The following is a 55,903-nucleotide window of genomic DNA, read 5'->3' on the forward strand; positions in this document are numbered from 1 at the left end:
CCTGGCAGGGCGTGAGCCACTGCAGCATCCCCGGCAGTTGCTTGACCATGCCTGCCTGCGCTTTCGCTATGGGCAGAAAGCGCGCCCCTGGCGCCTGACCTGTGGCCAGGACAGCCTGGAACTGGACGTAAGTGGGCCACTGCGCAGCGCCAATGCCGACATGTTGCGTGAAACGGCACTGGCAGGCAGTGGTATCGCACTGCTGGCCGATTGGCTGGTACGCGAGGATGTGTTGGCAGGGCGCCTGCAGCGGGTCTTCCCCGACTGGCAGGCCAGTCCTGGCATGGCCAATAACAGCATCAATGCCCTGTATATGCCCAACCACCGGGGCTCACGGCGGGTAAACGCATTCATCGACTTTTGCGAAAATCTGCTCATACACGGCAACTAGTGTTGCGCAGCGCGCAAAGCCGCATTGCGCCACCGCCGGATTCTCGGCGCTGACGTCCATGGGTAAGGTGGCCGGCATATACCCACCCCTTGTCGAGGAACTTCGCATGAACCCCTCCCTTGCGACAGCGCAACCGGCAGCCGCCAGCCTGAGCCGGGCTCTGGTAGTGCTGCTGGCGTTCTGCTGCGGCGCGATCGTCGCCAACATCTACTACGCCCAGCCCATCGTCGGGCTGATCGCCCCCGACCTGGGGCTGTCCACCGAGCATGCCAGCCTCATCGTTTCGCTCACGCAGTTGGGCTATGCCCTGGGCCTGTTATTGCTGGTGCCGCTGGCCGACCTGCTGGAAAACCGCCGCCTGATGGTGGCCACCGCGGTCCTGGCGTGCGTCAGCCTGCTGCTGGCGGGCACCAGCAGCAGTGGCCAGGGGGAACTGTTCCTGGGTTACGCATTGCTGATCGGCTTCAGTTCGGTGTCGGTGCAGATGCTCATTCCGCTGGCGGCGCATCTGGCGCCGGAGCAGCAGCGTGGACGTGTGGTCGGTAACATCATGGGCGGCTTGCTGCTGGGCATCCTGCTGGCGCGACCGCTGTCGAGCGTGGTGGCCGACCACTTCGGCTGGCGTGCGGTGTTCATTGGCGCCGCCGGGGTAATGCTGGCGATCATCCTGCTGCTGTCATTGACCTTGCCGCAGCGGCGGCCCGAGCACAAAGCCAGCTATGCCGGGCTGATGCTGTCGCTGCTCACACTGCTGCGTCGTTATCCGCTGTTGCGCCAGCGTTCGTTGTACCAGGCATTGATGTTTGCAGCGTTCAGCCTTTACTGGACGGCAGTGCCGATGGCGCTTGCCGGTGAGCATGGCCTGTCACAAAGCCAGATCGCTGTGTTCGCCCTTGTCGGCGCGGTGGGTGCCGTTGCTGCGCCCATGGCCGGCCGCCTGGCCGATGCCGGGCATGCCCGGGCCGGCTCGCTGCTGGCGCTGTTGCTGGCGCCGGCGGCCTTGTTGCTGGGGCTGACAGTGCCGGGTTACAGCGTGATTGGCCTGGGCCTTACCGGCGTGTTGCTGGACTTTGCGGTGCAGATGAACATGGTCATCGGCCAGCGTGAAGTGTACGCACTGGACCCTGCCAGCCGCGGGCGGCTGAATGCGGTGTACATGACCAGCATCTTCCTCGGCGGGGCGCTGGGGTCGGCGGTGGCCAGTGCGCTGTTCAGCCAGTTTGGCTGGCATGGCGTGGCACTGGTGGGGGCGGGGTTGCCGGGTGTGGCGCTGGTTGTGTTTCTACTCAAAGCACGCCGGGGTTGAACCGTTACGCGGTGGTGGCACGGGTTTCACCCGTGTTCGCGGGCCCGCTATCGGCCAAGCGGCAGCGCCAGGCCAATCAAGGCAAACAGGCTCCCGCAGCAGCGATTGAAACCTTTGCCACCCTTGGCCAGCCATGGCCGAATGCGAAACGCCAGGCGCGCCAGCAGGTATTCGACCAGGCACTCGACGCTGGCAAAGGTCGCGGCCATCACCGCAAATTGCAGCACCAGCCCTCGCTGTGGGTCGATGAACTGCGGCAGGAAGGCACCATAGAACAGCAGCACCTTGGGGTTCGCCATGGCCGAAAGCAGGCCCTGGCGAAACAGCCCGGCATTGCCCAGCCGCGCGCTGTGCGCGGTCAGTTCCAGCTGCAGGCCTGGACTGCGCCACAGCTGAATGCCCAGCCAGATCAGATAAGCCCCACCCACCCACTTCAGGACGCTCAGCACTGCCGCCGAGGTCTGTAGCAGTGCGCTGAGGCCGAACATGGTCAAGGCGATGAGGGCGCTGAAACCCAATACCCCGCCCACGATGGTGAACAGCGTTCGCCGTGCGCCATAAAGCGCGCCATGGGTCAATGCCAACAGGCTGTTGGGCCCCGGGGTCAGCGACAGGCCGATGCTGGCCAGCAGGTAGATGAGCCAGGTGTCCAGTGCCATGTTGAAAATTGCCTTGTTCGAGAGAGGGCGTCAGTCTATGGCGCAACGCTCGAGCTGAAAGAGTATTATCTGGTCATACAAGGGTCTTTTCTGGACGTGGTTTCATGCCGCCCGACATCCGCTTGCTGATCATGCCGTTACCGGATTTTGCCCTGCTGCCGTTTGGCGCCTTCCTCGACAAATTGCGCTTCAGCGCCGACGACGAGGACTATAGCCAGCAACGCTATTGCAGCTGGACAGTGGCGGGGCTCAGCCTTGAGCCGGTACCGTCGAGCAGTGGCGCGGTGCTGCAGGTCGAGGCCATTGCCGATCAGCTCGACCTCGCCCTTTTCGACTACCTGGTGGTGTTCGGCGGTCGCAGTGCCATGGCCACCGCGGCGCTGGCGCCACGTTACCAGGCGTTGCTCAGGCAGGCCGCCAAGGCGGGAGTCAAGCTGGTGGGGGTCGACAATGGCGCCTTCCTGCTGGCTGCCTGCGGCCTGCTGCAGGGGCACAAGGTGGTGGTGCACTGGCGTCACGAAGCCGAGTTTCGTGCTGCTTTTCCGCAGTTGCAGCTGCTGCGCGAGCAGTTGTACTGCATCGATGGCAACCGCATCACGTGCGCCGGTGGCACTGCCGCCATAGACCTGGCCGTTGCGCTACTGTCACGCGCTTGCGGGCGAACCCGTGCGCTCAAAGGGCTGGCTGACATGCTGGTGGACGAGACCCGCGACAGCCGTCACGCCTTACGCTCGCTGGAGCTGGGTGCTGGTCAGGGGCGCCAGGTGCAACGGGCGCAAGCACTGATGCGTCATCACCTGGGCACACCGTTGGCCGTGGAGCAACTGGCCGCAGAACTGGGCATCAGCCGGCGTCAACTGGACCGGCAGTTCCAGGCCAGCCACGGTATGAGCACCAAGGCCTGGTGGCTGGAGATGCGCTTGCAGCAGGCGCGCTGGCGTTTGCTCAACTCCAGCCACAGCCTGGCGCAAATTGCCGATGAGGTGGGCCTGGGTGATGCCAGCTACCTTGGCAAGTGCGTGCGGCGTCGGTTTGGGTGTACGGCCCTGCAGTTGCGTGCAGGTCATTACCCGCTCACGTGATCTACTGCGGCGTCCCGAACAACCCTGTCCAGTAGATCCCTGCATCGCTCTTGGGGTCTATCGCATAGGCAGCGCCCAATTCACGGAAGTCCGGATTCATCAGCGTGGCGCAGTGCCCCGGGCTGTCCAGCCAGCCGTTGACGACCTTTTGCGCGGTGTCACGCCCGGCGGTGATATTTTCGCCGATCTGCTGGTACAGGTACCCGGCCAGTTCCGCCCGGTCACCGGGTGTGCGGCCATCTTTGTCGATGTGGTCGAAGAAGTTCTGGTTGGCCATGGCCCGTGTGTGGTTGGCGGCGACCCCGGCCAGCACTGTGCTCCAGCTCAGTGGCGGGGCGGCGGCAAACGGCTGGCCGCCGCATTGCCGTGGCACCTTGCGCGCGGCGTTGACCTCCTGCAGCACCTTCTGTCCCTCGGCCTGCCAGTCGCCCAGGCGGCCGCTGAGCAGCGGCCGTGCCAGCACGATGCGCCAGTCGCGGCCCTCCTGGCTGACGCCGATATCGACGAATTGCGGGTCGAGCACCACTTGGCAGAAGCTTTCCTCGATGGCATGCATGGCGGCGCGTGCGTCGCGTGGCCCCGACAGGCTGATGGCCTGGACGCTGACCATGGGGTAGGCGGCGCGGGTCATGGCCTGTTGCAGGTCGCGGGTGCCCTCTGGCGACAGCGCAAGGCGTGTGTCGCTGTTGAGCGGCGGCAGTTCCAACGACGCCTCGTCACCGCAGGGCTGGGCCTTGCTGCGGTAGACATTGATCGAATCGATCAACTGCGCCTCTTCGCCGGTGGCTGCCAGCGCCCCGGTCGAAACGACCAGGCCCAGTGACAAGGCGACAACGGATGTCAGGACGCGCATGTGGATCTCCCTATGACTGGCAGCGTCGTGGTGTGCGCTGCTCATCCTACACAAGCCCGGGGCTTTTGGCCCGAGGTCGTGCAAGGCAATGAAAACACCGGCAATCGTTACTGGCGGCAAAAGAGGGGGTAGACTCCAGGCCCGTGGAAAAGTGCGGTCAGGTACCAGTCATTCGTATCGAGCCCGCGTTGTCAGCCGTTTACGCGTCAATGGGCCAACGCCTGGTTCGGCTTGTAGAACAGGAAGTGGGTGGTCTGCGCGGTCTTGCGATAAGCCTTCGCCCAGTCGGGGCGCACCGTGCGGTCGTGAAAGTACAATGCACCGCCGGTGGGGTCTTTCAACTGCTGGTTCAGCGCCTTGCGTGCGATCTCTTTGGCAACGTTGTAGCGTTGCGGTTCCTCGACCTGGTCCGGGCGCCCGTCACACCACCATGAGAACTGACAGGCCTTGGTCTCCACCCCCTGTTTGACTACCGCGCAGATGGTATCGGGAAAGCCATCGTGGCCCAGGCGGTTGAGCACCACACTGGCCACCGCGGTCATGTCTTTGGCGTCGGCGCCCTTGGCTTCCCAGTAGATGGTACGTGCCAGGCAGGTGATGCTGTCATCCAGCGGCGCCTGGCCAGCCGGGTCCACTGCTTGCGTTTCGCCTGGGGTCAGTTTCTCTGCCTTCCTGGGGGGCGGCGCATCTTCGACGACCTTTTCTTCAAGCACTGCGGCCTTGTCCTCGGCAACGGCGGCCTTGGCTGGATCAGCGGCATACAGGGGGGCTGCGAGCAGGGCCGAGGTCAAGCCGATCAGCATCAAGTGAAGGCGCATGGGCACATTACCAGGCAGTGGGCAGAATTTCAGTCTAGCCAAGCGTAAGCATTAATACCAAAGGCAGGGTGGCGGCGGCAGCCACGGTCTGCAGGGCAATGAGGGTGGCCATCAGTGGCGCGTTGCCGCCCATTTGCCGGGCCATGACATAAGATGACGAAGCGGTTGGCAGCGCCTGGAACAACACTGCCACCACCGCTGCCTGGCCACTCAGGCCGAGCAGCCGGCAAACGCCCCAGGTGGTCAGTGGCATGACCAGGAACTTGAACGTCGATGCTGCCATCAGCGGCCGTACCTGCTGGCCGAGGCTGGCGCCGCCCAGGGCAGCGCCGACACACAGCAGGCCCAAAGGCAGTGCGGCCTGGCCCAAGGCCTTGACCGTGGCGTCGATACCGGCCGGCAAGCCCAGCCCCGTGGCCCGTAGCACCAGCCCCCCTGCGCAGCCGACGATCAACGGGTTGGCGAAGATCGCCCGAAGCACCGTGGCGGGCGAACTGTGACGGGCGCTGAAGCGGGCAAACACCAGTACGCAGAGCAGGTTGACCAAGGGCACGATGGCAGCGTTGGCCACCGCCGCCAGGGCAATCCCGGCGCTGCCGTAGATGCCCGCAGCCAGGGTGGCACCGATGTAGTTGTTGAAGCGGATACCGCCCTGAAACACCGAAGTGAAGTCGGCACCCTCATGGTTCGCCGCGCCCTGATACAGCATCAGCAATACGGCACCGGCCAGGGTCGAGAGCATCAGTGCGCCGGCCATGCCCAGCACCGGTATGCCATCGAGGTTGGCAGTGGCCAGGCCATGGAGGAACAGCGACGGTAGCAGGACGTAGTAGCTCAGGCGCTCGGCGCCAGGCCAGAAGCTCTCGGCAAGAAAACCGCGAAGGCGCAGGAAGGTACCCAGCGCTATCAGCAGGATGATGGGGAGCAGGGTGGTCAGCAGCAAGTGCAGCATGGTCAGCATTCCGTGGTCGGGTACGTGCACAGACTACGGGGGCGGATCAATCTGTAAAAACGTTGTTTTCTTCAGTGACCGTTGAGGAAAAATGCATGTTGGTGGGTGCAGATCGCGCTTTGGAGCAGCCTGGGGTCAGGCTTCCAGGGCGGTCTTCAACACCGCACTCAAATGCCGCCGCTGGCTTTTTTCATGCTCCAGCAACACCACCCGCCGGGTCAGCTGCGGCTCGCCAAACGGCAGGCAGGTGGCGGGTGGCAAGCGTTGCAGGTCGTCATCTGCCATGGGGATGACCGCCACGCCCAGGCCCATCACCGCCATGCGCGCCAGGGCTTCCTGGCTGTCCAGTTCCATCAGTTCGCTTACCTGCACCTGCTGGCGGCGTAGTTCCTGCTCGATCTGCCGGCCGGCCCAGGCTCGCTTGTCGAAGCGCAGGAAAGGCTGGCTGGCCAGCAACTGCGGCACGCTATACCCGGCCAGCTCAGGGCTGGCAATGGCCCAGAAGCGGTCCTCGAACAGCGGTGTAAAGTCCAGGTTCTGCGGGTAAGGGCTGACCGGTTCGGTGGTGATCGCGGCATCGAGCTCACCGTCTTCCACGCGCCGCGCCAGCTCCGCCGACATGCCCGAGGCCACGCTGATGTGTAGCTGCGGGTGATGGGCCTTGATCCACACCAGTGCCTTGGGCAAACGCCGCGCCAGCACCGTGTGGATCGCCCCCAGGCGCAAGCGGCCGCGCAGGCTTGGGCCGCTGGCCAGGGCATCGGCCAGTTCGTCATAGGCAGCCAGAAGGCTTTCGGCGCGGGCCACCGCCAACTGGCCGGCTTCGGTCAGCACCACCTGCCTGCGGCTACGGTCGAACAAGGTCACCTTCAGTTCGTCTTCGAGGGTTTTGATGTGCAGGCTGACCGCCGAGGGGGTGAGGCTGAGCAGGTCGGCGGCGCGGGCAAAGGTGCCGTGGCGGGCGATGGTCACCAAGGTGCGCAGGGCTTTCAGGGACATGCGGTTGAGGTCCGGTTCTCAGCTGACAGAGGCATATTGTCAGGCCCGGCCCTCTCGCAGCACAAGGCTGCTCCCAGGCCGTGCCGATACGGCTCAGCGACTGCTACGCCCATAGGCCTGGCTGATCCGGTCGATCACCATGGCCAGGGCGACAATTGCCAGCCCGGCCTCCATCCCTTGGCCAACATTCAAGGTCTGGATCCCCGCCAGCACATCCTCACCCAACCCACGGGCGCCGATCATCGACGCCACGACCACCATCGACAAGGCCATCATGACCGACTGGTTGAGCCCGGCCATGATACTCGGCAGCGCCAGGGGCAGGGCGATGCGCCGCAACCGCTGCCAGCGGCTTGCGCCAAGGCCGTGTGCGGCCTGCAGCAACGAGGGGTCGATCTGGCTCAAGCCCAGCTCGGTCAACCGCACCAGCGGCGGCAGGGCGTAGATCAGCGTGGCGAACACGGCAGGCACCTTGCCCAGGCCAAACAGCATCAGCACCGGGATCAGGTAAACGAACGCAGGTAGCGTCTGCATCACATCGAGGACCGGCAACAGCAGCCGCCTGGCCAGTGGCCGGGCGGCCAGCAGGATGCCCAGCGGTACACCCACCAGTACGCACAGGCCGGTACTGACCAGCACCAGGGCCAGGGTCTGCAGCAGCTTGTCCCAGAGCCCGAGCATACCGATCAAGGCCAGCAGCGCGACCAGCACGGCGCTGCGCAGCAGGCTGCGGCTGGCGTGCCAGGCCAGCAGACCCACCAGCAACAACAACAGCCACCAAGGCAACAGACGCAACAGGTTCTCCAGGCCGACCAGCAGTTGCAGCAACTGGTCAGAAAAACTGCGCAGGTGGTCGCCGTAGTTCAATACCAACCCGTCGACCAGGCGGTTGATGCTGTCGGCAAAGGAAAACTGCAGGGTCTGCGGGAAACCGCTGCTCACAGGCTGGCCTCGACCTTGGCGGCGATGTCCGCCGGCAGCCAGGCTTTCCACACCTCGCGGTGATCGCGCAGGAAGGTGAGGGCGGCTTCGCGTGGGGGCGTGCGTTTTTCGCTCATGACGGCCAGGGCCTTGTTCAGGCGATCGATGGGCAGGTTGACCTGTTCGAACACACTGACCAAGTCTGGGTAGTTTTCGCGAAAGGCTTTGGACACGCCGATCGACAACTTTGCCGGCAGCGAGCGGCTGCCTTTCGGGTTGGGGTTGGCGGGGTCGGTGAGGGTGGCCCAGGCCTGGGCATCGAACGGGGGTTCTTCCAGCCGGATGAGCTTGTAGCGCCCCATCAGCGGGGTCGGGTTCCAGTAGTAGAACAGCACAGGTTTGCCGCGCCGGATAGCCGAACCGATCTCGGCGTCCATCGCGGCGCCGGAGCCACTGCGGAAGTTGTTGTAGAGGCCATCCAGGCCATAGGCCTTGAGCTTTTGGCTGTTGACGGTTTCAGACGTCCAGCCGCTTGGGCTGTTGAGAAAACGCCCTTTACCGGGCGATTCGGGGTCAGAAAATACCTGCGGGTAACGCTTGAGGTCCTCGACACTGTGCAGCTCAGGCGCCACGGGCTTCAGGTTGCGTGCGGCATCGCCCTCGATCACATAGGCCGGTACCCACCAACCTTCCTCTGCATTTTTGACCGTATCGCCCAGTGCGAACACTTGGCCGGCCTGTTCGGCCTTGACCCAGGCAGGGCTGCGCCCGGCCCATTCCTCGGCGATCACTTGCAGGTCATTGCGCGCCAGGGCCACCTCCATGCTGACCGTGCTGCCAGGCAGGGTGTCGGTGCTGTAGCCGTAGCCGCGCTCCACGATCAGGCGCAGGATCTCGGTGGTGAGGGCGCCGCTTTCCCAGCCGATGGCACCAAAATGGATAGGCGCAGGCTGTTCTGCCGATGCGGCGCTGTCCGTGCTGGCCAGGCCCACCGTCAACAGCAGCCCGGCCAGCAGCGCTGGAAATCTCTTCATGTAAACCTCGTCGTTCGCCACGCCTTGGCGGTGGGGGCAAGTGTAGACGACGAGGTTCTGTCAGTTTCAGGGCCACTGGCGTGGCCCCGTTCGCTTCAGACGCGGAACTGGTCCATCAGCGCTTGCTGCTGGTTGGCCAGGCTGTTCAGCGACTGGCTGACCCGCGCCGACTCGTTGGCCTGGCCTGACAGGGATTCAGTGACATCACGAATGGTCGCCACGTTGCTGTTGATTTCCTCGGCTACCGCGCTTTGCTCCTCGGCGGCAGAGGCGATCTGCAGGTTCATGTCGGTGATCACCGTCACCGCCTGGCCAATGCGCTGCAATGCCGTGACGGCTTGGCCGACCTGCTCCACGCCACCTTGGGCCTGGCGGTGGCTGTGGTCCATGGCGCCGACCACTTCGCGGGTGCCATTCTGCAGGGCTTCGATGACCTGACGGGTTTCTTCCACCGACTCCTGAGTGCGCTGGGCCAGGTTGCGCACCTCATCGGCGACCACGGCAAAGCCACGGCCGGCCTCTCCGGCGCGGGCAGCTTCGATGGCAGCGTTGAGTGCCAGCAGGTTGGTCTGTTCGGCGATCGAGCGGATCACTTCCAGTACCGAGCCGATCTTCTCGCTGTTCTGCGCCAGGCCTTCTATTTCGGCCATGGTGTCGCTCATGTTGGCGGCCAGGGCACCGATGCTGCTGGTGGTGCGGTCGATTACCGCCAAGCCCTCGCGGGTGGCCTGGTCGGCATCGCGCGCCGCCTGTGCAGCCTGGGCGGCGCTGCGGGCAACGTCCTGGGCGGTGGCGCTCATTTCATGCGAGGCGGTGGCCACCTGGTCGACCTGGCGGTACTGCTGCTCCATGCCGGCGCTGGTTTCAGTGGCAATCGCCGAGGACTGGTCGGCCGTGCCTCGGGCGGCCTGCACCGAGCGTTTGACCTCGGCGATGGTTGGCTGCAACTTGTCGAGGAAGCGGTTGAACCAGCCGGCCAGTTCGCCCAGTTCGTCCTGTTTCTGGTAGGTCAGGCGACGGGTCAGGTCGCCTTCGCCGCTGGCAATGTCCTTGAGCATGGCGGCCACGCCGAGGATCGGCCGGGTAACCCCGCGGGCCATCAGCCATACCAGCAGCAGGCCGACAATGGCGGCGGCCAGGCCCAGGCTCAGTTCCAGCAAGGTGCCGCTGGTATTGAGCGCGTCAAGTTCCAGCTTCAGGGTTTCGGCCGGCCCGGTCAGGGCGTTTTCCGGCACATCCAGCAACACGCCCCAGGGCTGGGCGTCCGGGATTGGCCGGAATGCCGCCAGCACCTTCAGGCGCTGCCGGTCGTGGAGGATGGTCAGCTTGCCATCGGCCAGCTTGCGCACCAGCTCGGCGCCTTTGGTCGTGTCTACCTGGTCGAAGCGCTGGGCCAGCTTGCTGGCATCGGCGCTGTAGCCGGCCAGCAGGCCGACCGGGGTCAGAATGCCGACCGTGGTGCGGCCTTCGTAGAGGCTGCGGCTGGCCTCTTGGCTCAGCGCCTGCAGGCTATTGAGGTTGATGTCGATGGACAGGGTGGCAATGATCTTGCCGTTGACCGCCAGCGGGAACACGATGCTGGTCATCAGCACCTGCTGGCCATCGATGTCGTAGAAGTACGGCTCTACCACGCACACCTTGCCGGAGGTGCGTGGGCATACCCACCAGGTGTTGGCCGGCTGGCCGCTGGGGCCGATCTCGGTGTTGGCCATGTCATGTTCGGGCAGGGCCATCGCGGTCAACTGGCCGGCGCGTGGCTGCGACCAGTACAGGGCAAAGCGCCCGGTTTCGTTGCTGCCCAATGCTGCCTTGCCGGCAAACAGGCTGTCCTTGTTGTCCAGGGCATTGGGCTCGAATACCAGTGACAGGCCGAGCAGGTCGGGGTTGGCTTGCAGTGCGGCGCGTACCTGGCGGGTCATGTCCTCGCGCAGGTCGAAGGCATCGAGAAAGCGCTTTTCGGCCTGCTCGCGCAGGAACAGCACCTGACGGGCGAAGCCGGCGCCGTACTGGTAGGCATCCATGAACTGGCGGCGAATGTTCAGCGCTTGCACTTCACCTTGTGACTCGATACGCGACTGCGCCGCCTCGGTCAGCATCTGCATGCTGCTGGCCTTGACCAGGTCCGAACTGTGATCCATGCGGTACAGCGACAGGCCGACGAGCAAGGTGACGATAGCGGCCAGACAGAGACCGGCGAGCAGGGTGATCTTCCACTGGATGGAAAGTTGTCGCAAAGGCATGGGGGCGGATCCCTTTTTTGGCATTAAGGGTTATGGCTTTATCTGCGGTGGGGCCGGGAGGTGCCAAAGCGCTGCGGCCAGGCACCTCGCTGCCTCCCTCAATATCGGCCCCTGCCGTTTTTTCTTTATTCAAACATTCAATTTAAATTTGACCGCCACTAATGCCCCGCATCAAGGCGCTTTTGACATCTGCCGCCTACTGCTTCAGAGTTCGCGCTTTTTTCTGTCGTAATGAGGTAAGCCAACCATGAATGCAGTGATCGCCGCGGTCGGCATCATGCTGATACTCAGCCTGTCCCGCGTGCACGTGGTCATCGCCCTGATCATCGGCGCCCTGGCCGGTGGGCTGGTGGGCGGCCTGGGCATCGAAGGCACGCTCAAGGCCTTCAACGGTGGCCTCGGCGGTGGTGCCACGGTGGCTTTGTCCTATGCACTGCTGGGTGCCTTTGCCGTGGCAATCGCCAAGTCTGGCCTGGCCCATGCGCTGGCCGACCGCGCCCTGGTCATGATCGACCGGCAGGACGACGCCAAGGGCGGCAAGGTCAAATGGCTGATGATCGGCCTGATGCTGGTGGTGGCCGTGTCGTCCCAGAACATCCTGCCTATCCACATTGCCTTCATCCCGCTGCTGGTGCCACCTCTGTTGTACGTGCTGACTCGCCTGCGTATCGACCGCCGGCTGATCGCCTGTGTGATCACCTTTGGCCTGATCACCCCGTACATGTTCCTGCCGGTGGGCTTCGGCAACATCTTCCTCAACGAGATCCTGTTGGCCAATGTGGCCCGCGCGGGTGTCGATGTGAGCGGCGTCAACGTCACCCACGCCATGGCCGTCCCGGCTGCCGGCATGCTCGTCGGCCTGCTGGTGGCGGTGTTCATCAGCTACCGCAAGAAGCGTGACTACGACCTGGCGCGGATCCAGCAGGTGGAGCAGGTGAGCGTGCAGTACAACCCGCTGACCTTGCTGGTGGCCGGGCTGGCGATCGCTGCAGCCTTCATTGTCCAGCTGTTGCTGGACTCGATGATCATCGGTGCCATGGTCGGTTTCCTGATCTTCTCGCTGTCGGGCATCGTCAAGTGGAAAGAGACCGACGACCTGTTCACCGAAGGCATGAAGATGATGGCCATGATCGGTTTCATCATGATTACCGCGTCCGGTTTTGCCGAGGTGATGAAGGCCACCGGTGAGGTGAAGAGCCTGGTGGAAACCTCGGCGCAGTGGATCGACCACAGCAAGGGCGTCGGTGCCCTGCTGATGCTGTTGGTAGGCCTTTTGGTGACGATGGGGATCGGCTCGTCGTTCTCCACCGTGCCGATCCTGGCGGCGATTTTCGTGCCACTGTGCGTACAACTGGGCTTCGACCCGTTGGCCACGGTGTGCATCATTGGTACTGCCGGTGCGCTGGGTGATGCAGGTTCGCCGGCCTCGGACTCGACCCTGGGCCCGACCTCGGGCCTGAACGTGGATGGCCAGCACCACCACATCTGGGACACCGTGGTGCCGACCTTCATCCATTACAACCTGCCGCTGCTGGCGTTCGGTTGGTTGGCGGCGATGACCTTGTAAGGCGGGGGAGGGCGTCAGCCCTTGTCGGGCGGCGGCGAGATGCGATTGAGCACGGTGCTGCCGTCCTTGCTGCGGGTCAGGTAGACCGGCAGGACTTTGGGCAGGTTGTTGACCAGGCGCCCCACTTCACGGGTGTTGTAGATGCCGCTGATGCGAATGCGGCCGGTGCTGGCATCGGCCAGTAGCAGCGGGGCGTCGAGGTAGCGGTTTATCACCGGCAGCGCCTGTTCCAGGCTCAGGTTGTCGAGCACCAGCTTGCCGCTGCGCCATGCCAGGCTGTTGCCATAGTCGTCGCTTTGCTCCAGCTGCGGCTCGAAGTCGCCCTTGTGGTAGCTGGCCTGCATGCCAGGGCCAAGGCGATAGCCACCGGCACTGCCCTCACTGGACACCAGCACTGAACCTTCCACCAGGGTGACCTTCACCTGGTCCTGGTACTTCCACACGTTGAACTGGGTGCCGGTGACCCGGGTCTGGCCACTGCCGGCACGCACGATGAACGGGTGGCTGCTGTCGTGTCGCACCTTGAAGAACGCCTCGCCGCGCTTGAGCGTGACCTGGCGCTGGTCCTTGTAGTTGAGGAAGGTGAGCTCGGTGTGCAGGTTGAGCTGTACCGTGCTGCCGTCGCTGAGCTCCACGGTCTGCATGCGGTCACCGGCTTCGACGTGCTGGTAGTGGTTGGGCAACCAGCCCTGTTCCCACCCCATCCAGCCGGCCAGCGGCAGCACTGCCAGGGCGATGGCCGCAGCAGACGCCAGCGGCCGCCAGCTGCGGGGGCGGGTGGCGTGTTTGGCGGGTGAGTTGAAGTCGATGACGGTGGCGCTGCGCGGCAGCAGGTCGGCTGTTTGCCAGATTTCCAGCATCGCCTGATATTCTTCGGCATGCCGCGGGTCGGCCGCCAACCAGCCAGCGAATGCTTCACGCTCGGCCTGCGTGCAGTCGTCGGCGTGCAGGCGCATGCACCAATGCGCTGCGGCGTCGGTGATGGCATCGTCTGGGCTGGGATTGAGGCGGTCGTGGTTCATTGCGGCTCCGGGTTTTGCGCATTCTACCCTTGCGAGAGGGCTCCCGAGAACCAATGTACTGGCGAATGACTATCAGTTGTGCCGGTTTTTCGTCGGATTGACCACGGTTTTTCAGCGTTTGAGAACCCTTCGCGGGCAAAAGACGATGTCTGCAATCGCTTCCGGGGCGGCCTGGTGCGGCGAAGAGGTCAGTGTTTGCAGTACCGATTCGGTAACCTGTACCGGCCCTCTTCGCAGCACACGGCTGCCCTTGCAACAAGCGCGTCAGTGAAACACCGGTCAGAACTGTGCGGCCTCTAGCCCATAAAGGCTGCCACTACCGGCCCGAATGCTCGCCTCCAGCCCCAACCCCCGCGGCAAGACCCGCTGGAAATAGAACGTCGCACAGGCAAGCTTCGCACCATGAAACGCCTCGTCCTCATCACGTTTGGCCAGCGCCACCGCCGCCATCCGCGCCCACATGTACGCATAGGCCGTCAGCCCGAACAGCTGCAGGTACTCAACGGCTACCGCGCTGACCAGGTTGGCATCCTCGCCAGCCTGCGCCCGCAGCCAGCTGCTGGTGGCCTCGAGCCGCGCCAGGCTCGCCTGCAGGGCCTCGCGGTGCAAGGGCGCATCCACACTGAAGGCCCGCACTTCGCTGGCAAAGCTGGCCAACGCCTGACCACCGTCGGCCAGCACCTTGCGCCCCAGCAGATCAAGGGCCTGAATGCCGTTGGTACCTTCATAGATTTGCGCAATGCGCACGTCTCGCACCCGTTGCTCCTGGCCCCATTCGCGAATGTAGCCATGACCGCCATACACCTGCTGGCCAAGCACGCAGCTTTCCAGACCGTTGTCGGTGAAGAATGCCTTGGCCACCGGTGTCAGCAGTGCCACCAGGCGCTGGGCATGCTCGCGTTCGCCAGCGTCCTCGGCATAGCGCGCCACGTCCAGTTGCTGGCCAACGTAGACGGCGAACGCCCGACCTGCTTCGGTGAGGGTGCGCATGGTCAGCAGCATGCGCCGCACATCACCATGGTGGATGATCGGGTCGGCCACCTTGTCGTGTGCCTGCGGGCCAGTCGCTGCGCGGCTCTGCAGGCGCTCGTTGGCATAGCGGGCGGCGCTCTGGTAGGAGGCTTCGGCACAACCGATGCCCTGTATGCCGATGGACAGGCGCTCGTAGTTCATCATGGTGAACATCGCTGCCAGGCCCTTGTTCGGTTCGCCCACCAGGTAACCGATGGCACCGTCAAAGTTCATGACGCAGGTCGCCGAGGCCTTGATGCCCATCTTGTGTTCGATCGAGCCACAATGGACAGCATTGCGCGCGCCCAGGCGGCCATCGGCCTCGACCAGGAATTTGGGGACCAGAAACAGCGATATGCCTTTGGCACCGGCGGGCGCATCCGGCAGCTTGGCCAGCACCAGGTGGACGATGTTCTCGGTCAGGTCCTGCTCGCCGCCGGTAATGAAGATCTTGCTGCCACTGATGCGCACGCTGCCATCGGCCTGAGGCTCGGCGCGGGTGCGGATCAGCCCCAGGTCAGTGCCGGCATGGGGTTCGGTCAGGCACATGGTGCCGGCCCAGCGGCCTTCGTACAGCGGTGGCAGGTAAGTGGCCTTGAGCGCTTCGCTGGCGTGGGCATCGATCGCCAGGCAACTGCCTGCGCTCAATGCCGAATACAGGCTGAAGCTGCAGTCAGCTGCGTAGAGCATCTCTTCGAACAGCACGGCGAGCATCTTTGGCATGCCCATGCCGCCGTGTTCCGGGTTGCCACCCAAGCCGACCCAGCCACCTTCGCGGTAGGTGTTCCAGGCCTCGCGAAAGCCTTCGGGGGTGGTGACTTGGCCTGCGTCGAAGCACACACCTTGCTCGTCACCGTTGCGGCTGAGCGGGGCGATCAGCTGGCCGGTGACTTTGGATGCTTCCTCGAGAATGGCGTCGGCAGTGTCGGCATCGATGCGTTCGGCCAGGGCGGGCAGTCGGGCCCACAGGCCTGAAGCGTTGAACACGTCATGCAGGACGAAGCGCATGTCGCGCAGGGGGGCGGAATAGGTGGTCATCGGCAGCTCTTGCAATAGTGGGGGAGGGTTGGGCGTGCGCTGAACCTTCAGGCGCAGGCGTGTGCTGCACCTGAAGGGGAGCGGCTACGGCATCAGAGGGCCTTGGCCCGGTCGCGCAGCACGTACTTCTGGATCTTGCCGGTCGAGGTCTTGGGCAGTTCGCCGAACACCACGGTCTTCGGCACCTTGAACCCGGCCAGGTGCTCGCGGCACCAACTGGTGATGTCGGCTTCACGGGTGTCCTCTCGGCCCGGCTTCAGGGCAACGAAGGCGCACGGGGTTTCCCCCCATTTTTCATCCGGGCGTGCCACCACGGCGGCTTCCAGCACTGCCGGGTGCTTGTACAGGGCGTCTTCGACCTCGATGGTGGAGATGTTTTCGCCACCGGAAATGATGATGTCCTTGAGCCGGTCCTTGATCTCGATATAGCCGTCGGCATGCCACACGGCCAGGTCGCCGGTGTGGAACCAGCCGCCACGGAAGGCTTCGGCGGTGGCTTCAGGGTTTTTCAGGTAACCCTTCATCACCGTGTTGCCGCGCATGAAGATTTCGCCCAGGGTATTGCCGTCGCGGGGTACTGGCTGAAGGGTTTGCGGGTCGGCGACCATCAGGCCATCGAGGGTCGGGTAGCGCACGCCTTGGCGAGACTTGATGCGTGCACGCTCTTCCAGCGAAAGCGTGTCCCATTCGTCATGCCAGGCACACACGGTCACCGGGCCATAAACCTCGGTCAGGCCGTAGGTGTGGGTGACCTTGATGCCCATTTCTTCCACGGCGCCGATGACCTTGGCCGGTGGAGCGGCGCCGGCGACCATGGCCTGCACCGGGTGCTCGATGGCTGCCTTGGCCGCCTCGGGCATGTTGACCAGCGCGTTGAGCACGATCGGCGCACCGCACAGGTGGCTGACTTTGTGCTCGCGGATCAGGGTCAGGATCTTCTGCGGGTCGACCCGGCGCAGGAACACATGGGTGCCGGCCAGGGCGGTGATGGTCCAGGGGTAGCACCAGCCGTTGCAGTGGAACATCGGCAACGTCCACAGGTACACCGGGCGGTGGCCCATGGCCCAGGTCATCTGGTTGCCCAGTGCGTTCAGGTAGGCGCCACGGTGGTGGTAGACCACGCCCTTGGGGTTGCCGGTGGTGCCGGAGGTGTAGTTCAGCGAAATGGCCTGCCACTCGTCATCGGGCCATTCCCAGGCAAATTCCGGGTCGCCTTCGTTGAGCAGGGCCTCATAGTCCAGCTGGCTGACCGCGCGGCCTTCGCCGTACTCCGGGTCATCCACATCAACCACCAGCGGCGGGTGTTCAAGCAGTGCCAGAGCGCCTTCGATGACCGCATGGAACTCGCGGTCGGTGATCAGCACTTTGGCCTCGCCATGCTGCAGCATGAAGGCGATGGCCTCGGCATCCAGGCGCACGTTCAGGGTATTGAGCACGGCACCGGTCATGGGTACGCCGAAGTGCGCCTCGAGCATGGTCGGGGTGTTGGGCAGCATCACTGCCACGGTGTCGCCACGGCCAATGCCACGACCGGCCAGAGCGCTGGCCAGGCGCCGACAGCGTTGGTAGGTTTCTTGCCAGTTGCGGCGGATGGCGCCGTGGATGACGGCCGGGTAGTTGCCGTAAACGGCAGCGGTGCGTTCGATGAAGCTCAGCGGGGTGAGGGCGACATGGTTGACGGCAGCGGGCATCAGGCCCTGGGCATAGATCGACATGCGGTAATCCTGTAAGGGAGGCAGACGCAGCCTGTGCACCTGGCCCCCGATGGCTGATTGTTAGCTCTGTTCAGGGTGCAGGGGGCGGACGGTGGGCCGCCCCCTCTGTCGCAGTTTTACGCGAGTCGCTATGGTATTAGGAATATCGACTATAGCAATATAGTAAAACTACTATAAAAACAGGCCGCCTACTGTGGATGACACTGCTTACCCCTTGCTTGCCAAAGACCCACAACCCAGTCTGTTGCTGGCCAGTGATGCAAGCCCGCTGGCACTCAACCCGGCATTGCAGGCCTGGGTCGCCGAAGGGCCTGAGCTGGCTTGCTGGCTGCCGGCCAATTGCGCTGCCCTGGTGCGTGCCTGTCTGCGCCAGCATCGGGCGATCAGCGATGTGGAAGTGCAGGTCGGCGAACGCATCGTGCTGTGGACGTTCATGCCGGACAACCAGGGCCAGCAGGTGCTGGGCCGCTGCCGCGATGCCAGCGAAGAGCGCCATGGCGCACGCGAAGCCAGCCGCGCCCGGCGCCTGTATCGGCTGATCATCGAAAACACCACCGACCTGATTTCCCGGCACAGCCCCGATGGCCGCTTTCTCGATGCCTCACCGGCAGCCTACCGCCTGCTCGGCCTGTGGCCCGAGCAGCTGCGTGGCATGCCTGTACATACCCTGCTGCATCCGCGCGAACGGCGTCAGGTGCTGCGTCAGGCCGCTGCCGCGCTGGACCAGGACGGCTACCACACGATGACTTGCCGGGTACGCCAGGCGACAGGTGACTACCGCTGGTTCGAAATCGCCAGCCGGGCGATCCGCGAGACCTACACCGGCGCGGTGGTGGAGGTGGTCAGCGTGTCCCGCGACATCACCTTGCGCATCGAAGCGCAGGAAAGCCTGGCGCACAGTGCCCGCCTCGCGACCTTGGGCGAGCTGGCCTCGGGCATCGCCCACGAGATCAATCAGCCACTGGCCGCGGTGGTCAACTATGCCAACGCCAGTCAGCGTTACCTGCAGGGCCTGGAACGTGATCCCCAGGCGCGCGAGCGGGTTGGCCAGGGCCTGCAGCGTATCAGCGAACAGGCCACCCATGCCGCCGAAGTGATCCGCCGTCTGCGTGCCTTTCTGCGCAAGGAACCGCGCCGCCTGCAGGCACTGGACGTGGCCGAGCTGGCCGGCGAAGCCATGCGCCTGTGCGCCTGGGAAGCCGCGCGGGACCAGGTGCAGGTGGAACTTCGCATGAGCGCTCAACTGCCCTTGGTGTATGCCGACCGGGTGCTGCTGGAGCAGGTGCTGCTCAACCTGCTGCGCAATGCCATCGATGCCAATCGCGAGCAGCAGGGTGAGCGGCCGTCACGTATCCTGCTCTGCGCGGCGCGCGATGGCGATGGGGTGCTGGTCGAGGTCGCCGACCAGGGCCCGGGCGTGGCACCGGAGCGGCTGGATGAAATCTTTACGCCGTTTACCACCAGCAAGGCCGACGGCCTGGGCTTGGGCTTGAGCATGAGCCGCAGCCTGATCGAAGGCTTCGGTGGCAGCCTGTGGGCGCGGGCGGGTGACAGCGGCGGTCTGGTACTGTGCTGCCGGCTGGCGGTCAGCAGGGAATAAGGGGAGGCAGTGTTGCAAGCAAAAGTGTATGTGGTCGATGACGACCAGGGTATGCGCGACTCTACGGTCTGGCTGCTGCAGTCGGTGGGCCTGCAAGCCTTGCCATTCGCCAGCGGGCAGGCGTTTCTCGACGCCTGCGTCGATGATGGGCCCGCGTGTGTGCTGTTGGATGTGCGCATGCCGGGGCTGGGCGGGTTGGCTGTGCAGCAGGCGATGCGCGAGCGTGGCCTGATGGTGCCGGTGATCTTCGTCAGCGGTCATGCCGATGTCCCGATCGTGGTGCGGGCGTTCAAGGCCGGCGCCTGCGACTTCATCGAAAAACCCTACAACGACCAGTTGCTGCTCGACAGCGTTCAGGCTGCGCTGGAGCACGCCGGGCTGGCGCGACAGGGCGATCAGGCGCTGGCCTTGGTGCAGGCGCGCATCGACGGCCTGACGCCGCGTGAGCGAGACGTCTTCGTACCGCTGGCCCAAGGGTTGAACAACCGCGAGATTGCCGAGCAGTTGGGCATCAGCGTCAAGACCGTGGACCTGTACCGAGGCCGGGTGATGAAGCGGTTGCAGGCAGGCAGCCTCGCAGAGCTGGTGGGGATGGCGATTGCTTGCGGGGCGGTGGAGGCGCTGGGCCTGCGAGCGCAATAGCCGCCTTTACGTAGCCCCTGGCAGGGGCGGCGTTGTGTGTCGCGATGGGCCGCGATGCGCGCCTGCTGGGGGCGGTGTGACAGCCAGAAAACACCCACTATTTCATAGCTAGCTAATGAAAGCTTTGACATTCACTGCCTAGGCAGTAATATTTCTACACACTTAACTGAGCAGCCAACGATGGCCCATTTTTCTCCCGAAAACTTCCAAACCTGCGCCATCGGCATGTTGCTTGGCCGTGCTGCGATTCTCAAAGACCGCATTCTTGACTGGCACCTGGAGTCAGAGGGCGTCACCGCCGCGCAGTTCAAAGTGCTGATCATCGTCACCCAGTACCAGGTGGATACCCCGGCCGAATTGTGCCGTTACCTGGGCCTGGACAGCGGATCGATGACCCGCATGCTCGACCGCCTCGAGCAGAAGGAACTGATTGTGCGCAACCGCTGCGCCGACGACCGTCGCCAGGTGCGCCTGGCACTCACCGCCGACGGCCAGCGCCTGGCCAACCGCCTGCCGGAAATTGGCGCCGCCGCCATGAACGAGTTGTGCGGCGTGCTGGCACCAGAGGAGCTCAAGACCCTGGAAGGCCTGCTGGCCAAGGTGCTGCTCGGTGCTGGCGACCCGCTGACGATCCGCCGCTTCGGCGACCGTTGAACCCTGTAACGAATTATCCAAGGTATTGTCATGGCCACTCCCGCAGACACCCCGACTCCCTCCGTCTCGCCCGAGCCGTCGCGCAAGCGCAAGGCTTGGTTGCTTGGCCTGCTGTTGCTGCTGATCCTGGCAGGGGTAGGCACCTGGGCCTGGTACAGCATTGTCGGGCGTTGGCACGAAAGCACCGACGATGCGTATGTCAACGGCAACGTGGTGGAGATCACCCCGCTGGTCGCTGGCACCGTTATCAGCATCGGGGCCGATGACGGCGACCTGGTCCACGCCGGCCAGGTGTTGCTGCAATTCGACCCGGCCGACAGCGAAGTGGCCTTGCAGTCCGCTGAAGCCAAGCTGGCACGCAGCGTGCGGCAGGTGCGCGGGCTGTACAGCAACGTCGACTCGCTGAAGGCTCAACTGGAAACGCGCCAAGCCGAACTGCGCAAGGCGCAGCAGGACTTCAACCGGCGCAAGGTGCTGGCTGACAGCGGTGCGATTGCCGCCGAAGAACTGTCCCATGCCCGCGACGACCTGAGCGTTGCCCAGGCTGCCGTCAACAGCGCGCGCCAACAGCTCAGCACCAGCAGCGCGCTGGTCGACGACACCGTGGTGTCCTCGCACCCCGATGTCATGGCTGCAGCTGCCGACCTGCGCCAGGCCTACCTCGACCACGCCCGCACCACGTTGGTCGCGCCGGTCACCGGCTACGTCGCCAAGCGTACCGTCCAGTTGGGCCAGCGCCTGCAGCCGGGCACCGCGACCATGGCGGTCATTCCGCTGGATCAGGTGTGGATCGATGCCAACTTCAAGGAAACCCAGCTGCGAGAGATGCGCATCGGCCAGCCGGTAGAAATCACCGCTGATGTGTACGGCAGCGAGGTCAAGTACAGCGGCACGGTCGACAGCCTTGGGGCGGGCACCGGTAGCGCCTTTGCCTTGCTGCCGGCGCAGAACGCAACCGGTAACTGGATCAAGATTGTCCAGCGAGTACCCGTGCGCATCCACCTCAGCCCCGACCAGCTCAAGGACCACCCGCTACGTATCGGCCTGTCCACCGTGGTTGAAGTCGACCTGCATGACCAGAGCGGCCCGACCCTGGCCCAGCAGCCACCGCAGAAGGCCAGCTACACCACCCAGGTGTATGACCACCAGATGATCGAAGCCGACAACCTGATCGCCCGGCTGATTCACGAGAACAGTGCAACCGGCAAGACGGCGCAACGATGAGCAACAACGCCGCTGCCCAGTTCACGCCGCCAAGTCTGCTGCTGACCACCATCGGCCTGTCGCTCGCGACGTTCATGCAGGTGCTGGACACCACCATCGCCAACGTGGCCCTGCCGACCATTTCCGGCAACCTGGGGGTGAGCTACGAGCAAGGCACCTGGGTCATCACCTCGTTCGCGGTGAGTAACGCTATCGCCTTGCCGCTGACCGGCTGGCTGAGCCGGCGCTTTGGTGAAGTGAAACTGTTCATCTGGGCCACGCTGCTGTTCGTGCTGGCTTCGTTCCTGTGCGGTATTGCCCAGTCGATGCCCGAGCTGGTCGGGTTTCGCGTCTTGCAGGGTGTGGTCGCCGGGCCGCTTTACCCGATGACGCAGACCCTGCTGATTGCTGTCTATCCCCCGGCAAAACGGGGGATGGCACTGGCGCTGCTGGCGATGGTCACGGTGGTGGCGCCGATTGCCGGGCCGATCCTTGGGGGCTGGATTACCGATAGCTACAGCTGGCCATGGATCTTCTTCATCAACGTGCCCATCGGCCTGTTCGCTGCTGCCGTGGTGCGCCAGCAGATGCGTACGCGCCCGGTGGTCACCAGCCGCCAGCCGATGGATTACATTGGCCTGCTGACCCTCATTATCGGCGTTGGGGCCTTGCAGGTAGTGCTGGACAAGGGCAACGATCTGGACTGGTTCGAGTCGTCGTTCATCATTGTCGGCAGCCTGGTTTCGGTGGTGTTCCTGGCGGTATTCGTGATCTGGGAACTGACCGACCGGCACCCGGTGGTCAACTTGCGCCTGTTTGTGCACCGCAACTTCCGCATTGGCACCATTGTGCTGGTCGGGGGGTATGCCGGGTTCTTCGGTATCAACCTGATCCTGCCGCAGTGGTTGCAGACGCAGATGGGCTATACCGCGACTTGGGCGGGACTGGCGGTGGCGCCGATCGGTTTGCTGCCGGTGATCATGTCGCCGTTCGTGGGCAAATATGCGCACCGTTTCGACCTGCGGGTGCTGGCTGGGTTGGCGTTCCTGGCGATTGGCACCAGTTGCTACATGCGGGCCGGTTTCACTAGTGAGGTGGACTTCCAGCACGTGGCCTTGGTGCAGTTGTTCATGGGGATTGGCGTGGCGTTGTTCTTCATGCCGACCTTGAGCATTCTGCTGTCTGACCTGCCGCCGCACCAGATTGCCGACGGTTCGGGGCTGGCGACTTTTCTGCGAACCTTGGGCGGGAGTTTTGCGGCTTCGTTGACTACCTGGATCTGGATTCGTCGGGCGGATCAGCACCATGCCTACCTGAGCGAGCACATCAGCCAGTTCGACCCGACGACGCGGCATACCCTTGAGCAGTTGGGCGGGGCCAGTCCGCAGAGTTATGCGCAGTTGGAGCAGATACTCAATGGGCAGGCTTACATGATGTCGACGGTGGATTACTTCACCTTGATGAGCTGGGTGTTTGCCGGGTTGATTCTGCTGGTGTTGTTCGCCAAGCCACCCTTTACCGCCAAGGCGGGCCCGGCATCGGCGGGGCATTGAGCTAAACAAGGCAAGATCCCGATGCTCTCGCTCTCGCTCTCGCTCTCGCTTCGGCTTTTGATTTTGATTTTGCTTCTAAGCGCGCGATAGCCCAGGCGCCGCGGATTGCGACTTCAGGAGGCCGAGCGTAGGGCTTGCGAAGGGAGGTGACGGGCATGGATGCCCGTCAAGCGCTGAGGCCCCATGGATGGGGCCTGCAGCGCGTACTCCCGGGAGCAAGACCGTAGCGAGGGAACCCCGGAGCGTAGCGCAGGGGCCGGATGACAGGAGCCAGCGTTTTTTGGTTACTTTTTGTCGCGTTTGACAAAAAGTGACCCGCCGTAAGGGCGGAAAGGTGACTGTGCGCCACCTGCGCGAATGAATACCTACTCGATGTGAATGCCCACATCCAAGAAGCAAGAAGCAAGAAGCAAGAAGCAAGAAGCAAGAAGCAAGAAGCAAGAAGCAAGAAGCAAGAAGCAAGAAGCAAATTCGTCTGTTTTGACTCAGCGAACAGTCCATTCGCGATGGCGACACAGACTCACCTTTTCGCCCTTACGGCGAGTCACTTTTTGTCAAACGCGACAAAAAGTAACCAAAAAACGCTGCGCTCCCATCATCCGGCCCCTGCGCTACGCTCCGGGGTTCCCTCACTCCGGCCTTGCTCCCGGCAGGACCGCGCCGAAGGCCCCATCCTGGGGCCTCAGCGCTTGACGGGCATCCATGCCCGTCACCTGCCTCCGCAAGGCCTGCGTTCGGCCTCCTGAAGTCGCGAAGATCAAGATCAAGATCAAGATCAAGATCAAGATCAAAAGCCAGATCAACAGCCAGATCAACAGCCACATCAACAGCAGAGGGTTGGCTGTGCTGATCTTCGTCATTCCAACGCAGCGCCATTTCGCCTATTGTCGATGCTCCCTTCCCCAAACCATTGGCAAACCCATGGAGAACGTCATTGTCATCACCGGCGGCAGCCGCGGCATCGGCGCCGCCACTGCGCTGTTGGCCGCCCGCCAGGGCTACCGCATCTGCATTAACTATCACGCCGATGACCAAGCCGCCGAAGCCATCCTCAGCCAGGTCCGCGCCCTGGGCGCCGAGGCCATCGCGGTGCGCGCCGACGTCAGCGTCGAAGATGAAATCATCCAGCTGTTCCTGCGCGTCGACGATGAGCTCGGCCCGATCACCGCACTGGTCAACAACGCCGGCACCATCGGCCAGCAGAGCAGGGTCGAGAACATGTCCGAGTTCCGTCTGCTGAACGTCATGAAGACCAACGTCGTCGGCCCCATGCTCTGCGCCAAGCACGCCCTGCTGCGCATGGCGCGCCGGCATGGCGGGCAAGGCGGGGCCATCGTCAACGTATCATCGGTCGCCGCACGCCTGGGTTCGCCCAACGAGTATGTCGACTATGCCGCCTCCAAGGGCGCGCTCGACACCTTCACAATCGGCCTGGCCAAAGAAGTGGCAGGCGAGGGCGTACGCGTCAATGGCGTACGACCAGGCTATATCCATACCGGTTTCCATGCGCTTTCGGGTGACCCGGATCGCGTCAGCAAGCTTGAACCTGGCTTGCCCATGGGCCGAGGAGGGTATCCCGAGGAAGTGGCCGAGGCCATCCTCTGGTTGCTCTCGGACAAAGCCTCCTATGCCACCGGCAGCTTCATCGACCTGGGCGGCGGGCGCTGAGCGCGCCCGTCAAGGTTCCAGCAGCTCGCGAACCCGCTCTGCCAGTGCTTCCAGTTCGAACGGCTTGGTCAACACCAACGTACCTTGCAGCAGTTGGCCGTCGCTGAGCGCCGCGCTCTCATCGTAACCGGTGATCAACAGCACCTTGAGGTCCGGGTAGCGCTCACGGCAGCGTTCGGCTACCTGGCGGCCATTCAGGCCGCCAGGCAGGCCGACATCGCTCAGCAGCAAGTCTGGCCGTTCGCCGCTTTGCAGGTGGGTGAGGGCAGACGGACCGTTCTCGAAGGCGTCCACCTGATAGCCCAGCTCTTCCAACACTTCGCCAATCACCAGGCGCAAGGCCGTCTGATCTTCAACCAACAGAATGCGTTTTGCAGTCTCGCTGCTTCTTTGCAAGAGCGCGCGCGGAGGTTTGCTGATTGGCGCCTGGGCTTGCTCGTGGTGGCGGGGTAACAGCAGCTCGATGCGGGTACCCTCGCCAGGCACCGACAGCACCCGTAATTGCCCACCCGACTGGCGCACGAAGCCATAGGTCATGGACAAACCCAGGCCGGTGCCCTGGCCCATCGGCTTGGTGGTGAAGAACGGCTCGACTGCGCGCTCGACAACTTCAGCCGACATGCCGCTACCGTTGTCGACGATGCTCAGCCGTACGAACTCGCTGGCCGGCAGTTCCAGTGCCACGGCCTGCTCGTCGTCAAGCAGCAGGTTGTCGCCGATGATCTCGATCACACCACCGGCAGGCATGGCATCGCGCGCGTTGATGCATAAGTTGAGCAAGGCGCTTTCCAGTTGGGGAGGGTCGATGAAGGTCGGCCACAGCTGGCTGGCAAAGCGGCTGCTCAGGGTAATCGCCGGGCCGATGGTGCGGCGCAGCAGGTCTTCCATGCCGGCCACCAAGGTGGCCACTTGCGTGGAGCAGGGTTGCAGGGTCTGCTGGCGGGAGAAGGCCAGCAGCCGGTGCACCAGCGAAGAGGCCCGCTGCGCCGCGCTGCTGGACAGCTCCAGCAAGGGCGCCAGGGCGTCGAAGCGTGACTGCTCAAGGCGTTGCCGCATCAGCTCCTGGGCGCCCAGGATGCCGCCCAGCAAGTTGTTGAAGTCGTGGGCTATGCCGCCACTGAGCTGGCCTACGGCTTCCATCTTCTGTGCCTGGCGCAGCGCCGCTTCGGCCTTGGCCAAGCGTTCCTGCTCCTGTACTCGCTCACTGATGTCATAGGCGAACAGAAACGCGCCATGTACCTCGCCTTCTGGGTCGCGCAAGGCGTTGAAGCGCAACTCATAATGGCGCAGCGCGGGGGGCTTGCCGAAGGTGCCGATCTCGATGAACTGCTCGCCTGCCAGGGCGCGCTGCCACATCGGCAGAACAGGCGTCTGGCCGGCGGCGCCATCCTCGAACAACCCGGGCAGGTATTCGCCGATTTCGGGTGTACTCCCGTACAGCAGGTGGAAGTCATGCCTGGCCTGGCGATTGACAGCCAGCCAGCGCAGGTCCTTGTCGATTACATGCACATTGACCACACTGTGATCGACCAGCTCGGCAAACAAGCGTCGCTCCGCCAGTGCGGCATTCACCCGTTGTTCGAGCTCTTCGTTCAGGCGCTGCAGGGCCTGCTCTGCACGCCGGCGTTCGGTGACATCCTTGAACAGTACCGCTACCTGGCGTTTCTCGGCAGGTTCTATGCGAAAAGTGGTCACCGACAGCACGTGGCCCGTGGCAATCAGTTCCTGCTCGAAGTGCAGCGGTTCGCCGGTGCGAAGCACCGCGCCATAGCGGGCCACCCAGTCATCCGCCTCATCGGGCACCATCTCCCGCAGTTTTTGCCCGACCACGTTGGGGATGCCGGCGTGTTTGGCATAGGCTGCGTTGGCCAGCACGTGCACGTAGTCACTCAGGGGGCCATGGGGGCCATCGAAGAACTCGATGATGCAGAAGCCTTCGTCCATGGTGTCGAACAGTGAGCGATAGAAGTCCTGGTCGTGCGCCTGGTGGCTTGCAAGCCGTTGCTCCAGCAGTGTGTTCTGTCGCTGGAGGTCTTCGACTTGTTGGCGCAGTGAGTTCAGATCACGAGAAGGCATGCCTGCGTCCGGCCAATGAAAAGTCCTGACTTTAACGTGTTCACCTGTAGGCGAATAGCTGCTCAGTGCGACTGGGCGGTGCTCCCCAGCAGCCGTTCAAGCGCCTGGGCAAGTGCTTGAAGATCGAATGGCTTGGCCAGCAGTTCGGTACGCCGGTTGGGTCGCGCATTTGCCGTACTGTGTGCAAGGTCATAGCCTGTGATCAGCAGCACCGCGGCATGGGGTGCACTAGCTCGGCAGGCGTCCGCGAGTTGGTAGCCATCGATACCCCCTGGCAGGCCGACATCGGTGATCAGCAAGTCCGGCGCAGGGGCTTCCTGCAAGGCCTTGTAGGCCTGGCGGCCATCTTCGAATGCCTGAACTTCATGGCCCTGGTCCAGCAATACCTCCAGTATGACCAGGCGCAGGGCCGGCTCGTCTTCCACCAGCATCACCTTGCACACGCGCCGCTGATGTGAGGCCGCAGGGGCAGGCCCTTCGACGTGGGGGCCGGGTGAAGCGGCGGCGATGCTTTCATCGCAGGGGAGATACAGGCTGATGGCCGTACCCTGGCCAGGCGTGCTATCGATGACCACCTGGCCACCGGATTGCCGCACAAAGCCGTAGACCATGGACAGCCCAAGGCCAGTGCCCTGGCCGAGCGGCTTGGTGGTGAAGAAGGGCTCAAGGGCGCGCTGCATCACTGCTTTGGACATGCCCATGCCGGTGTCTTCAACGCGGATACGCAGAAACTGGCCAGCGGCCAGGCCCCGCTGTCTGGCTTCGGCGCCTTGCACGTCGACATTGGCGCAACCGATGCTCAAGGTGCCGCCAAGCGGCATGGCGTCACGGGCGTTGATGCACAGGTTGAGCAGCGCGTTTTCCAGTTGCTGTGCGTCTATTCGGATAGGCCAGAGTCCGGCATGTGTCTGGTCGTGGTAGTCGACATAGGGGCCGGTGGAACTGCTGATCAGGTCGTGCATACCGGCCACCAGTTGCTGCACATCGACCCGTTGCGGGACCAGCGTCTGCTGCCGTGAGAATGCCAGCAAGCGCTGCACCAAGGCTGCGGCGCGTTGGGCGTTGTGCCGGCTGAGTTCAAGCAGCTGCGCGGTGTCCGCCAGGCGTTGCTGTACCAGACGTTGCCCGGCCAGTTCCAGGGCGCCAAGGATGCTGGCCAGCAGGTTGTTGAAATCATGGGCAATCCCGCCGGTCAACTGGCCGACCGCCTCCATCTTCTGCGCCTGGCGCAGTGCTTCTTCGGCCTGCTGCAGGCGTTCCTGTTCGGTCACGCGCTGCGTGATGTCATAGGCGAACAGGTAGCCGCCCTGAATTCGCTGCTGAGCATCGAGCCACGGGTGGTAGCGAATTTCGTAGTGGCGTGGTGCGTCGTCCAGCCCGAAGGTGACGGTGTCGATGAACGCTTCCCCTGCCAGTATGCGCGGCCATATCGGGGCCAGGCGGCCCATGATGTCGGGTTGATCGGTCAGGAACTGGGGTACGTAGTCGCCAACCTGCGGCACGAAGCCTCGGTAACGCTCGAAGGTTTCGCGCGCCGTGCGGTTGATGGCCAACAGGCGCATGCTGCGGTCGGCAGCAAACACGTTGGCCACGCTGTTGTCGAGCAGTTCTCCAAGCAGCCTGTCATGCGCCTGGACGCTGTCCTCGCGCTCTGCCAGGCGTGCTTCCAGTTCTGCGACACGCGCCTGCAACTGGGCAAAGGACGCAAGCGTATCTGGCGACATGACAAGGGCCTGATGATCGGATCGAGCAACTATAGTCGCCCCTCGGGCCCCTTGCTATCAGAACGAGCGAATGATCCGCCCGAGGGTTTCCATGGCCTGTTCGGCGCCGTCATGCCAGGGGCTGCCGTAGTTCAGGCGGATGCAATTGCCAAAGCGTCGGGTGGGCGAAAAGATCGGCCCAGGGGCGATGCTGATGCCTTGGGCCAGGGCCATGTGGAACAGCTTGAGGGCGTCCATCTGCTCGGGCAGTTCCAGCCACAGGAAGTAGCCGCCGGAGGGCTGGCTGACCCGTGTCTGCGCCGGGAAGTGGCGGGCGATGGCTGCCAGCATGTTGGCCTGCTGGCCCTCCAGCGCGTAGCGCAGCTTGCGCAGGTGGCGGTCGTAGCCGCCGTGTTGCAGGTAGTCGGCGATGGCCGCCTGGGCCGGCATGGAGGCACACAGGGAGGTCATCAGTTTCAACCGCTCGATCTTCTGCGCAAAGCGCCCGGCGGCCACCCAGCCAATGCGATAGCCCGGTGCCAGGCTTTTGGCGAACGAGCCGCAGTGCATGACCAGGCCCTGGGTGTCGAAGGCCTTGGCGGGTTTGGGCGCCTGTTGCGAGTAGTACAGCTCGGCGTACACGTCGTCTTCGATCAACGGCACCTGATGGCGCGCCAGCAACTCCACCAGGGCCTGTTTCTTGGCCTCCGGCATGCTTGCACCCACCGGGTTCTGGAAATTGGTCATGCACCACACGGCCTTTACCGGGTGCTTTTCCAGGGTCTGCGCCAGCACCCCCAGGTCCATGCCCTCGCGCGGGTGTACGGGGATTTCCACGGCCTTGAGCTTGAGCCGCTCCAGCACCTGCAGGCAGGCATAGAAGGCCGGGGCCTCGATGGCGACCAGGTCGCCCGGCTGGGTCACGGCCTGCAGGCACAGGTTCAGGGCCTCCAGTGCGCCGTTGGTGATCAGCAGCTCTTCCATCGGCAGCATCAGCCCACCGACCATGTAGCGCAGGGCGATCTGCCGGCGCAGCTGCGGGTTGCCGGGGGACAGATCGGTCACCACCATGCGCGGGTCCATGCTGCGGCTGGCACTGGCCAGTGAGCGGGACAGGCGTTGCAGCGGGAACAGTTCAGGGCTGGGAAAGGCTGAGCCGAAGGCAATGGTGTTGGGGTCCTTGATCGAGTCGAGGATCGAAAATACCAAGGCGCTGACGTCGACATCGGTAGACTCGCTCACCGGCTGCAGCGCCTGCGGCTCGCAGAACTGACGCGGAACGTGGGCGTTGACGAAATACCCGGAGCGCGGCCGGGCGCGGATCAGCCCGCGGCGTTCCAGCAGGTAATAGGCCTGGAACACGGTAGACGGGCTGACCCCGTGGGTCTGGCTGGCGTAGCGCACGGACGGCACGCGCTGGCCGGGGCCCAGCACCCCGGAGCGGATCAGTTCGGCAATGTCATCGGCGAAGCGTTCGTAGCGTTTCATTCTGGCCTTCTGTCCAAGCCTGGCAGGCAAGGTGGCGTGAGTGTAAGGGATCAGCGGTTCATGGGGGCGACGAAGCGACTGTGCGCCACGCTGCGGATAGCGGGGTCGTCACGCTCGCTGATTTCAAAGCTCAGTGTCTGCGAGCTGCTGGTCGGGCGCTCGGCGAGCATCGCCACCGACACCGGCAGTTCGCTCATTTCGCCAGCAGGGATGACCAGTGCGCTACTGCCCTGCAGGGTGAAACCGTCAGCGTCCAGCAGGCGCAATTGATAGTGCTGGGTACGTTCGGTCTTGTTGATGACCTTGAGCAGGTAAATGTTCTCGATCTGGCCTTGGGCGTTTTCGCGGAACAGGCCGCGGTCCTTGATCACATCCAGCGATACCATCGGGCGCATCTGCAGGGCCACCACCAGTGCCCCGATCATGACCAGCAGTGCGGCAGCGTAGCCCAACAGGCGCGGGCGCAGCCAGTGGGTGGTACCGCCTTGCAGGCTGTGCTCGGACTTGTAGCCAATCAGGCCGCGGGCGTAACCCATCTTGTCCATTACCCCGTCACAGGCGTCGATGCACGCGGCACAGCCGATGCAAGCCATCTGCAAGCCATCACGGATGTCGATGCCGGTGGGGCACACCTGCACGCACAGGGTGCAATCGATGCAGTCACCCAGTCCCTGGGCACCGACATCACTGCCTTTCTTGCGCGGACCACGGGCCTCGCCACGACGCGGGTCGTAAGCGACCGCCAGGGTGTCCTTGTCGAACATCACGCTCTGGAAGCGCGCATACGGGCACATGTGCAGGCACACCGCTTCACGCAGCAGGCCGGCATTGATGTAGGTAGCGGCCGTGAAGAACAGCACCCAGAACAGTGCCACACCGCCCAGTTGCAAGGTGAGCAATTCTGCGGCCAGTGGCCGGATCGGGGTGAAGTAGCCGACGAAGGTCAGCCCCGTGAGCACGCCAATGGCCAACCACAGGCTGTGTTTGAGCGTGCGACGGGCCAGTTTGTTCAGGCTCCAGGGCGCCGCGGCCAGCTTGATGCGCTGGTTGCGGTCCCCCTCGGTAACCTTTTCGCACCACATGAATAGCCAGGTCCAGGTGCTTTGTGGGCAACTGTAACCGCACCAGACGCGCCCGGCGTAGACGGTGATGGCGAACAGGCCAAAGGCACAGATGATCAGCAGCGCCGACAGCAGGATGAAGTCCTGTGGCCAGAAGGTGGCGCCGAAGATGTGGAACTTGCTGTTTCCCAGGTCCCACAGTACGGCCTGGCGGCCGTTCCAGTTCAGCCAGGCCGTGCCGAAGAACAGCACGAACAGGGCGCCGGCAAAGCCGATGCGCAGGTTACGGTAAAGCCCGGTAAAGCTGCGGGTCTGGATGCCGCTGTCGGTGCGTCGCGCTTGGATGCTGGCTGGGGCGGTGGCGATCTCTGTAAAAGGGATTCTATCGTTCATGGTTCGGTGCTCATCAGGCCTCGATCAGGCATGAGCACTATGGCGCTGAAGCTGTTTTCAGCACAGGTTCAGATTTTACGATAATAACCATATCAGATTTGCCGCATAGCCCCGCCAGGCCTCATATCACCGAGCCTGGTGCGCTGGCCTTCAGATGCCTGCGGCTATCCACCGCACCCGCCACGGTCAGTGCATCGGCCTCGGTTTCGGTAATGGGCACGCGTTGGCCGGCCAGTATGGCCACCGACATGCGCAACTGTTCGTCGGTGATGATCTCGATATCCGGGCCTTCGCCCTCGATGCGCAGGCCTTCGCCGATCAGTGTGCAGCGGCGGGTGGTTTCGTCGATTTCAATGGGCATGGTGGGGTCCTCCCGGGGTGATTACAGGGTGGACCGCGGTCAGGGGCCAGTTGCTGCATCAGCAAGCTGAGCGGCACTTTGCAGTACGTGTGACGGTCAACCTTGCAGAGGGCAGGCCTGCTGACGTGGCGGGCGGATTCATGAAGCTCAAGCAGGGGACACAACTGCGATGGACGTCATCTGGCAAGCAATCCAGGCGGAATTCGCCGATGTCACCGATGAGCGCGAGGTCACGCAAATCCTTGTGCGCTTGCTGATGGCTGCTGTGCTCGGCGCAGTACTGGGCTTCGAGCGCGAACACAAGGGCAAGTCTGCCGGGGTGCGTACCCACATGCTGGTGTCGCTGGGGGCCGCCCTGTTCGTGCTGGCGCCCAGTATGGCGGGGGCCGATGAACAGGCACTCAGTCGGGTGATCCAGGGCATCGTTGCCGGTATCGGTTTTCTCGGTGCGGGTACCATTCTGAAGGGTAACGGCCAGGACACCAGCCATGTGAAGGGCCTGACGACCGCTGCCGGGCTATGGATGACGGCTGCCATTGGCACGGCGGCTGGCATGGGGCGCGAAGCCACGGCGCTGATCAGCACGGTACTGGCCCTGCTGGTACTGGGCACGATGCCGTTGCTGGTGGAGAAGGTCGAAGGACAGAATGAGGAGAAGCAGAAGGAGGAAGAGGGCAGGAAGCACTGAGGGGAGCCGAAGCTCCCCTCAAAGCGGTGTTGCCTGCTCTTTTTTTATTATTGGGACCGGCCTTTTGTTGTTTTTGTCGGCTTGTCCTGGTGTTGCGGGCGACCCCCATGCGGGGTCAAGAGCAAACGTATTTTTTTGAGCGCTGACCTGCTTTCATCATTGCTGATCCGAACCTGGCTGCCGCTACCTTGAGGTAGTTTTATTGTTCTGTGCCAGACCGCGGGGCGAACCCCTGAAAAGCGTGTCGACTCCAAAAAAATCTGCTTGCTACGCCTCTGCCGTGTTGTTCTTGTTATGTCAGAGCCGTTACCTGTTGTTTTTATTGGGTATCGCGTTTTTTTTGTTCTTGTACCAGAGATATAGCAGGGTGCGTGCCAACTTTTAAAAACCCTTTAAAATCAATGATTTAAGAATTTTGGTCGACACCGCCCAGCCTGAAATTCTGCCGATTTGTTTCCCTGTTACCCGATTTTTTGCTGTGAAATGTGCGGGAGGTAACACTTCACCCACACCAATGTGACACCGGTGTGACCTATTGTGCGCTGCACGCCCGTGCTACCCGCGACCCGTTGTCGCGGCCCAGCACGCCGCTGATGCGCTGGCCGGCGGCTATCAGCCGGCCCAGGTCGATGCCGGTTTCAATGCCAAGCCCCTGCAGCAGGTACACAACGTCTTCACTGGCGATATTGCCGGTAGCACCCTTGGCGTAAGGGCAGCCGCCCAGCCCGGCTACCGAGCTGTCGAATACGCTGATGCCCTCGAGCAGGCTGGCATAGACGTTGGCCAAGGCCTGGCCGTAAGTGTCATGGAAGTGTCCGGCCAACTGCTCGCGCGGTACCAGGGCCGACACCACCTCGAACAGGCGTCGGGTGTCGCCTGCGGTGCCGGTGCCAATGGTGTCACCCAGCGAGACCTCGTAGCAGCCCATGTCGTGCAGGGCGCGGGCCACCGGGGCCACCTGCTCGGCGCTGACCTTGCCCTCGTAAGGGCAGCCAAGCACACATGACACATACCCGCGCACGCGCACGCCGTGGCTGCGCGCAGCGTCCATGATGGGTTCGAAGCGCTTGAGGCTTTCGCTGATCGAGCAATTGATGTTGCGTTGCGAGAACGCTTCGGAGGCGGCAGCGAACACCGCTACTTCCTTGACCCCGGCAGCCAGGGCGTCCTCGAAACCGCGCAGGTTCGGTGCCAGTGCGGCATACGTCACACCGGGGCGCTGCTGGATGCCGGCGAACACCTCGGCAGAGCCGGCCATCTGTGGCACCCACTTGGGGGACACGAAACTGCCCACTTCTATATAGGCCAGGCCCGCTTCGGTGAGGTCGTTGACCAGGCGTACCTTGTCGGCGACGCTGATGGGCTGGGCTTCGTTCTGCAGGCCGTCGCGGGGGCCGACTTCGACCAGGCGGACGTGTTTGGGCAAGGACATGGCGGGTTTCCTGTGGCGTTCAGCGGTTGTCTTTGTTGTTCAGGGTGGCGGCCAGGGCTTGTTCGCAGCGCTCCTGGGCGGTGTCCAGTTCCAGTTGCATCTGGTGAATGTCCAGCATCTGCTGCTCCAGCTGGGCGCGGCGCTCGGCAATCTTCGCCAGCATGCTGTTGAGCTGTTTGAGGTTGCCGCTGGTGGGGTCATACAGTTCGATCAACTCGCGGCACTCGGCCAGGGAAAAGCCAATGCGCTTGCCGCGCAGGATGAGCTTCAGGCTGACCTTGTCGCGCGGTGAGTAGATACGTTCCAGGCCACGACGCTCAGGGCTGAGCAGGCCCTGTTCTTCGTAGAAGCGGATAGCGCGGGTGGTGATGTCCAGTTCGCGGGACAGGTCGGAGATGCTGTAGGTCTGAGTGCTCATGCTCGGGCTCGGCGTGGGGTATGCGGATATCCTGAGGGCAGGTTGACGTATACGTCAAGAAGAGGCCGCCAAGGATTATTCCGACAACCCTGATCTGCGATACGCATTGGGCGTTTGCCCACTCAAGCGCTTGAACCACCGGGCGAAGTAGGTCGGGTCGGTAAACCCCAGGCTATCCGACAACTGCCCAATGCTCATCCGCGTGTAAATAAGGTTGCGTCGCGCCTCCAGCAACAACCGCTGGTGCACCACCTGCAATGCAGTCTGACCGCTCAGTGCCCGGCACAGCTGGTTCAGTTGCAAACTCGGAATATTCAGCCGCGCGGCAAAGTCTTCAACCGACAGATGCTCGCGGTAATGCGCTTCGACCAAGCGCAAGTATTGCCCCAGCAACAGGCGGTCACGTTCATCACGGTTACGCGGTGCCTGCCCTTGCTGCTGACGGCGGCTGATCCACACCATCAGCGCGGTCACCAACGCTTCCAGCATCGCGGCGCGTGCCGGGGCATTGCCTTGGTACTCCCGCTGCAAGGTGTCGACCAGGCTGCGCAGGTGCACGCGGTCATGGCCCAACGGATAACACGCAGGCTGTGCCAGCACCGTCAGTGGCGCGCCCAGGCGCTGTTCCAGGTTCGCTACAAGGGCAGTACCAAAGGTCAGGACATAGCCCTGGATATCGGCGCTGAAGCGAAAGCCATGCACGGTCATCGGTGGCACGACCTGGATCGCCGCTTCGCCGATGGCACTGCGCACGCCCTCGATCTCCACCTGGGCCTGGCCACGCTGTACATACAGCAGCTGGAACAGCTCGGCATGCTGGTGCGGCTTGATCTCCCAGTGATGCAGGCGGCTGCGTGCCGGGATCGACTCGCAGTGCAGCAGGTCGGTGCCGGGCCAGGCCTGATTTTCGCCATACAGCTTGAACAACGGGACGCCGGGGAGGGTGGATTTCATCTGGGTTGGCCTGTCCGTTAATCGAACGCTTTTCGTAAAAGTGCAGGTTTTTTATGGAATAGCACACTTAAACGGCGTTTTCTGCCAGTAAAAATGCAATGGCAAACCCTAACAGCAGATGCCGCCCCGCTGCCAGTCCCAGGCCGGTATCGTCCGAACAGAGACAACAACAATGAAAACTCAGGTTGCAATTATTGGTGCAGGTCCGTCTGGCCTGCTGCTGGGCCAGCTGCTGCACAAGGCCGGTATCGATAACATCATCGTCGAACGCCAGACCGCCGAGTACGTACTAGGCCGCATCCGCGCCGGGGTGCTGGAGCAAGGCACGGTCGACCTGCTGCGCGAGGCCGGCGTGGCCGAGCGCATGGACCGTGAAGGCCTGGTGCACGAGGGGGTCGAGCTGCTGGTTGGTGGGCGCCGTCAACGCCTGGACCTCAAGGCGCTGACCGGTGGCAAGACGGTGATGGTCTACGGCCAGACCGAGGTCACCCGTGACCTGATGCAGGCCCGTGAAGCCAGTGGTGCGCCGATCATCTATTCAGCCGCCAACGTTCAGCCGCATGAATTGAAAGGCGAGAAGCCCTACCTGACGTTCGAAAAGGATGGCCGGGTGCAGCGGGTTGACTGCGACTATATCGCCGGCTGCGACGGCTTCCACGGCATCTCGCGGCAGAGCATCCCGGAGGGCGTGCTGAAGCAGTATGAACGGGTTTACCCGTTTGGCTGGCTGGGGCTGCTGTCGGACACACCGCCGGTCAATCACGAGCTGATCTACGCCCACCATGCGCGCGGTTTCGCGTTGTGTAGCCAACGCTCGCAAACACGCAGCCGCTACTACCTGCAGGTACCTTTGCAGGACCGCGTCGAGGAGTGGTCTGACGAGCGTTTCTGGGACGAACTGAAAGCCCGTTTGCCCGCCGAGGTGGCGGCGGACCTGGTCACAGGCCCCGCGTTGGAAAAAAGTATTGCGCCGCTGCGTAGCCTGGTGGTCGAACCCATGCAGTATGGTCACCTGTTCCTGGTGGGTGACGCGGCGCACATCGTCCCCCCTACGGGTGCCAAAGGCCTTAACCTGGCGGCCTCGGACGTCAACTACCTGTACCGCATTCTGGTCAAGGTGTACCACGAAGGGCGCGTCGACCTGCTTGCGCAATACTCGCCACTGGCCCTGCGCCGCGTGTGGAAGGGCGAGCGCTTCAGCTGGTTCATGACCCAACTGCTGCATGACTTCGGTAGCCACAAGGATGCCTGGGACCAGAAGATGCAGGAAGCTGACCGCGAGTACTTCCTGACCTCGCCGGCGGGGCTGGTGAACATTGCCGAGAACTATGTGGGGCTGCCGTTCGAAGAAGTGACCTGATCCGTCATTGCGCAAACCTGGCACTCATGCAGGGAGCAAGGGCTGCATTGGTCAGCGAATGGCTTGCCGGTAATTACACCAAGGCTTGAAGTCGAGACTGCGTATGACCGACAGTGCTTCGCTGAATAGGTGATGGCAGGATGCATGACGATGAAATATCCCACCCCGCTGATCGGCGCTCTGTGCCTGCTGGCTACCAGTAACTGGGCCGGCGCCGACCAGGTATTGCCCACGCCACCGGAACTGGCCTCCGGCTACCGCAGCGGTTTGCAGCCGGTGCGCGCCAGCCGGCACATGGTTGCCGCAGCCAACCCGCTGGCCAGTGAAGCGGGGCGGGCGATGTTGCGTGCCGGCGGCAGTGCGATTGACGCCGCCATCGCCATGCAGATGGTGCTGACACTGGTCGAGCCGCAGTCCAGTGGGATCGGTGGCGGGGCGTTCATCCTGTACTGGGATGGCAAGCGCGTGCAGGCATTCGACGGGCGTGAAGCAGCACCTGCGGCGGTGACGGATAAGCTGTTCCTGCAAGCCGATGGCACACCCATGCCGTTCCGGGTGGCGCAGATCGGTGGGCGTTCGGTGGGCGTGCCCGGGGTGCTGCGTGCCCTGAAACTGGCCCACGAGCAGCACGGCAAGTTGCCCTGGCACGACCTGTTCGCCCCGGCCATCGCCTTGGCACGCAACGGCTTCGCGGTTTCCGAGCGCCTGCACACGCTACTGGCCGGGGACCCCTACATTGCCCGTTCACCCGCAATGGCCCGTTACTTCCTGGATGAACAGGGTAGGCCGTTGGCCGTGGGTACGATCCTGCGCAACCCTGAGTTGGCCCATACCTTGGAGCAGATCGCCGCACAGGGGCCCGAGGTGTTCTACAGCGGTGAAATTGCCGAAGCCATCGTCGCCACGGTGCGTGGCCATGCCAATGCCGGGTATCTGTCGCTGCAGGACTTGCAGCAGTACCAGGCCAAGGAGCGCGAGCCGTTGTGCGGTCCCTACAAGGCCTGGCAAATATGCGGCATGCCGCCACCCTCCTCGGGTGGGGTGACCGTGCTGCAGACCTTGGGCCTGCTCGAAGCCGTGCAACGCACCGCGCCGCAACGCGACCTGGCAGCGCTGCGACCGCTGGCCACCTCGTCCCCGGCCCGCCTGGAAGCCCCGCCCTTGGCCGTGCACCTGATCGCCGAGGCCGAGCGCCTGGCCTACGCCGACCGCGCTCAGTACCTGGCCGACAACGACTACGTGCCCGTCCCGGTCAAGGCCCTGACCGATTCTGCTTATCTGGCCAGCCGCGCGGCGCTGATCGGCGAGCACAGCATGAAGCGCGCCCGCCCGGGCCAGCCGCAAGGAGCGGACCTGGCACTTGCGCCCGACCGCTCGCCACTGCGCATCTCCACCTCTCACCTCAGTGCGGTGGATGACAGCGGCCAGGCCCTGGCCATGACCACCTCGGTGGAGGCCGCATTTGGCTCGCACCTGATGGTCAAGGGCTTCCTGCTCAACAATCAGCTGACCGACTTCTCGTTCATCCCCCACGAGCACGGCAAGCCTGTGGCCAATCGGGTGCAGCCGGGCAAACGGCCGCTGTCGGCCATGGCGCCGACATTGGTGTTCTCGCGTGCCACGGGCGAGTTTGTCGCGAGCCTCGGTTCGCCGGGTGGTTCGCAGATCATCGGTTACGTGAACAAGGCACTGGTCGGCCTGCTGGATTGGCAGCTCGACCCGCAGCAGGCCGCCGGCCTGCCCAACTTCGGCAGCCGCAATGCCGGCACCGAAGTGGAAGCAGGGCTGAGCAGCCCGGCGCTGATCCGCCAGTTGGCAGCCTGGGGCCATGAGGTGACACCGATGACCATGACCAGCGGCATGCAGATCATCCAGCGCAGCGGCGAGGGTTGGTCAGGCGGTGCCGATCCTCGGCGGGAAGGAGTGGCCCTCGGTGACTAGCCGTGATAGAACGCAGACTTGCCATTCAGTCGTTGAATATCTAGATGTCTATCAGCGTGAAATCGAATAGGGCTCTGTTCGACCTCGACCTGCTGCGCGCCATTGTCGTGGTGGCCGACTGCGGCAGCTTCACCACCGCTGCCGCGCGGCTGCATTCGACCCAGTCGACGATCAGCCAGAAAGTGCGCCGCCTGGAAGACATGGTTGGCCACCGCCTGCTGGTGCGAGGCAACCGTGATGTGCTGCCGACCGACGCCGGGCAGACCTTGCTCGGCTATGCCCGGCACATGCTGGCCCTGAACGATCAGATGCTTGAAGCCCTGGCCGGGGCGATGGTGGGCACGACGGTACGGCTTGGTGTGCCCGAGGACTTCGTGGGCGGGCGTACCACCAATGCGCTGTCGGCATTCAGCCGGCTGCACCCACAGGTGAAGCTCGAAGTGACCAGCGGCTTGTGCCGTGACCTGAGCCAGGCCTACGACAATGGCGAACTTGACCTGGTGCTGCTCAAGCAGCGGCGCAACAGCCGTGAGGGCGTGGCCTGTTGGCCAGAGCGCCTGCAGTGGATCGACAGTGCGCGCACGCCCGCCTTTGAGCTGGACCCGATCCCGTTGGTCACCTTTCCGCCACGCGGCCTGTACCGCGAGGACATGATCAACGCCATCGAAGGCATGGGGCGGCGCTGGCGCATCAGCTTTACCAGTTCCAGCCTCAGTGGCATCCAGGCTGCGGTCGCCGATGGCATGGGTATCAGCCTGCTGCCACCCAGGGCGGCCACCGGCGAGCACAGGGTGCTGGGGGCCGGGCAAGGGCTGCCGGAGGTCGACAGCTATGAGATCGTCATCGTGCACCGGCCGACGGCGGATGTGATGGTCAAGGCGTTGGCTGAGGTGATGACGCAGTTGCTGGCGGGCGGTGGGATCTGACGGTCAGTGGGAAATGCGCTTGCACACGACCCAACGCCAGTGCGATCACTGTGGGCTTTTCCGGCGAGCACGGGCTAAGCCCGTGCCATGCACCGTGCAGCCTGCTTAGCGGGCATGCCTGCTCCCACACGTTCGACTAAACCGATTCAATGTCAGGCAACCCGTCGGATGCGGCTTTTGCCAGCGCGGCCTCGGGTGTGGCTGAACAGGTCTTTCGGGTCGTCCTCAACCCACGGCACCAGGTCGATCTTGGTACCCATCCCGCGCTTTTCGGCTTGCTGTAGTACGTACCGTAGTACGGTGTAGTCTTCGAGGGCGAAGCCCACCGAATCGAACACAGTGACCTGGCTGTCGCTTTGGCGGCCCTCGGTTTCACCGCGCAGCACGCGCCACAGGTCGACCACCGGAAAGTCCGCCGGCAGCTGCTGGATCTCACCTTCGATACGGGTTTGTGGCTCGTACTCGACGAAAACCCGTGCGTTGCGCAGCACATCGGCGTGCAGCTCGGTTTTGCCTGGGCAGTCACCGCCCACGGCGTTCAGGTGCATACCGGGCTCCAGCATGTCGGGGGTAATGATGGTGGCGTAGGCCTTGTCGGCCGTCACCGTGGTGATGATGTCCACGCCTTTCACTGCCTCGGCTACCGAGCTGGCTCGGCGGATGGTCAAGCCGCTGTATTCCTTGAGGTTGGCGATAAGCTTGGCGGTGGCCAGCGGGTCGGTGTCGTAGGCGACGACTTCTTCGATGCCCAGGTGCTTGTGGAAGGCCAAGGCCTGGAATTCGCTTTGCGCGCCGTTGCCGATCAGCGCCATCTTGCGCGCGTTCGGGCGGGCCAGTGCCTGGGCTGCCATCAGCGAAGTCGCTGCGGTGCGCAGGGCGGTGGCGATGGTCAGTTCGGACAGCAGCACCGGGTAACCGGAGTCGACATCGGCCAGTACACCGAAGGCCATCACCGTATGCAGGTTGCGTGCAGTATTGGCCGGGTGGCCGTTGACGTATTTGAAGGCATAGCGGCTTTTGTCGGCGACCGGCATCAGTTCGATCACGCCCACTTCCGAGTGGCTGGCAACGCGCGCGGACTTGTCAAACGCCTGCCAGCGTTTGAAATCGTCCCGCAGGGCAGCGGCAAGCTCGCCAATAAACGGCGCTACGCCAATGTCATGCACCAGGTCCGACATGGTTGGAACATCAATGAAATACGTCATGCTCTTGCACCTTGTTATTGTGCGCTTGCCCAGCAGTGCGGGTTAAGCGCTTGAGATTATCGAAGTGAAGCCGCATGAACATTGTGATGACAGGTTGCGCCAATCAGAAGCATACAGGTTGTCAGTTTTGTCAGGCTTATGGACAATCTGCTAACCCAATGTAGCAATCTGATTATTTGGCAGGCTTATGGACACGATCGATCGGGAACTGATTGCACTGTTGCGGGACAATGCACGTACCCCTGTGCTGACCCTGGCAAAAAAGCTGAAGGTGGCCAGGGCAACGGTGCATAACCGCATTACCCGGCTTGAAGAGCAGGGTGTGATCATCGGTTACACGGTACGTTTGCGCTCCGATGCGCTGGACCAGGGGGTGCGGGCAATCACCAGCATCGGCATCAGTGGCCACCATGCCGCAGAGGTCAAGCACGCGCTGCGCGGGCATCCCAATGTTGTGGCCATCCACACCACCAATGGCCGCTGGGACCTGATGGCAGAGCTGCGCGCCGACACCCTCGAAGCGTTCGACCGGGCGCTGAACACCATCCGCTCGATCCCGCATATCGAGAACACCGAGACCAGCATCCTGCTGTCGACCTACAAGATGTGACCGCTGAGCCAGAGAGGGGTATTGCATAAAAAGCTGCTGGCCCTGCTGCAGTCGGTCTGCGGCCTGGCGGCACTTCAAGGTTGGCGCTCAGCCACCGCTCGCAACGTACGCAACGTCACCACCGGTGTATCCACCACAAACCGGTTGGCCAGCCACCCCGGCACATCCCCGGCAGGGGCGGCCTGCAACTGGTAGGTCACCTCGGTCACCCGGTCACCCAGCGGTCTCATCTGCCACACGCCACTCAGGTGCTCTACCCGGATCAGGCCGTCAACCCTGGGGATCCTGTCGGGATCGGCGCTCAGGTGGCGCACCAGGGTACCGTCGACCAGGCGTTCGCTGGTCACTTTCAGCACAATGTCCCGTGGCCTCGCCGGCCAAGGCAGCTGAGTGGTCAGGTACACCCAGGTGTTGTCACCCTCCACATCCAGCAGCCGCATCTGGTCACAGGCGTACAGCCACTTGCAAGCCACCCGCAGGTTATCCTGCAGGTCAGTGAGCGTGCGCAGGCTGGCTTTCATGGTGCTGACACCACGAAACTGCTGGTAGGGGGAGTTGCCTGCATCTTTCAGGTACACGCGAATGCCTTCGCGGTCGTAGGCCAGGTGCCAGTCATCGGCGGCCAGGGCAGAGGCGCACAGCAGCAAGGCCGCGAGCAGCAGGCAGCGGTTCATGGCCGGTACCCTGCAGGGGTGGGTATTTCAGTATGCGCGGCAAACAGAAAGCCCGCCAGGTTGGCGGGCTTGCGGGCATCAGCCTGGGCTTAGCGCTTAGGGTTCAGCGTCAGGTGTACGTGACGGTTCACGTCCTTGTACAGCAGGTAGCTGAAGTTGCCTGGGCCGCCGGCGTAGCAGGCTTGCGGGCAGAAGGCGCGCAGCCACATGAAGTCGCCGGCTTCCACTTCGACCCAGTCCTGGTTCAGACGGTACACTGCCTTGCCTTCCAGCACGTACAGGCCGTGTTCCATCACGTGGGTTTCTGCGAACGGAATCACACCGCCGGGCTGGAAGGTGACGATGTTCACGTGCATGTCGTGGCGCATGTCGGCCATGTCGACAAAGCGGGTGGTTTTCCAGCGGCCTTCGGTGCCCGGCATCTCGATGACGGTGGCGTTGTCGCGGTGGGTGACGAAGGATTCCGGCACGTCCAGGCCTTCAACCTTCTGGTAGTGCTTGCGCAGCCAGTGGAAGGTGACGTTGGACTTGCTGTTGTTACGCAGGCTCCACTCGGCGCCCGGGGCCAGGAAGGCGTAGCCGCCAGGTACCAGGGTGTGGTGTTTGCCTTCGACGGTGATGTCCAGTTCGCCTTCGACAATGAACACCACGGCTTCCGCATCGGCGTCCAGCTCAGGGCGCTCGCTGCCGCCTTCCGGGGCCAGTTCGACGATGTACTGGGAGAACGTTTCGGCAAAACCGGTCAGCGGGCGGGCGATGACCCACATGCGCATCTTGTCCCAAAAGGGCAGGTGGCTGGTGACGATGTCACGCATCACGCCTTTAGGGATGACGGCATAGGCTTCGGTGAACATGGCACGGTCAGTCAGCAGCTCGGTTTGAGCCGGGTGCCCACCGTGGGGGGCGAAGTACGAATGGTTCGACATGGACGATCTCGACTTGTTGTTCTCTCCCCATGCCTTGAACCGCACCGGCCGGTGCGGCGCAGGGGATGTGGCCACAGAATAGGGTCGAGTGCGTGCCATCCACAAATTAAATGTTGGAATACCCGGTATTTGATCACTGAATGCTGACCTGACGCCCAACGTGCCGTTCGGGCAGCTGGCCGCCGCGGCCGAACAGCTTGTGGCGCAGGGGGCCCTCGGTGTAGCTCAGCGGGTAGCGGTCGCGCCGTTGCAGCTCGGGCACCAGCAGGTCGACCACATTGGCCAGGTCGTCCGGTTGCACGGCGTAGGTCAGGTTGAAACCGTCGATGCCGGTATGGTCCAGCCAGGTTTCCAGCTGGTCGGCCACCTCGCTGGCAGCGCCGATCAGCACGGGGCCGCGACCGCCCAGGCCAACGAACTCGGCGGCTTCGCGTACGGTCCAGCGGCGAGTGGGGTCGGCGGCGGTAAAGGCTGCCAGGGCAGCACGGCCAGCATCGTTCTCGACGTACTCGATCGGTGCATCGGGGTCGAGGCCGGCGAAGTCGATACCGGTCCAGCCTGACAGCAGTGCCAGGGCAGCGTCCAGGTCGACATAACGGCGATAGTCGTTAAAGCGGGCCTCGGCTTCTTCCCGCGTGGGGGCGACAATCAACAGCGCCTGGGCGTAGATCAGCACTTCGTCACGGCCACGCCCGGCCGCTTCGCAGGCCTGGCGGATGCCGTCGGCGTAGCGGCGCAGCACCGTCGGCGTCGGCCCGCTGATGAACACGCATTCGGCATGCCGTGCGGCAAACTGCTGGCCGCGTGCCGACGCACCGGCCTGGAACAACACCGGGGTGCGTTGCGGCGACGGCTGGCACAGGTGCATGCCGGGCACCTGGAAGTGCTCGCCCACATGGTTGATCGGGTGTACCCGCGAGGGTTCGATATAGCGCCCGCTTTCACGCTCCAGCAGCACGGCGTCGTCGTCCCAGCTTTTCTCCCAAAGCTTGTACAGCACCTGCAGGTATTCCTCGGCCAAGTCGTAGCGTTGGTCGTGGCCCAGTTGACGCGCCAGGCCGAGGTTGCGCGCAGCGCTGTCCAGATACCCGGTGACGATGTTCCAGCCGACCCGGCCATTGCTCAGGTGGTCGAGCGTGGACATGCGCCGGGCGAAGGGGTAGGGGTGTTCGTAGGTCAGCGAAAAGGTGACACCAAAACCCAAGTGCTCGGTCACCCCGGCCATTGCCGGCACCAGCAGCAGCGGATCATTGACCGGCACCTGCACGCCACCGCGCAGGGCGGCTTGCGGGCTGCCTTGATAGACGTCGTAGATACCCAGTACATCGGCGATGAACAGGGCGTCGAACAGGCCGCGTTCGAGCAGTCGGGCCAGGTCGGTCCAGTAACTCAGGCGGTTGAACGCCACACTGGTGTTGCGCGGATGGCGCCACAGCCCAGGGGACTGGTGGCTGGCAGCGTTCATGCTGAAGGCGTTGAAGCGGATCGGGCGAGGCATGGTCAGCGCGCTCCGTTCAAGGCAACACGGAAGCCGGGTAGACCGCTTCGGCCACCTGTAGCTTGCGTGGAATCAGGCCCAGGCCCTGGAAGGTGTCCGCCAGCTTCTGTTGTTCGGCAACGATCTGCGGGGTGATAGCGACGGCGTTGTAGTTGCGCCGTTCGCTGGCCACTTCCAGCACCTGGGTGCTGATCCCCAGCTGCGGTGCCAGCAGCGCGGCAACTTCGGCAGGCTTGGCGTTGGCCCACTGGCTGACCTTGCCCAGCTCAACAAAGAAGGTTTTCAGCAGTGCACGGTGCTCGTCGGCATAGCGGGCTGTGGACAGGTAGAAGGTGCGGTTGTTGGACAGGCCGCTGCCGTCGCGTAGGTTTTTCAACCCTGGCTGGCTTTCTGCGGCGGCGAGGAACGGGTCCCACAGGGTCACGGCCTGCACACTGCCCGATTGCAGGGCGGCCACGGCATCGGCGGCATTGTTGACGTAAGCGGGGGTAATGTCCTTGTAACTGAGGCCAGCCTGCTGCAGGGCTACGGCCAGCAGGTATTGGGCATTCCAGCCGCGGCCGGTGGCCACACGCTTGCCTTTCAGGTCCTGCACACTGGCCAGGTGGTCCTGCTCGCGCACGACCAGGCCAATGCCGCGTGGGTAGGGTTGTTCGGCGGCCAGGTAGACCACAGGCTTGCCTGCGGCCTGGGCGAACACCGAGGGGGCATCGGCTGCGTGGCCGAGGTCGATGGCGCCGGTGCTCAGTGCCTCCAGTAGCTGGGGGCCGGCGGCGAACTCATGCCAGCTGACCTTCACACCTTGCGGTGCCAGGGCCTTCTCCAGGGCGCCGCTGCCTTTGAGGATGTTGATGCTGTTGAATTTCTGGTAGCCGATGCGCAGTGTCCTGGCGTCGTCGGCAATGGCTTCGGACCAGGGCAGCAGGGCGCTGGCGACGCTGGCCAGTAAACCGCCGATCAGCAGACGGCGTAGTGGGGAGAAGGCATGTTTGGGCATGGGCATTGCTCCTTGAATCGGGTGAGAGGCGATCTGCCCAGACTAAGGAGGTGGCGTTTGGCTTTCAATTTATATATTCCAGTTCGTTAGATTGTTTAGTTATTTTTATATCCTTTTGTTTTTAGTAGCGGGGTGCCTATCGTTGTTGGAGGCGCCATGGGCTGAGATCGGCGGGTCCTGCAGCACCCGTTTGTGCAGCTTTCGACATTTTTTTCACATTCGCTTGCTAGGATCCGCAACGATTCCGAGGAGCCCCTTCATGCCGCACATCCTGCGCAAGCGCAGCGCCCGCATCGCCTTGACTGCCACCTCCGGGCTGCTCGCGGCCACCTTGGGCTTCTTCGCGTGGCAGAGTTTCTACCCGGTCCAGGCCGCTACCGGCTGGGATATTGAGGTGTTGCATCGCGACGTAACCAAAGCCGCCTCGTTGTTACCGCAGGCGGATGGCAGCCTGCTGGTCAGCCGTGAACTGGATGACGGGCGGGGCAGCATCCTCAAGATCACGGCTACCGGCGAGCGCGTCGTGCTGGTCGATAACCTGTCCAAGCCCGACGGTATGGTCGCGGCGCAGGGCGGCTGGGTGTTCAGCCAGGAAGGTGGCCTGGCACCTGTCAGCCTGTCCCGCGATGGCCAGGTCACCCGGCTGTTCGACGGCGAGAGCGTGCAAGGCCTCTGGAACGAAGGCAACTATCTTTATGCCATCGAAGACCGCAAGGGCAATGGTCGCCTGATGCGCTATGACTGGAGCAGCGGGCAGCTGGAGGTACTCCGGTCCGGCCTGACCGAAACCGAAGGCCTGACCCGCTGCAGCGATGGCCGCTTGCTGTACACCGAAAAGGCCAATGGCAGGGTCCGCTCCCTGTCCGACGATGGCAGCGACCCGGTGGTGGTCGATGGTCTGCGTAACCCTACATTCTTGTATTGTGATCAACGTGGCCTATGGATCAGCGAGGACAACACACACCGTGCGCGCCTGCTGCGCATCGATGCCGATGGCAGCCAGCAAACGGTGCTGACTTTCCTCAAGGCTCCGCAGGCGATCATCGCCGATGGTATCGGGGGTTATCTGCTCGCTGAAGGTGGGCGTAACCGCGTGCTGCGCCTGACTCCCGCGCCGGCGCCCGCGACTGCCCAGCGTAACTGACTGTGCGCCTGGCTGATGATCAGTGCCCGCAGGCTGACCGCGCTGCTTGAGCCCAAGGCATCATGGCTACCCGACCAACAGCGTGCTTCCCTGCATGGCCGCGCTAACGGATAATCCCGGCATTCCAATAAACAGCCTGTGAGTGGGTATGAGTGATTCCGTAGTCGGCCTCGGCCAGCCTGAAACCGAAGGGGTGCGCAAAACGCGCAAGAACAACCCTGAGAAAACACGCGAGGACATCCTCCAGGCCGCCATCAACGAGTTCGTTCAGCAAGGGCTGGCCGGCGCCCGCGTCGACGCCATCGCCGAACGCACCGCCACTTCCAAGCGCATGATCTACTACTACTTCGGCAGCAAGGAGCAGCTGTATTGCGAGTGCCTGGTGAAGTTGTACGGGGATATCCGCAAGACCGAACAGAGCCTGGACCTGGAGTCGTTACCGGCTGAGCAGGCGATCCGCCGGCTGGTGGAGTTCACCTTCGATCACCATGACCGCAACGTCGATTTCGTGCGCATCATCTGCACCGAAAACATCCACTATGGCGAGTACGTCAAGCAGTCGCCGGCCATTCGCGAAATGAGCAGCCTGGTGCTGGAGGCCCTGGGCAACACCCTGCGCCGTGGCGTTCAGGAAGGCGTGTTCCGCGCCGGCATCGAGGTCATCGACCTGCACATGCTGATGAGCTCGTTCTGCTTCTACCGGGTGTCGAACCGCCATACCTTTGGCGAGATCTTCCAGATCGACCTGTCTGATGAGCAAATAAAGCTGCGCCACAAAGCCATGATCTGTGATGCGGTGTTGCGGTATATCCAGCTCGAGCCTCGTACCTGAGATTGCTCGAGCGCCTGGGCTGGCTCAAAGGGCCTCGGTCACTCGCCCAGCCGTTGCTCGCGCGACGGCGGGTAGCCGAAATACGCCGCATAGCACTTGCTGAAGTGCGACACCGAGACAAACCCGCAGGCCACTGCCACTTCCATTACCGACAGGTCGGAATACTGCAGCAGCCGGCGGCTCTTGGTGATGCGCAGCTCCATGTAATAGCGCCGGGGCGACGTGCCCAGCTGGGCCTGGAACAGGCGGTCGATCTGCCGCCGCGAGCGCCCGCTGTAGGCGGCCAGCTGGTCGAGGCTGAGGGTTTCCTCGAGGTTGTTCTCCATCAGCTCGACAATGGTGCGCAGGTGCAGGCTCATGGACTTCTTCGCCCCAGGACCCACCTGGCGGTAGCGCGCACCGGAGAATGACAGGATTTCCTCGACGCCTTCGGCCAGGCCATCACCATACAGCCGGCGTACCAGGCCCAGCATCAGCTCCATGGCGCCATTGGGGCTGGCGGCGCTGAGGCGGTCACGGTCGAGGGTAAAGCTGGCCGGGGTGATGCGGGTTTGCGGGCTGCGCTCCGACAGGCTGGCACGTTGCTCGGGGTGGATGCTGCAACCGTAGTCGTCCAGCACCCCGGCACGGCCAAGGAACCAGGCGCCGTTCCACAAGCCGCCCAAGGCCATGCCGTGGGCAGCGCAATCGTTCAGCAGGCGATCGAGTTCCGGGTACTTGAGTGGTGTGCGCAAGCCGCCGCAGACCACCAACAGGTCCAGCTCCTTCAGCGCCGCAGCGGACAGCTCGGTGGCTACCAGTTCCAGTCCCAGGTCGCTGAGCACCCGGTCGCCGTCCAGCGACAGCGGGGTGAACTGGAAGCTGTCGGCACGTAGCAGGTTGGCCGTGACCAGTACGTCCATGGCCACCGTGAAACTGGCCATTGAGAAGTGTTCGAGCAGGATGAAATCGACCCGATAGGGCGCCTGGGCATTGGCGCCGCTTGTTTTGAGCCGTAGCATGTTGCTGGTGCTGGTCTTTTGGCTGAACTGGCGTGGCGTGGGCACTCTGAACTCCGCTTCCTGGCTGGCCCGCAGAGTGTGGACGGTGCCCGGAGGAAAGACAATCTCCCCGGTGGCTGTGTCGTATTACAGGTCGTGTTCAGGCAAACCAGCCTGTCCTGGTGCTTTCCCGCTATGCTGACGTTCCGCCATTGAGGATGCCCCTGATGAGATATGCCGTTGTAGTGTTGCTCAGCCTGTTGCCGTTGCTGGCCAACGCCCTGGAGCAGGGCGACAAGCTTGCCCCGTTCACACTGCTCGACCAGTACGACCAGGCCTACAGCCTTGGTACCGACACGCAGATTTTGCTGGTGGCGCGCGATATGGACGGTGCCAAGCTGGTCAAGGCGGCGCTGGCCGAGCAGCCCAAGGGCTACCTGGAAGCACGCGCCGCTGTATTCGTGGCCGACATTCAGCGCATGCCTGCGCTGATCAGCAAACTGTTCGCTGTCCCGGCCATGCGCGATTACAGCTACCGGGTGCTGCTCGACCGTGATGGGCGAGTGGCCAGCCGTTACCCCGGGCAGGAGGGCCAGGTGCAGTGGTTGCAACTGCAGCAGGGCGTGCTGGTCAGCCAGCGGGCGTTCACCGATGCAGCGGCGTTGAAGGCTGCACTGGAGAATGCACCACGGCAATGAGGCCCTATCGCCGCGCCTGCAAAGAGGGCGCGGTGAGTCAAATCAATCTGAACCCTCAGCGTTTGCAGCAACCCAACCCAATACATGCCATTGGGAGAGCGCTCATGGAAATCGGTACGATCTGGATCATCATCGCAGCCTTGGTCATCCTGCTGGAGATCTGGGCCATCTGGCACATCATCGGCAGTGAACGGCGCGCCGAGCGCAAGATGCTGTGGATCGTTTTCGTGGTCTACGCACCCTTCCCCGGTTTGCTGTTCTGGGCCTGGCGCGGGCCGCGGGCGGTGAAGGGCAGGGCGGTGTTGCAGGAAAAGTGACGGTTTGCGGCCTCGGGCGCGGGGGCGCCTGAGGCCGTCGAGGGTCATTTGGGCAGGATGTCGAAACGCATGGCAGGACCCAGCCCGTCCACCATCAGGCAGCCGTAGAACTTCACGGTAGACAGTACGCGCAGTTCCTTGAGCGCGTCATGGATGTAATCACGGACCAGCTTTTCAGCTTCCCGCTTGCGCTCCGCGAGGGTGGTGCCATTGAGCGTGATCATGCCAAGCAGCGTGGTTTCAATGTGCTCGACGGTGTCCAGGCCGAGCTTTTCCCGCAGGTACAGACGTGCCTGTGCCGCATCGGTTTCATCGTACGCAGGGTTGTGCGGTTTGATGGTATAGGCCAGCTGAAAATCAAATTTGCTCATTGGTTTTCCTTCTTGGTTAAAGGCCTCCATGCCGGGCTTTGCAATCTAAGGCCTGACAGCCGCTGCGCAAACACACGCTTGGTTCCAACATGACGATGCCTTGTACGAAATGTCCTACTTCAGGCTTGACCTCGAGTTAACTTAAGGTCCGATACTCCGACGCTCTTCCAACCGAGCGAGGGCTTGTCGTGACCCCATCAAACGCATTCCAGCTAAGCAACCCCGAAGGCCTCTACGACCCCAGTGGCAACGCCTACTCCCATGTCGCCGAAGTGCGCGCTGACAGCCGTCTGCTGTTCATCGCCGGTCAGGGTGGGGAGGATAGCCAGGGCCAGTTGTCACCCGTGTTCGCCGAACAGGCCCGGCAGGCGCTGGCCAACCTGGAACGGGCCCTGGCGTCGAAAGGTGCCAGCCTGGGCCAGGTGTTCAAGCTGACCCTGCTGATTGTCGAGCACTCCGAAGCGCGCCTGCACCAATGGGTGACAGAGGCCGACAGGGCCTGGGGGGCGCACATGAAACCGACCTGCACGCTGATACCGGTGCCCCGGCTGGCGCTGGACGGCATGCTGGTGGAGATCGAAGCAGTAGCCGCCGTCTTGCTCAAATCCTGAAAAGCCGGCGCGGTCGCCCGTAGGCGCGGGTTTACCCGCGAACACCGGCGTAGCCGGTGCCATCCTCCACGGTGGATTCTTCCTTGTATATCGGTGCCGGTCCTGACTAAATGCCGCTATAACAACAATCCCACTCAGAGGTGGCCACACCATGAGTTCAGGCACGACCACGCTTACCGACCGCAAGCCCAGCGCCTGGCTTTGGCCTGCCCTTTTCAGTCTGGTGGCGTTTGCCGCCAACTCGGTGTTCTGCCGGCTGGCGCTGAAGGACGGGGCGATCGACCCGGTGTCCTTCACCATGGTCCGCCTGGCCAGTGGCGCGCTGTTTCTGCTGTTGCTGATTCGCCTGCGCAGCCCGGTGCACACCATGGGCGGCAGTTGGTGGGGCGGCTTGGCCCTGTTCCTGTACGCGTTCCTGTTTTCTGCGGCGTACCTGCAACTGGGGGCAGGGGTGGGGGCGTTGTTGCTGTTCGGTGCCGTGCAGATCACTATGTTCGGCTTCGCGTGGTACAGGGGCGAACACATCACGGTACGCATGCTGCTGGGCATGCTGATCGCCTTTGCCGGCCTGCTGGTGCTGCTGTTGCCTGGCGTCTCGGCGCCGCCGTTGGCCAGTGCCTTGCTGATGGCCCTGTCCGGTGTGGCCTGGGGGGTATATACGCTACTGGGCAAAGGCTCGCCCAGGCCGCTGGCCGACACTGCCGGCAATTTTGCCCGCAGCTTGCCGTGCCTGGTGCTGCTGCTACCGATGCTGTTGCTGGGTGCCGGCCCGCACCTCACGCCACTTGGCTTGTTGTATGCCTTGGGTTCCGGTGTGCTGGCTTCTGGCGCAGGCTATGCCGTTTGGTATGGCGTGGTCAGGCAGATCAGTGCGCAACAGGCGGCGACCCTGCAGCTCAGCGTGCCGGTGATTGCCGCACTGGGCGGGGTTGCCCTGATCGGCGAGTCGGTGTCGTTGCGTTTGTTGATCGCCTGTGTGGTGGTGTTGGGCGGTATTGCCCTGGCGCTGGCGCCGCGCCGTTAAAAAAAGCTGCGCTGGGCCTTGAGCGTGACCACGCTGTCGCAATAGGTATTGATGCCCGAATAGGCATCGCAGCTCGCGCCACTCAGGCTGGAGTTGCTGTAGATCAGGTTCAGGTCGATGCCCAGCCAGGGCCGCGACAGCTCCAGCGACCAATCGGAAAAGGTATTCACCTGGCTGCCATCGCCAATGGTGAACGGCGTGCCCAGGCGGTGGTGGGCGAGCTTGACGGTGAAGTCAACGTCGAACATCGGCAGATGGCCGAAGTCGGCGAACAGCGTGCCCGTGCGGTTGTCGGGGTTGTCGCGCAGCGCCCCGCCGAAGCGGCTGCCCAGCACCGAAATCCCCCCATACAGGGCGTAGCTGTCGGGGCCTGCGATATTGGGCTGACTGTAATGGATCAGCCCTACCTCGTAGCCCAGGCTGCTGTCGAAATGGTGCTTGTAGCCCAGGTAGCTGTCCAGGCGCAGGGTCGAGTCAGGGGTGACGCCCATGCTTGGGGCGTACTGGCCCAGGTACCAGCCATTGGGGTGGCTGAGGTCGAGCCCGCCATGGAATGCGCCAACGGCGCTGGGTGAGATAAGCCCTTGCGCCATGCTGCGTGAGGGGGTGGTGCCGAGTGTGAAGTCGAAATCGCCCAGTTGGCGTTTCATCTGCTGGGCTTGCGACGCGGGGCTTAAAAGCAGCGCAGCACTCAGCAACAGAAGGGGCCTGATCATGGTCTCCGTCCTGGAAGGCTTGCGGTTGAGCGGTAGAGGATACCTGCGCAAGTGGAGGGAGGGAACCGCCGGTTAGCCCGTTCAGCCTTTGGTAGAACGTTCAGCGTCGGCGGCCTCGGTCACGACAGGCAGGTTACCGGCACGCAGGATCACCCGCCGTTGCTGCTCGTAATTGTCCAGTGACAGGCCGCGGCGCTGTAAGGCTTCCAGTTGCAACTGGCGGGTTTCCTCGGCGGTGTACGGGCGCAGTTCAGGGTGGCTGGCACAGCCGCTGATCACGGCGATGGCAAAAACGGCAAGGGTGGCGGACAGCTGGCGGGCCAAGGTATTCATCGGTTAGCTCCAGGGCAGTCTAGGCGGCAGCGTGGGGATGGCGCTAGGTTATGCGGCCACAGCGTTCGGTAGAAATTGCCCTGCTCGATAGTGACTATCGACGATTCCGGCGCAGCGCACCTATAGACTCAAACGCATCAACCATCTCGCCTTTGAAGCGCGAAAAGTTTGCGCCCCCTCGTCTGGTCAAAAGCACTGCCATTGCTACCCTTAACCCACGCGGTCTGACCTCATGGGGATAAGCGATGCGCATGCCATTGTTTGCTGTCCTGTCGGCACTGCTTTGCCTGAGCGCTGCCCCGGGCCTGGTGCAGGCCGCAGACGTGCCCGCGCCGGATCCGGCGCCTTCCGCTGCCACGCCCGTAGCCAAGGACCCGGTGTTCTCCCAGGAACAACTGGACCAGATGCTGGCCCCCATTGCCTTGTACCCTGATCAGTTGCTGGCTCAGGTGCTGATGGCGTCAACCTACCCGGGGCAGGTCAATGAAGCCGTGACCTGGTCCAAGGCCAACCCCAAGGCCACCGGTGACGATGCAGTCAGACAAGTGGCCAAGCAGCCCTGGGACCCTAGCGTACAGGCACTGGTGGCCTTCCCGCAGGTGCTGGCAACGCTTGGCCAGGACCCGGTGTGGGTGCAGCGCCTGGGCGATGCTTTTCTCGCCCAGCCCGATGATGTCATGGGCAGCGTGCAGCGTTTGCGCCACCAGGCGCAGGCCGCCGGCAATCTGCAGAGCAGCCAGTACCAGCACGTCACCGTGCAGACCGCACCTGCACCGGCGCCAGCCGCAAGCGGCAGTAGCACCCAAGGGGCAGCGGCCAGTAGCCCGCCCACCACCATCGTCATCGCGCCGGCCGACCCGCAAGTGGTGTATGTGCCCAGCTATAACCCGACCACCACCTATGGTACGTGGGCCTACCCGGCCTCGCCGCCGGTGTATTACCCGCCGCCGCCCATGTACTACCCCGGTTCCGCGCTGGTGGCCGGCCTGGCCTTCGGTACCGGCGTGGCGATCGTCGCCTCGTTGTGGGGCGATTGCGACTGGGACAACAATGACATCGACATTGACGTCAACCGCTACAACAACCTCAACGTCAACAACCGCATCACCAACAACCAGAACAAATGGCAGCACAATGCCGCCAACCGCGACGGGGTGCCATACCGCGATTCTCGCAGCCGTCAGCAGTACGGCCGCCAGCTGGACGGTGCCACTCAGCGCACCGCGTTCCGCGGCGACGACGCCCAACGGGCCCAGGCCCGAGACAAAGCCCGGGCATCGATGGACCGAGCAGGTATCGAACGGCCGGCTACCAGTAACCGTCAGGCCCGCGAGCAAATGCGCGAGGCCAAGGCAGGCAATCCTGAGGGCAACCGCATGCCGTCCCGTGATGATGGCGCGCGGGCGACTGACCGTCGGCAGGAAACCCGCAATGACCAAGGCCGCCAGCAGAACGGCAACCTGGCCAATCAACGCCGGCAGGGCGACGGCCAGGTGCGGCAGCCGGCGCAGAGCCGTCCTGCCAATACGGCAGGCCGTGCCCGCAACAATGCCTTCGACGGTGTGCGCTCGCCGTCGCGCACCAGCGTGCAGGCCAACCGCGGCCGTACCAGCCAGTCGTTCGCTCAGCGGCCCGGTGCGTCTCGTGCCGCCGGGCACCCGATCTCCCGGCCCAGTGCGCCCGCGCGTCGCGGCGCAGGAGGCCGTCGATGAAGCGCCCAACACTGGCTGCATTGCTGCTGACGGCAGGTTTGGCCTGGTCGTTCATGGCCGCCGCCCAGCAAGCCTTCCCAACGCCGGAGAAGGCCGTGGAAGCCTTTGTCGCGGCGCTGGGCCAGGAAAAACCTGATGAAGCCCGCCTGGCCCAGTTGCTGGGCGATGACTGGCGCACCTATATACCGCGCGGTGGTGTGCAACGCAGCGATGTGGATACCTTTCTCGAGCAGTATCGCGCACAGCACAGCATCGACATGTCAGGCGAGGGCAAGGCCATCCTGGCGGTGGGCACCGGTCATTGGACCTTGCCCATACCGCTGACCAGAACCCGCCAGGGCTGGCGTTTCGACCTCAAGGCGGGCAGTGCCGAAATTCGCGCCCGTCGCATCGGGCGCAACGAGCTGGGTGTTCTGCAGTCGCTGTTGGCCTATCACGATGCGCAAATGGACTACGCCACCCAGGACCACAACGGAGATGGTGCGCTGGAGTACGCACAGAAGATTTTCAGCGAGCCGGGCAAGCATGACGGGCTGTATTGGGATGACGATGGCGACGGTGACGTCAGCCCGTTGGGCCCGCTGTTCGGCCAGGATGTGGTCGGTGACGCCTGGTATGGCTACCACTTCCGCATCCTGGATGCACAGGGCCCATCCGCCCCGGGCGGTGCCTACAGCTACCTGATCGGCAACCAGATGAGCCGTGGCTTCGCCATGGTCGCCTGGCCGGCCAAGTACGACGACACCGGGGTGATGAGCTTCATGATCAGCCATGACGGCCAAGTGTTCGAGAAAGACCTCGGGCCGCATGGCGACAGGCTGGCGAAGGAGATGAAACGCTTCGACCCGGACGACAGCTGGAAAGTGGTGGATGTGGTGGAGGGGGATTGAGCCCGCCAAGCCAACGCGACCGTGCCCCTGTGGAAGCGGGCCATTTTCCGTTGTTGTGATCAGTGCGCACGCGTAGCCCGCACCTCGCTCGCCGTGCACCCATACTGCTGGCGGAACGCCCGGGTGAACTGCGCCTGATCGGCAAAGCCCCAGCGAAATGCCAGTTCGCCGATCGCCAGGTGGCAATGCGGGTCAAGCAGTTGCCGGTGCACGGCCTCCAGGCGTTGACGGCGTACCCACTCGCCAAGGGTGTAGGGCGTGATCGCGAACAACTTGTGCAGATAACGCAGCGACAGCCCGCAGGCGTTGGCGATGGTTTGTGGCGACAGCTCGGGGTCACCCAGGTTTTGCTGCACGTACTGCTCGACCCGCGTCAGGTGCAGGGTGCTGAGGTTGCTGCCTTCGCTGCCCAGCACGCGCTCATCCTGTTGCAAGGCCAGCAGCAGGGTGGCGGAGGCCTGTTCCAGCAGTAGATGCCGGGCTGCCGGGGGGCTGGTGTCGAAATGGCGGGCACACAGGTCGAGTTGCTCGACGAAGATGCGCCCCAGGCCCTGACGGGCGTCGAAGCAATGCCGGGTATAGCGCTTGTGCCCCAGCAGGTTGGCTTTGAGCGCACGCTCGGGCAGCTTGAGCACC

At 63.4% G+C, this 55,903-nt stretch carries 52 protein-coding genes and 1 pseudogene (2 of these 53 cut by a window edge); 23 read left to right on the forward strand and 30 right to left on the reverse strand.

Going from position 1 to position 55,903, the window contains the following annotated elements; translation table 11 throughout:
- Both I8746_RS07985 and I8746_RS07990 read left to right on the forward strand, forming a co-directional pair.
- On the forward strand, positions 1-391 hold the 3' end of the coding sequence (locus tag I8746_RS07985) for a LysR family transcriptional regulator (RefSeq protein ID WP_221100432.1). The gene continues 515 nt to the left of window position 1, outside the view; the window shows 391 of its 906 coding nt (coding positions 516-906); its start codon lies beyond the left edge, outside the window; its stop codon occupies positions 389-391.
- A 106-nt stretch (positions 392-497) separates the two neighbouring features.
- Positions 498-1,697, forward strand: coding sequence for an MFS transporter (locus I8746_RS07990; protein ID WP_017148291.1), 1,200 nt, complete (start codon positions 498-500; stop codon positions 1,695-1,697).
- Between the two features lie 47 nt (positions 1,698-1,744).
- Here I8746_RS07990 and I8746_RS07995 read toward each other — a convergent pair whose 3' ends face one another.
- Positions 1,745-2,356, reverse strand: a complete 612-nt coding sequence (locus I8746_RS07995; protein ID WP_014753413.1) for a LysE family translocator — start codon at positions 2,354-2,356, stop codon at positions 1,745-1,747.
- A 104-nt stretch (positions 2,357-2,460) separates the two neighbouring features.
- Between I8746_RS07995 and I8746_RS08000 the strand changes: the two genes are divergently transcribed.
- A complete protein-coding gene (locus I8746_RS08000; RefSeq protein WP_004575299.1) occupies positions 2,461-3,438 on the forward strand; it encodes a GlxA family transcriptional regulator in 978 nt (325 codons plus the stop codon).
- A 1-nt stretch (position 3,439) separates the two neighbouring features.
- Here the strand turns inward: I8746_RS08000 and I8746_RS08005 are convergent, their stop codons facing one another.
- The 8 genes and pseudogenes from I8746_RS08005 to I8746_RS27500 form a co-directional block, all read right to left on the reverse strand.
- On the reverse strand, positions 3,440-4,291 hold the full coding sequence (locus I8746_RS08005; RefSeq protein WP_221100433.1) for a CAP domain-containing protein: 852 nt from the start codon (positions 4,289-4,291) through the stop codon (positions 3,440-3,442).
- 206 nt (positions 4,292-4,497) lie between these two features.
- Complete coding sequence (locus tag I8746_RS08010) at positions 4,498-5,109, reverse strand: cell wall hydrolase (RefSeq protein ID WP_143493721.1); 612 nt, start codon at positions 5,107-5,109, stop codon at positions 4,498-4,500.
- 34 nt (positions 5,110-5,143) lie between these two features.
- Positions 5,144-6,061, reverse strand: a complete 918-nt coding sequence (locus I8746_RS08015; RefSeq protein WP_003247787.1) for an AEC family transporter — start codon at positions 6,059-6,061, stop codon at positions 5,144-5,146.
- Between the two features lie 135 nt (positions 6,062-6,196).
- Entirely contained in the window at positions 6,197-7,060 is an 864-nt protein-coding gene (locus I8746_RS08020) for a LysR family transcriptional regulator (protein WP_003247790.1), read from the reverse strand.
- 93 nt (positions 7,061-7,153) lie between these two features.
- A complete protein-coding gene (locus I8746_RS08025) occupies positions 7,154-8,002 on the reverse strand; it encodes a proline/glycine betaine ABC transporter permease (RefSeq protein WP_003247791.1) in 849 nt (282 codons plus the stop codon).
- The gene (locus I8746_RS08030) at positions 7,999-9,015 is read right to left on the reverse strand and encodes an ABC transporter substrate-binding protein (protein ID WP_192907393.1); all 1,017 of its coding nucleotides are present in this window, start codon (positions 9,013-9,015) and stop codon (positions 7,999-8,001) included. The genes I8746_RS08025 and I8746_RS08030 overlap by 4 nt, the downstream gene beginning before the upstream one ends.
- A 95-nt stretch (positions 9,016-9,110) precedes the next feature.
- Entirely contained in the window at positions 9,111-9,866 is a 756-nt protein-coding gene (locus I8746_RS27495) for a methyl-accepting chemotaxis protein (RefSeq protein ID WP_241792063.1), read from the reverse strand.
- Positions 9,867-9,968: 102 nt separating this feature from the next.
- Positions 9,969-11,279: pseudogene (locus I8746_RS27500) on the reverse strand (HAMP domain-containing protein); the annotation flags it as partial.
- Positions 11,280-11,502: 223 nt separating this feature from the next.
- Between I8746_RS27500 and I8746_RS08040 the strand changes: the two are divergent.
- Positions 11,503-12,822, forward strand: a complete 1,320-nt coding sequence (locus I8746_RS08040) for a Na+/H+ antiporter family protein (RefSeq protein WP_004575306.1) — start codon at positions 11,503-11,505, stop codon at positions 12,820-12,822.
- A 14-nt stretch (positions 12,823-12,836) separates the two neighbouring features.
- Here the strand turns inward: I8746_RS08040 and I8746_RS08045 are convergent, their stop codons facing one another.
- From I8746_RS08045 to I8746_RS08055, 3 genes are all read right to left on the reverse strand, one after another.
- Complete coding sequence (locus tag I8746_RS08045) at positions 12,837-13,844, reverse strand: FecR family protein (RefSeq protein WP_014753407.1); 1,008 nt, start codon at positions 13,842-13,844, stop codon at positions 12,837-12,839.
- 279 nt (positions 13,845-14,123) lie between these two features.
- Positions 14,124-15,893 (reverse strand): acyl-CoA dehydrogenase C-terminal domain-containing protein, encoded by a 1,770-nt coding sequence (locus I8746_RS08050; RefSeq protein WP_221100435.1) that lies wholly within the window; start codon positions 15,891-15,893, stop codon positions 14,124-14,126.
- 92 nt (positions 15,894-15,985) lie between these two features.
- Positions 15,986-17,608 carry an acyl-CoA synthetase gene (locus I8746_RS08055; RefSeq protein ID WP_014753404.1) on the reverse strand — a complete coding sequence of 541 codons (1,623 nt, stop codon included), beginning with the start codon at positions 17,606-17,608 and terminating at the stop codon, positions 15,986-15,988.
- A gap of 193 nt (positions 17,609-17,801) precedes the next feature.
- Here I8746_RS08055 and I8746_RS08060 point away from each other — a divergent pair, with 193 nt between their 5' ends.
- The 6 genes from I8746_RS08060 (at position 17,802) to I8746_RS08085 (ending at position 24,928) form a co-directional block, all read left to right on the forward strand.
- Positions 17,802-19,208: a sensor histidine kinase gene (locus I8746_RS08060; RefSeq protein ID WP_221100436.1), complete on the forward strand. Its 1,407-nt coding sequence runs from the start codon at positions 17,802-17,804 to the stop codon at positions 19,206-19,208.
- 9 nt (positions 19,209-19,217) lie between these two features.
- On the forward strand, positions 19,218-19,850 hold the full coding sequence (locus tag I8746_RS08065) for a response regulator transcription factor (RefSeq protein ID WP_221100437.1): 633 nt from the start codon (positions 19,218-19,220) through the stop codon (positions 19,848-19,850).
- A 180-nt stretch (positions 19,851-20,030) separates the two neighbouring features.
- Entirely contained in the window at positions 20,031-20,504 is a 474-nt protein-coding gene (locus tag I8746_RS08070) for a MarR family winged helix-turn-helix transcriptional regulator (RefSeq protein ID WP_003247811.1), read from the forward strand.
- A 30-nt stretch (positions 20,505-20,534) separates the two neighbouring features.
- Positions 20,535-21,728 carry an HlyD family secretion protein gene (locus I8746_RS08075; protein ID WP_003247813.1) on the forward strand — a complete coding sequence of 398 codons (1,194 nt, stop codon included), beginning with the start codon at positions 20,535-20,537 and terminating at the stop codon, positions 21,726-21,728.
- Positions 21,725-23,260: a DHA2 family efflux MFS transporter permease subunit gene (locus tag I8746_RS08080; RefSeq protein WP_088512711.1), complete on the forward strand. Its 1,536-nt coding sequence runs from the start codon at positions 21,725-21,727 to the stop codon at positions 23,258-23,260. Before I8746_RS08075 ends, I8746_RS08080 begins: the two co-directional genes overlap by 4 nt.
- A 921-nt stretch (positions 23,261-24,181) precedes the next feature.
- Complete coding sequence (locus I8746_RS08085) at positions 24,182-24,928, forward strand: SDR family oxidoreductase (protein ID WP_121783638.1); 747 nt, start codon at positions 24,182-24,184, stop codon at positions 24,926-24,928.
- Between the two features lie 9 nt (positions 24,929-24,937).
- Here the strand turns inward: I8746_RS08085 and I8746_RS08090 are convergent, their stop codons facing one another.
- The 5 genes from I8746_RS08090 to I8746_RS08110 all read right to left on the reverse strand — a co-directional run bounded on the left by I8746_RS08090 (position 24,938) and on the right by I8746_RS08110 (position 32,010).
- A complete protein-coding gene (locus I8746_RS08090; protein ID WP_192907397.1) occupies positions 24,938-27,004 on the reverse strand; it encodes a PAS domain-containing protein in 2,067 nt (688 codons plus the stop codon).
- A 62-nt stretch (positions 27,005-27,066) separates the two neighbouring features.
- A complete protein-coding gene (locus tag I8746_RS08095) occupies positions 27,067-28,728 on the reverse strand; it encodes a PAS domain-containing sensor histidine kinase (protein ID WP_221100438.1) in 1,662 nt (553 codons plus the stop codon).
- Positions 28,729-28,785: 57 nt separating this feature from the next.
- Entirely contained in the window at positions 28,786-30,195 is a 1,410-nt protein-coding gene (mapR, locus tag I8746_RS08100) for a GntR family transcriptional regulator MpaR (RefSeq protein ID WP_054889555.1), read from the reverse strand.
- Positions 30,196-30,245: 50 nt separating this feature from the next.
- Complete coding sequence (gene ccoG / locus I8746_RS08105; protein ID WP_012052113.1) at positions 30,246-31,649, reverse strand: cytochrome c oxidase accessory protein CcoG; 1,404 nt, start codon at positions 31,647-31,649, stop codon at positions 30,246-30,248.
- A 121-nt stretch (positions 31,650-31,770) separates the two neighbouring features.
- A complete protein-coding gene (locus tag I8746_RS08110; RefSeq protein WP_003247835.1) occupies positions 31,771-32,010 on the reverse strand; it encodes a DUF3203 family protein in 240 nt (79 codons plus the stop codon).
- A gap of 169 nt (positions 32,011-32,179) precedes the next feature.
- Here I8746_RS08110 and I8746_RS08115 point away from each other — a divergent pair, with 169 nt between their 5' ends.
- Positions 32,180-32,698 carry an MgtC/SapB family protein gene (locus tag I8746_RS08115; protein ID WP_012052114.1) on the forward strand — a complete coding sequence of 173 codons (519 nt, stop codon included), beginning with the start codon at positions 32,180-32,182 and terminating at the stop codon, positions 32,696-32,698.
- Positions 32,699-33,230: 532 nt separating this feature from the next.
- Here I8746_RS08115 and I8746_RS08120 read toward each other — a convergent pair.
- The 3 genes from I8746_RS08120 to I8746_RS08130 all read right to left on the reverse strand — a co-directional run bounded on the left by I8746_RS08120 (position 33,231) and on the right by I8746_RS08130 (position 35,502).
- Complete coding sequence (locus I8746_RS08120; RefSeq protein ID WP_014859028.1) at positions 33,231-34,130, reverse strand: hydroxymethylglutaryl-CoA lyase; 900 nt, start codon at positions 34,128-34,130, stop codon at positions 33,231-33,233.
- 19 nt (positions 34,131-34,149) lie between these two features.
- Positions 34,150-34,548, reverse strand: coding sequence for a MerR family DNA-binding transcriptional regulator (locus I8746_RS08125; RefSeq protein WP_003247847.1), 399 nt, complete (start codon positions 34,546-34,548; stop codon positions 34,150-34,152).
- 75 nt (positions 34,549-34,623) lie between these two features.
- A complete protein-coding gene (locus I8746_RS08130) occupies positions 34,624-35,502 on the reverse strand; it encodes a helix-turn-helix domain-containing protein (protein WP_003247849.1) in 879 nt (292 codons plus the stop codon).
- A 172-nt stretch (positions 35,503-35,674) separates the two neighbouring features.
- Here I8746_RS08130 and pobA point away from each other — a divergent pair, with 172 nt between their 5' ends.
- From pobA to I8746_RS08145, 3 genes are all read left to right on the forward strand, one after another.
- Positions 35,675-36,862, forward strand: coding sequence for a 4-hydroxybenzoate 3-monooxygenase (gene pobA / locus I8746_RS08135; RefSeq protein ID WP_014753390.1), 1,188 nt, complete (start codon positions 35,675-35,677; stop codon positions 36,860-36,862).
- Between the two features lie 150 nt (positions 36,863-37,012).
- Entirely contained in the window at positions 37,013-38,803 is a 1,791-nt protein-coding gene (ggt, locus tag I8746_RS08140; protein WP_221100439.1) for a gamma-glutamyltransferase, read from the forward strand.
- A 44-nt stretch (positions 38,804-38,847) separates the two neighbouring features.
- Complete coding sequence (locus I8746_RS08145) at positions 38,848-39,729, forward strand: LysR substrate-binding domain-containing protein (RefSeq protein WP_010954391.1); 882 nt, start codon at positions 38,848-38,850, stop codon at positions 39,727-39,729.
- Positions 39,730-39,881: 152 nt separating this feature from the next.
- Here the strand turns inward: I8746_RS08145 and I8746_RS08150 are convergent, their stop codons facing one another.
- On the reverse strand, positions 39,882-40,934 hold the full coding sequence (locus I8746_RS08150; RefSeq protein WP_221100440.1) for an ornithine cyclodeaminase: 1,053 nt from the start codon (positions 40,932-40,934) through the stop codon (positions 39,882-39,884).
- A 187-nt stretch (positions 40,935-41,121) separates the two neighbouring features.
- Here I8746_RS08150 and I8746_RS08155 point away from each other — a divergent pair, with 187 nt between their 5' ends.
- Positions 41,122-41,544: an Lrp/AsnC family transcriptional regulator gene (locus I8746_RS08155; RefSeq protein WP_003247861.1), complete on the forward strand. Its 423-nt coding sequence runs from the start codon at positions 41,122-41,124 to the stop codon at positions 41,542-41,544.
- Positions 41,545-41,618: 74 nt separating this feature from the next.
- On the opposite strand, the gene I8746_RS08160 is transcribed toward I8746_RS08155, so the two are convergent.
- The 4 genes from I8746_RS08160 to I8746_RS08175 all read right to left on the reverse strand — a co-directional run bounded on the left by I8746_RS08160 (position 41,619) and on the right by I8746_RS08175 (position 45,639).
- A complete protein-coding gene (locus I8746_RS08160) occupies positions 41,619-42,218 on the reverse strand; it encodes an START domain-containing protein (protein WP_088512704.1) in 600 nt (199 codons plus the stop codon).
- A gap of 89 nt (positions 42,219-42,307) precedes the next feature.
- Complete coding sequence (locus tag I8746_RS08165) at positions 42,308-43,144, reverse strand: bifunctional allantoicase/(S)-ureidoglycine aminohydrolase (protein ID WP_003247865.1); 837 nt, start codon at positions 43,142-43,144, stop codon at positions 42,308-42,310.
- A gap of 133 nt (positions 43,145-43,277) precedes the next feature.
- Positions 43,278-44,642 carry an LLM class flavin-dependent oxidoreductase gene (locus tag I8746_RS08170; RefSeq protein WP_017148295.1) on the reverse strand — a complete coding sequence of 455 codons (1,365 nt, stop codon included), beginning with the start codon at positions 44,640-44,642 and terminating at the stop codon, positions 43,278-43,280.
- 16 nt (positions 44,643-44,658) lie between these two features.
- Entirely contained in the window at positions 44,659-45,639 is a 981-nt protein-coding gene (locus I8746_RS08175) for an aliphatic sulfonate ABC transporter substrate-binding protein (RefSeq protein WP_017148296.1), read from the reverse strand.
- A 259-nt stretch (positions 45,640-45,898) separates the two neighbouring features.
- On the opposite strand from I8746_RS08175, the gene I8746_RS08180 reads away from it, so the two are divergent.
- Positions 45,899-46,783 (forward strand): hypothetical protein, encoded by an 885-nt coding sequence (locus tag I8746_RS08180; protein WP_014753381.1) that lies wholly within the window; start codon positions 45,899-45,901, stop codon positions 46,781-46,783.
- A 148-nt stretch (positions 46,784-46,931) separates the two neighbouring features.
- On the forward strand, positions 46,932-47,615 hold the full coding sequence (locus tag I8746_RS08185; RefSeq protein ID WP_004577026.1) for a TetR/AcrR family transcriptional regulator: 684 nt from the start codon (positions 46,932-46,934) through the stop codon (positions 47,613-47,615).
- 38 nt (positions 47,616-47,653) lie between these two features.
- Here I8746_RS08185 and I8746_RS08190 read toward each other — a convergent pair whose 3' ends face one another.
- Positions 47,654-48,661: a GlxA family transcriptional regulator gene (locus tag I8746_RS08190; protein WP_010954384.1), complete on the reverse strand. Its 1,008-nt coding sequence runs from the start codon at positions 48,659-48,661 to the stop codon at positions 47,654-47,656.
- 161 nt (positions 48,662-48,822) lie between these two features.
- Here I8746_RS08190 and I8746_RS08195 point away from each other — a divergent pair, with 161 nt between their 5' ends.
- Positions 48,823-49,293, forward strand: coding sequence for a hypothetical protein (locus I8746_RS08195; RefSeq protein ID WP_017148297.1), 471 nt, complete (start codon positions 48,823-48,825; stop codon positions 49,291-49,293).
- A 104-nt stretch (positions 49,294-49,397) separates the two neighbouring features.
- Positions 49,398-49,610: a PLDc N-terminal domain-containing protein gene (locus tag I8746_RS08200; RefSeq protein WP_003247877.1), complete on the forward strand. Its 213-nt coding sequence runs from the start codon at positions 49,398-49,400 to the stop codon at positions 49,608-49,610.
- A 44-nt stretch (positions 49,611-49,654) separates the two neighbouring features.
- Here I8746_RS08200 and I8746_RS08205 read toward each other — a convergent pair whose 3' ends face one another.
- Complete coding sequence (locus I8746_RS08205; RefSeq protein WP_017148298.1) at positions 49,655-49,981, reverse strand: hypothetical protein; 327 nt, start codon at positions 49,979-49,981, stop codon at positions 49,655-49,657.
- A 188-nt stretch (positions 49,982-50,169) separates the two neighbouring features.
- Here I8746_RS08205 and I8746_RS08210 point away from each other — a divergent pair, with 188 nt between their 5' ends.
- Positions 50,170-50,592, forward strand: coding sequence for a RidA family protein (locus I8746_RS08210; protein WP_221100441.1), 423 nt, complete (start codon positions 50,170-50,172; stop codon positions 50,590-50,592).
- A gap of 151 nt (positions 50,593-50,743) precedes the next feature.
- Positions 50,744-51,616 carry a DMT family transporter gene (locus I8746_RS08215; RefSeq protein ID WP_088512701.1) on the forward strand — a complete coding sequence of 291 codons (873 nt, stop codon included), beginning with the start codon at positions 50,744-50,746 and terminating at the stop codon, positions 51,614-51,616.
- Here the strand turns inward: I8746_RS08215 and I8746_RS08220 are convergent.
- Entirely contained in the window at positions 51,613-52,332 is a 720-nt protein-coding gene (locus tag I8746_RS08220; protein WP_003247889.1) for a TorF family putative porin, read from the reverse strand. The genes I8746_RS08215 and I8746_RS08220 overlap by 4 nt on opposite strands.
- A gap of 81 nt (positions 52,333-52,413) precedes the next feature.
- Entirely contained in the window at positions 52,414-52,665 is a 252-nt protein-coding gene (locus I8746_RS08225; RefSeq protein WP_014753375.1) for a hypothetical protein, read from the reverse strand.
- A gap of 245 nt (positions 52,666-52,910) precedes the next feature.
- On the opposite strand from I8746_RS08225, the gene I8746_RS08230 reads away from it, so the two are divergent.
- Entirely contained in the window at positions 52,911-54,377 is a 1,467-nt protein-coding gene (locus I8746_RS08230; protein WP_014753373.1) for a DUF3300 domain-containing protein, read from the forward strand.
- Positions 54,374-55,267: a DUF2950 domain-containing protein gene (locus tag I8746_RS08235; protein ID WP_088512699.1), complete on the forward strand. Its 894-nt coding sequence runs from the start codon at positions 54,374-54,376 to the stop codon at positions 55,265-55,267. Before I8746_RS08230 ends, I8746_RS08235 begins: the two co-directional genes overlap by 4 nt.
- 59 nt (positions 55,268-55,326) lie before the next feature.
- Here the strand turns inward: I8746_RS08235 and I8746_RS08240 are convergent, their stop codons facing one another.
- Positions 55,327-55,903, reverse strand: partial view of a helix-turn-helix domain-containing protein gene (locus tag I8746_RS08240; RefSeq protein WP_012052130.1) — the 3' portion only. It continues 380 nt past the right edge of the window; only the last 577 of its 957 coding nucleotides appear in the window; the start codon falls outside the window, past its right edge; the stop codon is at positions 55,327-55,329.

This window comes from Pseudomonas sp. USTB-Z, from assembly GCF_019691255.1.
GTDB lineage: Bacteria > Pseudomonadota > Gammaproteobacteria > Pseudomonadales > Pseudomonadaceae > Aquipseudomonas > Aquipseudomonas alloputida.

Excerpts from the sequence above, each read along its gene's own strand:
- I8746_RS07990 (WP_017148291.1), top strand. The coding sequence starts at position 498 with ATGAACCCCTCCCTTGCGACAGCGCAACCGGCAGCCGCCAGCCTGAGC.
- I8746_RS07995 (WP_014753413.1), bottom strand. The coding sequence starts at position 2,356 with ATGGCACTGGACACCTGGCTCATCTACCTGCTGGCCAGCATCGGCCTG.
- I8746_RS08000 (WP_004575299.1), top strand. The coding sequence starts at position 2,461 with ATGCCGCCCGACATCCGCTTGCTGATCATGCCGTTACCGGATTTTGCC.
- I8746_RS08005 (WP_221100433.1), bottom strand. The coding sequence starts at position 4,291 with ATGCGCGTCCTGACATCCGTTGTCGCCTTGTCACTGGGCCTGGTCGTT.
- I8746_RS08010 (WP_143493721.1), bottom strand. The coding sequence starts at position 5,109 with ATGCGCCTTCACTTGATGCTGATCGGCTTGACCTCGGCCCTGCTCGCA.
- I8746_RS08015 (WP_003247787.1), bottom strand. The coding sequence starts at position 6,061 with ATGCTGCACTTGCTGCTGACCACCCTGCTCCCCATCATCCTGCTGATA.
- I8746_RS08020 (WP_003247790.1), bottom strand. The coding sequence starts at position 7,060 with ATGTCCCTGAAAGCCCTGCGCACCTTGGTGACCATCGCCCGCCACGGC.
- I8746_RS08030 (WP_192907393.1), bottom strand. The coding sequence starts at position 9,015 with ATGAAGAGATTTCCAGCGCTGCTGGCCGGGCTGCTGTTGACGGTGGGC.
- I8746_RS27495 (WP_241792063.1), bottom strand. The coding sequence starts at position 9,866 with ATGGAGCAGCAGTACCGCCAGGTCGACCAGGTGGCCACCGCCTCGCAT.
- I8746_RS08040 (WP_004575306.1), top strand. The coding sequence starts at position 11,503 with ATGAATGCAGTGATCGCCGCGGTCGGCATCATGCTGATACTCAGCCTG.
- I8746_RS08045 (WP_014753407.1), bottom strand. The coding sequence starts at position 13,844 with ATGAACCACGACCGCCTCAATCCCAGCCCAGACGATGCCATCACCGAC.
- I8746_RS08050 (WP_221100435.1), bottom strand. The coding sequence starts at position 15,893 with ATGACCACCTATTCCGCCCCCCTGCGCGACATGCGCTTCGTCCTGCAT.
- I8746_RS08055 (WP_014753404.1), bottom strand. The coding sequence starts at position 17,608 with ATGTCGATCTATGCCCAGGGCCTGATGCCCGCTGCCGTCAACCATGTC.
- I8746_RS08070 (WP_003247811.1), top strand. The coding sequence starts at position 20,031 with ATGGCCCATTTTTCTCCCGAAAACTTCCAAACCTGCGCCATCGGCATG.
- I8746_RS08075 (WP_003247813.1), top strand. The coding sequence starts at position 20,535 with ATGGCCACTCCCGCAGACACCCCGACTCCCTCCGTCTCGCCCGAGCCG.
- I8746_RS08080 (WP_088512711.1), top strand. The coding sequence starts at position 21,725 with ATGAGCAACAACGCCGCTGCCCAGTTCACGCCGCCAAGTCTGCTGCTG.
- I8746_RS08085 (WP_121783638.1), top strand. The coding sequence starts at position 24,182 with ATGGAGAACGTCATTGTCATCACCGGCGGCAGCCGCGGCATCGGCGCC.
- I8746_RS08090 (WP_192907397.1), bottom strand. The coding sequence starts at position 27,004 with ATGCCTTCTCGTGATCTGAACTCACTGCGCCAACAAGTCGAAGACCTC.
- I8746_RS08095 (WP_221100438.1), bottom strand. The coding sequence starts at position 28,728 with ATGTCGCCAGATACGCTTGCGTCCTTTGCCCAGTTGCAGGCGCGTGTC.
- mapR (WP_054889555.1), bottom strand. The coding sequence starts at position 30,195 with ATGAAACGCTACGAACGCTTCGCCGATGACATTGCCGAACTGATCCGC.
- ccoG (WP_012052113.1), bottom strand. The coding sequence starts at position 31,649 with ATGAACGATAGAATCCCTTTTACAGAGATCGCCACCGCCCCAGCCAGC.
- I8746_RS08110 (WP_003247835.1), bottom strand. The coding sequence starts at position 32,010 with ATGCCCATTGAAATCGACGAAACCACCCGCCGCTGCACACTGATCGGC.
- I8746_RS08115 (WP_012052114.1), top strand. The coding sequence starts at position 32,180 with ATGGACGTCATCTGGCAAGCAATCCAGGCGGAATTCGCCGATGTCACC.
- I8746_RS08120 (WP_014859028.1), bottom strand. The coding sequence starts at position 34,130 with ATGTCCTTGCCCAAACACGTCCGCCTGGTCGAAGTCGGCCCCCGCGAC.
- I8746_RS08125 (WP_003247847.1), bottom strand. The coding sequence starts at position 34,548 with ATGAGCACTCAGACCTACAGCATCTCCGACCTGTCCCGCGAACTGGAC.
- I8746_RS08130 (WP_003247849.1), bottom strand. The coding sequence starts at position 35,502 with ATGAAATCCACCCTCCCCGGCGTCCCGTTGTTCAAGCTGTATGGCGAA.
- pobA (WP_014753390.1), top strand. The coding sequence starts at position 35,675 with ATGAAAACTCAGGTTGCAATTATTGGTGCAGGTCCGTCTGGCCTGCTG.
- ggt (WP_221100439.1), top strand. The coding sequence starts at position 37,013 with ATGAAATATCCCACCCCGCTGATCGGCGCTCTGTGCCTGCTGGCTACC.
- I8746_RS08145 (WP_010954391.1), top strand. The coding sequence starts at position 38,848 with ATGTCTATCAGCGTGAAATCGAATAGGGCTCTGTTCGACCTCGACCTG.
- I8746_RS08150 (WP_221100440.1), bottom strand. The coding sequence starts at position 40,934 with ATGACGTATTTCATTGATGTTCCAACCATGTCGGACCTGGTGCATGAC.
- I8746_RS08155 (WP_003247861.1), top strand. The coding sequence starts at position 41,122 with ATGGACACGATCGATCGGGAACTGATTGCACTGTTGCGGGACAATGCA.
- I8746_RS08160 (WP_088512704.1), bottom strand. The coding sequence starts at position 42,218 with ATGAACCGCTGCCTGCTGCTCGCGGCCTTGCTGCTGTGCGCCTCTGCC.
- I8746_RS08165 (WP_003247865.1), bottom strand. The coding sequence starts at position 43,144 with ATGTCGAACCATTCGTACTTCGCCCCCCACGGTGGGCACCCGGCTCAA.
- I8746_RS08170 (WP_017148295.1), bottom strand. The coding sequence starts at position 44,642 with ATGCCTCGCCCGATCCGCTTCAACGCCTTCAGCATGAACGCTGCCAGC.
- I8746_RS08175 (WP_017148296.1), bottom strand. The coding sequence starts at position 45,639 with ATGCCCAAACATGCCTTCTCCCCACTACGCCGTCTGCTGATCGGCGGT.
- I8746_RS08180 (WP_014753381.1), top strand. The coding sequence starts at position 45,899 with ATGCCGCACATCCTGCGCAAGCGCAGCGCCCGCATCGCCTTGACTGCC.
- I8746_RS08185 (WP_004577026.1), top strand. The coding sequence starts at position 46,932 with ATGAGTGATTCCGTAGTCGGCCTCGGCCAGCCTGAAACCGAAGGGGTG.
- I8746_RS08195 (WP_017148297.1), top strand. The coding sequence starts at position 48,823 with ATGAGATATGCCGTTGTAGTGTTGCTCAGCCTGTTGCCGTTGCTGGCC.
- I8746_RS08200 (WP_003247877.1), top strand. The coding sequence starts at position 49,398 with ATGGAAATCGGTACGATCTGGATCATCATCGCAGCCTTGGTCATCCTG.
- I8746_RS08205 (WP_017148298.1), bottom strand. The coding sequence starts at position 49,981 with ATGAGCAAATTTGATTTTCAGCTGGCCTATACCATCAAACCGCACAAC.
- I8746_RS08215 (WP_088512701.1), top strand. The coding sequence starts at position 50,744 with ATGAGTTCAGGCACGACCACGCTTACCGACCGCAAGCCCAGCGCCTGG.
- I8746_RS08220 (WP_003247889.1), bottom strand. The coding sequence starts at position 52,332 with ATGATCAGGCCCCTTCTGTTGCTGAGTGCTGCGCTGCTTTTAAGCCCC.
- I8746_RS08225 (WP_014753375.1), bottom strand. The coding sequence starts at position 52,665 with ATGAATACCTTGGCCCGCCAGCTGTCCGCCACCCTTGCCGTTTTTGCC.
- I8746_RS08230 (WP_014753373.1), top strand. The coding sequence starts at position 52,911 with ATGCGCATGCCATTGTTTGCTGTCCTGTCGGCACTGCTTTGCCTGAGC.
- I8746_RS08235 (WP_088512699.1), top strand. The coding sequence starts at position 54,374 with ATGAAGCGCCCAACACTGGCTGCATTGCTGCTGACGGCAGGTTTGGCC.